Genomic DNA, 56,155 nt, shown 5'->3' with positions numbered 1-56,155 from the left:
GGCAGGACATTGTCAGCTCCGGATCGCAAATAGCCGCTGCGGCGATAAGATAAGGGCTCGATATGCCGACTTTCAGCGTCCGATCCGGGTCGGAGATGACGGCAACCGGCGTCACCTCCGAGCCGGTACCCGCCGTGGTCGGGACAGCGATGATCGGGATTGTCGGACCGGGAACCCTGAACTCGCCATAGTAGTCCGAGAGGCTTCCGCCATGGCTCAACAGCAGGGCGGCGCATTTTGCCATGTCGAGGCAACTCCCCCCGCCTATTCCTATCGCCATGTCGGGCTCGAAGCTCCGCGCCTCCTCGACGCATAGCGCAACGGTGTCGCGCGGCACGTCCGGCAGGACCCGATCATGGACCAGTGTCTCGATCGATGCCGCGTGAAGTGCCGCCACAAGCTCGAGGAAAACGGAAGTGCCTGCGAAGCGCTCATCCGTGCAGATCAGCGCCCTTTGGCCAAGCCTCTTGGCGACCGATGGCAGCGACAAACGTTGGCCCTTGCCGAACAGGATTTCTTTCGGGAGCCGGATAGCGGCAAAGAGGGTCATTGTACTCGCCCTTTCACCAGTCGAGGGATGAAGACAGATCTCGAGGAAGCGTCGCAAAACTCTCGCGCGATTTCCTTCGCGCTTATCCGAATGACCTTCATGGAATCTCCGATATAAAATCCTATAGGATATGGGATTGCATATCGCCGAGCATCGTGTTAGCGATTGTTCCTGTCAAGAGGCAAATAAAATGCAGGGCCGGAATACGATGATGCTCAACGCCACGCCTGATCCGAGTGGTTTCATCCAGCGCAGCAACAGTCTCGCGGACAGCGTCTACGAGGTGATTTTTGCGCAGCTAATGTCTTTGAAGATCGCTCCGGGTGCGCGCATTACCGTTGACAATCTTGTCAAGGAATTCAACGTTTCCCAGACGCCGATCCGCGAGGCGCTTGGCCGCCTCGAGGGGGAGGGGCTTGTCGTCAAGACGCATCTTATCGGTTACAGCGCGGCCCCGCAGATTACCCATCGGCGCTTCGATGAGCTCTATCACTTGCGGTTGCTTCTCGAGCCAGACGGTGCTGCGAGGGCGGCAAAGGCTATGGACGATGAAAAGCTCGCGATCCTTAGGGAGGTGGCCGGCGTGATGGGGCGCCGGGAAGGGGCGGATGAACGCCTGCGCTATTCCACCTTCGCGCGGCAGGACGCCGTTTTTCATGACAGGATCATGGAATTTGCAGGCAACGAGCTCATTCGCCAAACTCTCAGCCACCAACACACGCATTTTCACATCTTTCGACTGATGTTTCACTCCCGCGTCACCGAAGAGGCGCTGGACGAGCACGAAGCGCTACTCTCTGCCTTTGCTGCAGGTGACCCATCGGCTGCCGAGAAGGCCATGAGAACCCATCTCGAACATTCTCGGGACCGGCTCGTGCCGGCCTTCGATTGAGAGGCGGGTAATGTCGAGCGTCATGACCATGGAGAGGAAGGGGAGGAGCTTGGTGTCTGAGACCGATGGCCTTGTCTCTCATCCGGTCCTTCGTGCAGAGGGCATGTCGAAGCAGTACGGACCGGTCACCGTACTCTCGGGAGTCACGCTCGATATCTTTCCCGGCGAGATCCATGCCATCATCGGCGAGAATGGCGCCGGCAAGTCGACATTCATGCGGCTCCTTTCCGGTTACGCCGAGCCAAGTGCAGGAACGCTGTCGATGGGCGGCCGCAAGGTCGGTTTCTCAAAGCCTGAGCAGGCGCAGGAAGCGGGTATTGTTCTGGTGCACCAGGAGATCCTGCTTGCCGACGCCCTGACTGTCGCCGAAAATCTTTTCCTCGGCCGCGAGCTGATGCGTTATGGGCTGGTCGATGATCGGACGATGCGGCGTATGGCCGTCGAAAAACTTCAGGACCTTGGATGTGACGTATCGCCGAACGCTTTGGTGCGCGACATCTCGCTTGCGGATCGCCAGCTCGTCCAGATCGCACGTGCACTCCTCGACGATTACAAGCTTGTCATCTTCGACGAGCCAACTGCAGTCCTGACGGGTGAGGAGGTCGAGCGACTGCTTGCCATCATCCTACAGCTGAAGGAGCAGGGTGCTGCCGTACTCTACATCAGCCATCGTCTCGATGAAGTCCAGCGGCTTGCCGACAAGGTGACGGTGCTTCGAGACGGCAAGATGGTCGGCACATATCCCGGCCATAGCCTGACGCAGATGGACATGGCGCGGCTGATGGTTGGGCGCGATCTCGCCGCCCTTTACCCCGATAAGACCGTAAAGCCAGCGCTACCAGCGATGCTAGAAGTCGAGGGCCTTGGCGTTCCCGGCTTCGCAGGCAACATCTCGTTTACCGCTTACAAAGGCGAGGTCCTCGGATTCGCCGGCATGATCGGTGCCGGCCGCACCGAGGTGTTCGAGGGCATCATGGGCCTGCGTCCTGCCAACGGAACCGTAAAATTGCAGGGCAGGGCGATTGATATCAGGCGTGCCCGGGCGGCGATGGATGCAGGCATCGGTTACCTGACCGAGGACCGCAAAGGCAAGGGCCTGCTGCTGCAGGAACGGCTTGCGCCGAACCTCACGCTGTCTGCCCTAGGCAGATTTCATCCCGGCCTTCTGATGCGCCGCCGCCGTGAGCAGAGCGCGCTTGTCGAAGCCGTCAGCGCCTATGACATCCGCCTGAAAAGTTACGCCGTCAAGGCGAGCCAGCTTTCCGGTGGCAACCAGCAGAAGCTTCTGCTCGCCAAGGTGCTTCTCACCGATCCTTCGGTCGTGGTCATCGACGAGCCGACGCGCGGTATCGACATCGCGAACAAGGCCCAGATCTACGCCTTCATCGAGCGCCTTGTCGCAGAAGGCAGGACCTGCATCGTCATTTCGTCCGAAATGCAGGAACTGATCGGGATCTGCGACCGGATTCTTGTGATGCGGGAGGGGCGCATCACGGGAGAGGTGACGGGCGACAGAATGACGGAACACGAGATTGCGCTTCTTGCCACCAGCGAGACGAAGGTTGCGGCGAAGCAGGGAGGAAGACAATGAGTGTAATTACGGGTTCGACGCCGGTTCGGCCGGAGCGGGAATGGAACATCGGGTGGTCGGATGTCGGCCCCTTTCTTGCGCTTCTGGCGCTGCTGCTGATCGGCTTTTCGATCAACCAGGATTTCCTCTCGGCGACCAATCTCGGCAATGTGATCACGCGAAGCGCCTTCATCGCGATCATCGCCGTCGGTGCGACCTTCGTCATCTCATCCGGCGGACTGGATCTTTCAGTCGGTTCGATGGCCGCATTCATCACGGGCATAACCATCATGTTCATGAACAGGACGGCTGCCGACTGGGGTGTCCTGGCAATACCTGCCGGCATGGCCATCGCGCTTGTCGTTGGGCTCATCTGCGGGCTGATGAACGGGCTCATCGTTACCGTCGGAAAGATAGAGCCCTTTATCGCCACACTCGGTACCATGGGGATCTTCCGAGCCCTCATCACCTATATGTCGGATGGCGGAACAATCCCAATCGATCGCAGTCTCCGCGATGCCTATCGGCCCGTCTATTTCGGCACGCTTGGCGGTATTCCATTTCCGATCCTCATTTCGATTGCCGTTGCCGCTATCGCATCCTTCATCCTTTACAAGATGAAGTACGGCCGGAAATGCGCCGCCGTTGGCGCGAATGAGGACGTGGCCCGCTACTCAGGCATTTCAATCATCAAGACGCGCACGATCGCCTACGCGATGCAGGGTGTATGCGTTGCGATCGCTGCGATCTGCTATGTGCCGCGCCTCGGAGCGGCGACACCGACCACCGGTGTGCTGTGGGAATTGCAGGTCATCACTGCAGTCGTCATAGGCGGAACTGCCCTGCGAGGTGGCAAGGGCCATGTCTGGGGCACGGTCGCCGGTGCGGTCATCCTCGAACTTATCGCCAACCTGATGGTGCTCTCGGATTTCGTATCGGAATACCTCGTCGCCGGTGTTCAGGGTGTCATCATCATCATAGCAATGCTCATTCAGAGGTTCTCGAAGTAACCGCGTCCGGACCGCGCGGATTGATGTTTGTGGTCCGATTCTGGGAGGAATGAATGTCTAGAAAATGGATTGCGGCCCTGGCCGTCAGTACGGTTCTGCTCGCCGGCCCGGCCCTTTCGGCAGATAAAAAGGTTGTTGCCGTGTCGATCCCGGCAGCCGACCACGGCTGGACAGCAGGCATCGTCTATCACGCTCAAGCTGCCGCAAAGGAAGTCAATGCCGCCTTTCCGAATGTCGAGGTCGTTGTGAAGACCTCGCCTTCGGCAACGGCGCAGGTGAGTGCGCTTGAAGATCTTTCCGCGGGACGCAAGCTCGATGCGCTAGTCATCCTGCCCTATACATCCGAAGAACTGACGACGCCGGTCAAGGCGGTCAAGGATGCCGGCACTTTCATCACTGTCGTGGACCGTGGCCTGAACGACCAGTCCATACAGGACCTCTACCTTGCCGGTGACAACATCGCCGTTGGCCGCAATACAGCGAAGTTCATGATCGACAAGCTAGGCGGCAAAGGCAATCTCGTCGTCTTGCGCGGCATTCCGACGGTCATCGACGATGAACGCATCCAGGGCTTTCAGGATGCCATCAAGGGAACCGATCTCAAGGTTCTGGACATCCAGTACGCGAACTGGAACAGTGATGACGCCTTCAAGCTGATGCAGGATTATCTTGCTAAATACCCGCAGATCGATGCTGTCTGGGCAAATGACGACGACATGCTTCTCGGTGTGCTCGAGGCCGTCAAGGAATCTGGCCGCAAGGACATCAAGCTTGCCCTTGGCGGCAATGGTATGAAGGACATCGTCAAGAAGGTGATCGACGGCGATAAGATGACGCCGGTCGAGACACCCTATCCGCCTGCCATGATCAAGACCGCCATCTACATGACCGTTGCTAATATTGTTGGCCAGGCGCCGGTACGAGGCACGGTCAAGCTGGATGCGCCGCTGATCACCCAGGAGAACGCCAAGGAATACTATTTCCCCAATTCTCCGTTCTAATGAGACCAAAACCAGGGGCGGCCGCAGCCGCCGCCCCATTGCATGAAGAAGAGGAGTAGATCATGCCTGGTAAGAAGATACTGATGCTGACCGGTGAATTTACCGAGGAATACGAAATCTATGTCTATCAGCAGGCGATGGAGGCAGTCGGCCACACGGTCCACGTGATCTGCCCCGACAAGAAGGCCGGCGATCTGATCAAGACCTCGCTCCACGATTTCGAGGGCGATCAGACATATACGGAGAAGCTCGGGCACTTCTTCACGATCAACAAGACCTTCTCGGAAGCGGAAGCGCAGCTCGATCAATATCATGCAGTCTATTGCGCAGGCGGTCGCGGCCCCGAATATATCCGCACCGATAAACGCGTCCAGGCAATCGTGCGGCATTTTCACGAGAAGCAAAAACCGATCTTTACGATTTGCCACGGTGTCCAGATTCTGATTGCCGTCGACGGTGTGGTTCGCGGCAAGAAGGTCGGTGCTCTCGGGGCTTGCGAGCCGGAAGTCACGCTTGCAGGCGGCACCTATATCGATCTGTCGCCGACGGAAGCGTATGTCGATGGCACTATGGTTTCCGCGAAGGGATGGACCGCGCTTGCTGCATTCATCCGCGAATGCCTGAAGGTGCTCGGCACGGAAATCCGCCACAGCGACGATATCGCCAAGGCGGCCTGAGCTCGCATTCCTGCTATTGGTTTATGATCAGGCAACGCTCGCGAAAATGCGGGGTTGCCTTTTCCGAAGAGGCTTTGCTGCTCTAAGTCTCCCACGTTCTCGCCACGGCTCGGTCACTTGACCGAGACACGGATCGGAAAAATTCGTCACGTTGGCTCCGAACTTTCGCAACGCCGTGTAACTCGTCTAGGTCGCACGACGAAGGTCAAGTCAGCCCACCAGCCTTCACAGCGGTGGTTCCAACATGGCCCGAGCAAGCGGGATATCCGCTCAGCCAACAGATTGCTTGCCGCACCGCCTTACCGTTCGTTGAGGTTATCCTGAGCTTCCCAGAATGACGTCGAACTCCGTGCGCCTGCAAACAGGATGGTCCGAGCGTCGTCCGCGAGCACAAGGCTTGCGGGAGGGGATATATCTTCCTCACCCATCAGGATTGCTGAGATATAGGCAAGAGCATTCGTCATGCCGTTCATCGTATAGGGCTTTTCGATCGCGCCAAGGGCGCCTGCGAAGTCCGCGGGGATCTTTTTGATATTACCGCTGACGAACACATACGGAATGCCTTTGGATGCCAGATCGCGCCCGACCTCGATCCCGGTTGGACCGTCCTGAAGATGGATATCGACAAAAGCGAAATCCGGACGATGCGCTTGCAGAAGGTCGTCCACCTGCCTGCGGTTCATCGCCATGCCACTAACTTCGTGTCCGGCCATTTCAACCTCGGTTTCAAGCTCCATGGCGAGCAACATCTCATCTTCGACAATCATGACCTTCAATGCGCGCTCTCCTGTGCATCTACGAGCAAAGTGACATCGACTGTTGTTCGATGCCCCTCGATCCGCTTCTCGATTTTCGCATCAACCTGCTTGGCAGAGGTTTCGAGAAGAATGCGACCGATCTCGGCCGTATCTGCATCGACCTCAACCGGTATGGAGGTGTCTTCCACTCTGATTAGGAAATGGCCGTTCAACCGTTTGACGACGACATGGATGTCGCCACCACCGTCGCTTAAGCCCCGCCGGACGGCGTCGCCAACGAGCTCGTTGACGATCAGCGACAGCGGTGTCGCCTTTACGGCCGGTACATAGAGGGGATGCAGATCAAGCGTCAGCCGGATATCCTTGCGCCCAACAGCTTCGACAAGATCGGTGACGAGTTCCTTCGTGAAATCCGCGACGTCGAAGCGCGAGACGTCCTCCAGCGTGAACAGTTTCCTTTGAACGGTGCTTAAGGCCTCCACGCGATTTAGCACGGACCTCAAAACGCGCTTCTGCCCTTCGTCCCTGGTAAGCCGGGTCTGGAGTTTTACGATCGACGCCATGGTCAGCAGGTTGTTCTTGACGCGGTGATCGACCTCGTGGACGAGCAGCGACCTGGCTTTGAGTGCAGCCTCCAGCTTCTCGGTGTGCGCGGCGACTTCCTCTTCTGCGCGATGACGTGCGGCGGCGAGATCGGCCTCCCGTGATTTCACATTGGTGAAGTCGAGCTGGGAGGCGAAGAAGTAGATAATCTTGTCATTATCGTCGCGCACCGGAGATAGGAACAGGGCGTTCCAGAAGGGTTCGCCATCCTTCTTGTAGTTCAAGATGTCGATGGCGATATCGGAACCGGCGCTGATTGCGGCGCGAATGCGACCCACCGTTTCCAGGTTCGTCTCCGGGCCTTGAAGGAAGCGGCAGTTGCGACCTACCGCTTCGCTGCTCGAATAGCCGGTCAGCTTTTCGAATGCGGCATTGCAAAAGATGATGGGATTATCGGCCTGATTTGGATCGGTGACAATCATCGGCATACGCGTCGCTTTGAACGCTGCGGCAAAGGGGTCTTCGCGAACGTGGCGGCTAACAAGGCGCTCCCCGGCATCTCGCGCTTCAGCTCGTTTCTGGTCGTTTTCCTGCATAGGGACCTAATGGTTTCTAGCCTCGGTGTAATGCATTGTGGGTTCGTCGAGTTCCCGCTTCTCCCTCGGCGACAGCGGTCCTTGCCCGACCGTGATCCGCTCCATCGATGAAGGCAGGAAAACAGTTAGGCGGCAGAATTTCCGCTTCAAGGATCCACACGGCATGCAGCGATAAGCGAAAATTGGGCGCTTGCGGAGAAAAGACGGGAGACGCGAGCATGACAGAACATGGCCGAAGACCAGCTATCGTCGCTCCGGTGCTGCGTCCGGATCCAAGATCGCCTCGATCTCGCAGATGACACCGGCAGGATCGTAGTTGATTGTCGAACGGCCATTCAGCTCGGCTGCCAGAAGCCTCTCGACCAGACGCGAACCAAAGCCTTTCCGGGACGGCGGTTGTACTGTCGGGCCATCCCGCTCGACCCATCTGAACCGCAGCCTCGTGATGGCCTCCTCATAGCTCCAGGAGATCGAGACCCTCCCTTGAGCGACAGACAATGCTCCATATTTTGCGGCGTTCGTTGCAAGCTCATGGATTGCGAGCGAAAACGAGAGAACGGCCTTCTGAGGCAACAGCACAGCGCAGCCCTCGATGTCGAACCGCTCAGGAGGGTAGGGCTCCAGCACTTGGCTGACTAACTCTCCCAAGTCAGCTCGTTGCCAGTCGCGATGCGTGAGCAGATCGTGTGCCTTCGCCATCGAAATGAGGCGATCCTGGAATGCGCTCACTTGGTTCCGATCTGTTCCATCCCGATCCAGGGTCTGTCTTGCAATAGCAATGACAGTGGAGAACGTATTCTTGACGCGGTGATTGAGCTCGCTGGTCAGCACCGTTTGAAGACGTTCGGCCTCCTTTCGGGCCGTGATGTCGTGCGCCACCTTGGAAGCGCCGATCGTTGTTCCATTGCTGTCGTAGATCGGGGAAACGCTCAGCTGGACGTCTACCAGACCGCCATCTTTTCTTCGACGCTGCGTCTCGTAAGGTTCCACGACCTTTCCGGCGCTGACTTGCCGAAGAATTTCCGGCTCCTCGTCATGACGTCCTTCCGGGAGGAGCATCAGGACCGACTTTCCCACCGCCTCGTCTCGAGTGTATCCGTAGAGCCTCTCGGCAGCCGCATTCCAGTTGGTGATCGTCATGCCGAGATCGATACTGAGGATGGCGTCGTTGGAGGAAGCGATAATTGACGCAAGCAGGCGCTCCGCTTCCTGGGCGCTCTTCCTGGCCGAGATGTCAATGGCGATGAAGCCTACCTGCCGGATTGAACCATCGTCATCTGTGAGAGCAGAGACCGAGACAGCCGTCCATACGAGACTTCCGTCTTTCCGCACGCATCTCTTTTCCATATCGAAGGGTTCGCCGGTCTCGGCAAGGTGCATGAAAAGCCGTTCAGCTTCCTGACGGTCGTCCGGAAACGTCAAGTCCTGAAAACGGATGCCCACAAGCTCCTCCCGCTGGTAGCCGAGCATCTCGCAGAAGCGCTGGTTGACGAGGGTCATCCGGCCCTGAAGGTCGGTCTGGCCGATACCTGCGGCGGACTGGGAAAATAGCGCCCGCAGACGTTCCTCGCTCTCCTTGAGCGCTTGCTGCGAACGCACTCTTTCTGTCGTCTCGCTGACGATGCAGAACACCCCGCGGACGCTACCGGTTTCGTCTTCGGCGAATAGGAAATGTCGAAATAGACGGTTTCGGGATGTCCGTGGCGCTCGATGTAAAACTGTCGATCCCTGGCGGAAACCGTCTCGCCACCATGAAGGACGCGATCCAACAAAGGCTTAAGGTCATCCCAGAGCTCGCCCCAGTTCTCCTTTGCCGGTCTTCCCAACGCACGCGGATGCCTGAGGCCGATCGTGGGAGCGTAGGCGTCGTTATAAAGGGCTGCATACTGGTCGCCCCAGAACATCACGATCTGTGCATGTGAAGGAAGCATGATGTCCACGGCGGACTTCAGACAGTCAGGCCATTCCGACGGCGGTCCCACGACGGAGTCGTCCCAGAGCCCCCGCTCGATCATGTCCGCTATTCCGGCATACGCGGTTTCATTGTTCAATTCGATTGCAGACACTCTATCGACCCTATGGAAACAGATGTGAAGTTAAGCCGCTTGAACGCGATAACAAGGGGACACGCTCAACACTGCGCGCCGTTTCGATAGTGGGAGCCATCACATGGCGCACTAATGTGAAGAATGGCTGCGACTGCCGGAAACGTCCCGAGCCCACCCGAAGGCCGTGCCCGGTAGCAGGGGACGGAGAGGATGGAGGCAATGCGCCAGAGGGGCAGGCCGCACCTACATCACTCCGTGCCAGCGGAGGATGTCCGAGATTTTCATATCCAACTGGGAAATGCACGACTGGTCAAGGTTCCTGACAAGGAATCTAGACCCGGCATTGCCGTTCGGACCGCTGCGCCCAAAAGGCTGGCCCTCAGTGCAGGCCATCGGGTACTTGTCAGTCAGCGCTCGACACGGAAGGCGGCCTGAGATCTACCGCTGATGGCGCTTCTGCGCCCTGGCCATTGAAATGGCGGTCGGCTTCCTGGTTTGCGTCGGTCACCTCGGCGGCGTCGGTCTCTACTGCTTCGCCGTCCTCGTCTGCGCGTCGCCAGTGATCGAGATGGCGTCCTTCGGGGCGACCTTTTGCCTCCCAGATTCTGTAGGCGCGCTCCCGTCGTGCTTGCTCGCGATCTCCCATGGAAAAGCTCCTTGCTTGATGTAAGCCTTAAACGGGCGTCCGGAGCCCAAGTTCCGGTGCGAACGTTCTGCCTTCTCTTCTAAGAGGAATTGTCTGATATGAAGGCCGGAGCGATGGATCGTAGATGAACGATCACCTGCGTTCAGGCCCCTTATGTTGCGGGTCAAGAATTCTGCACTAGACGCTTTCATGCCGAAAATGGGATGCCGTTCTCCGGCTCTTACCGCGCCGGCCAGCCGATTGCCCGATGGTGCTAATGGGCAGACGTAGCGAGATGAATAAGCGCACGAAGGAAAATAGGAGAAGTTGAAATCGAGCACTAATTTACCGTCTGGCCGGACAACCCCGAGATCTGCTCCCTTGATGGTGTCAAGAAGGTATCGGCCGCCACCATACGTCTCGCTTCCTGATGTCGCATCGGCAAACGGCAGGAAGACGCCACCGCCGTAACCCTCAATCCAGTAAAGGGTCAGTTCGCCACCAAGTCTAGCGTCCAAACCGGTGGTGCGTGCGAACGAACGCATCGACAACTCACCATCCGATCCCGTAGCGATGGTCATGTGATCCGGGGTTACTGGAACGAGCTCCACCGCCAGGGGAAACGATGCATCATAAGGAAACGTTGTCGGCCCGTGATAGGTCTTACGGTCTTGTGCTTCGATTGGGGACTGAGGGTGGTCGCGAAACATCTCGAACGAGTTTCACACCAAATTCTCCAGGCATCGGTCACATCCTCGTTGAAACGCACCTGGTAATAAAGGTTTGCGATCTTCTCGCGCCATTCCCAAAGCTGTTCAGTTTCGTTCAATTCATTCTCTCCCATGACCGAAAGCGCGCCGCTCTCTGATCTAATCGCTCGTCAAGGTTAGAAGCCAGCATGTGCTCTGGGGCTTTTGCACTGCCCGCGTCAATTACGGATTTCGTTTAAGCGCCAAGTCAACAACGACTGAATGATAACGGAAAATGCTTCAGTAAGCGATCGACCCAGCCCACTAGCTTTACAGACGGACCGTCAGTCAGGGAGCTTCGCCACAGCGAACAATCTTCGGGCAAAAATGACGACTTCGACACGTGCATAGCGCATGGCTCCATTGCGCAAACTTGCCTACTCTCTAGGCGAGACAAGCATATATTGAATGTATCGAAGCGTCGCATCCTCCCGCGATACTTTGGACTTGAGTGACCTCGTCCTCCTCCCAGAGTTCACTCGCTATCGAACTGCGGCATCCTCCTCCCGGCCGCCGCTCATGTGATTAAGAAGCCTGTCGCACCTCCTCCCGCGACGGGCTTTTTTTGTCCACCCGACTAGGGTCGGCAAGTCCCGCGGCTCGGTCATCTTGCCCATCCGACGGTCGGTCCCCAAATGAGAGAATGCAATATGATCAAAAACAAAGCCATCAGCGTAATCCTGGTCGACGACGAGGCTTTGGTCAGATTGGCAACGAAGTGCTTACTCGAAGATGCCGGTATGATGGTACTGGAAGCGAGCAATTATGCAGACGCGATTGCCATCCTTGAGACATCTCAGAACATCGACGTGTTGTTAACAGACATCCGCATGCCCGGAGAACTGGACGGACTGGCGCTCGCTACCTTCACGAAGGAACGCTGGCCGTCGGTGAAGGTCATGGTGATATCCGGTGATCGTGGAACAACGCAATCGGATATTCCTACGGGGGTCCGCTTCTTCGCCAAGCCGTACGAGAGTCGGCAGCTGATAGCTACCATCCAAGGCGAGGTCCTTGGATATGCCGGCTGATACGTATCAGAGGGTCCCCTTGGAAGGGTACCTTTTGATACTGAAGGCGACGAAGACCAATGACGACGGCACCGTCACCACCTATGAGAGACCCACTCCCTCACGAGGAGGCGCTCCCGGCCTCTGAGGCATTCCTTCATAAAAGCTCATCAGGACGAAGAACGCCATTGCCTGGATGGGGACAACCGCGACAATCCTTCCGATCTTGAAAGCGTTCGAATGTGAACCCACCTGAAAGGACGCACCCGACCAACGACCGCCTGCCGCGAAATGAATTCGCCTGCTTGGTGTGTCCGGGTGAAGAGGGCGCTCCCCATGACGGGTCGAGTGCCCTCTGTCTTTAGTGCGGAGTCGTCGGCCACTCTGGTCAAGGTGCTATCGCGGCGAGGAAGGGCCCACGCTAAAATCGACTGTCGAACAACAGACGCCTCCAGTTTCATCGTCTTCTCTCAAGCAAATCATTTCACGCCGTTCGTCGCCCGGATGGTCCGGCGCTTCCATGTGTTATAGCCGCCGCCCCTTCTTGAAATTTGCGACGACTTTGGATGCTTCCCGAGAGTCAGGCCCTACGAGCTTGTTCGGGATGCTTGCCCTCGGCGAACTCCTCGACGATTTTCGCGCAGAAGGCCGGGAGATCATCTGGCTTTCGACTGGTGACCAATCCCTTGTCGGTCACGACTTCCTCGTCGACCCAGACGCCGCCCGCGTTCTCGATATCCCTACGGATCGACGAATAAGAGGTGACCGTCCGCCCCTTGAGAACATCCGCTTCGACCAGCAGCCAAGGGCCGTGGCAGATTACCCCCACCGGCTTCGCTTGCTCAAAAAATGCGGTCACGAAAGAGACGATATCCTGGTTCGCCCTCAGCTTATCGGCACCAACCGTGCCGCCCGGAATGACGAGACCATCGAAGTCCGACGCGGAAACATCCTTCACAGCTTTGTCGACCCTATAGCTTCTGCCTGGGTCCAGGTCGCCGTTGTTCGTCTTCGCCTCTCCCGTCTCGATACCAACGACCGTGACGGTTGCGCCCGCGGCCTCCACAGCCTCCTTCGGCTGCTTGAACTCGGGATCTTCGGTCCCCCGCGGCGCGATCAGGACAGCAATTTGCTTACCTGCCAGGGTCATGAGGTTCTCCTTAGTTATTGAGAATTCGACACAAGTGTCGGAATTTAAACCTGGAAGAGAACTCGATGTTCCGCCACCAGGCGATCAATTCCCTGCGGGCACCACTCAGGTCGTCGGTTGAGCACAACGCGCGCCTCGCGATCAGGTCGTGTCACCCCGTAAGCATCGATCAACAGAGCGGTTTTAAGAGACTTTGAAAACACCTGACGGCCTTCCAGCGCGGGGATCTTCAGGGACGCATGCCCTAGAAAATATAGGAGCAGATCCAATTTCTCTCCGTTTGCACCGTTTGGATCCTGCCGATATCAGGCCATGGATATCACGCCATCGAGACGAGAAGGCACATCATGCTCAAAGGACACGCCCTGTTTGCTGTAGCACTTGTGTTTGCGTCCACGGCCGCCGCCCAAGAAAATCCATATCCTGGGCGGCCCGGCTTGGCTTATCCCGAGGCCACGCCCGAGGAAACAGCCAATTGCAGCGACCTCGAAAAGACGGTCAGCGGCTTTAACCCGCCAGTGGAGGAGCGCGTTGACTTGTGGGCCTCGGGGCCCATAACTATGGTGGAGACCGACAAGGTTCTTTGGTATGTCGCGATCTGCGCCCTTCCGGGAGCGAGGGTTTTGTGCGTGACCTACTCAGAAAACGGAATGAAGGTCGGCGACATGGTCACAGTGCGTGGTGCTATGAGGGTCCAAGATGCACATCACATCGTGCTTGACCCGTGCCTTGCGTCTCGCGATTGATTTCGCGGATGGCTACACCGCGTGGCGCACATTGCATGGCGCAACCCATGTCGGATGCATGGCTCATTCACGACGGCGCTTCGTCGAGGCTCTCAAAACCCGGAAGAATGGAGGCGGACCACCGGAACAGGCGCTCCGGTTCTTCGAGCAGCTATACCGGATCGAAAAGCAGGCAAGAGACAAAATCCCAGATGCCGGTGAGACGACGGCTGATTGCATTCGCCGTTTCCGCCAACAGCATAGCTTGCCTGTCCTGAACGCCCTAAAGTCGTGGCTCGACGCCATCGCGCCGAAGGTCGTGCCGATACCAAGCTCGGCGACGCCGTCTCCTACACCCTGAACGAATGGGATTACCTGACACGCTATACCAGCGACGGCAGGATGCCGATCGATAACAACATTCTGGAACGCGAAATCAGAGTTTTTGCCACCGGAAGAAAATCGTGGCTGTTCAGCGACAGCGCCGACGGAGCCAAGGCCAGCGCAGTGATCTACAGTCTGATGCTCACTTGCCGCGCCTGTGGCGTAGACCCGCTTGCCTGGCTGCGCTACGTGCTCACTGAGTTGCCGCAGCGGGACGAAAGGGCCGACATCGTCGACCTGCTGCCGTTCAACTTCGCCAGAACCGAAGCCGCCTGACACAATACGATTCCAACCGTTGATCCGATGCCAATCAACGGGTTGGCGTCAACGTGCAGCGAAAATCGCGCTTACCCTCTTCCGGCTTTCATCCTACGTCGACCGCGCGTTCGACCAATCCTGAACTACGATGTGCAGCGCGTCCTGGCAACGCAGGAAGCGATCGGGATCTTTTTCATGCGAGAGGTCGGCGTTGAGGTACTCACCCCGTAAGATTGGAGAACGACGCGGCGTCAACCGGGGCCAGTTGCACTGCCATCTGAATTGACCCTCATCGTCGCCTCCTATTCGCGCGAAGAAGAGGACAGGTTGGACGGGAGGTCAGATCCTCACTTGTGAGGGCGCAGACCTCCCGTAGAGGTAAGGAGGATGGGACCGCACGCTTGAACAGGGGAGATTGAGGGGCACACTTCAACCGCGCGATCCCGACGTCTCAACCGACAGCATGTCCGTTTGTTCCCACCATCTTTGACCGGTTGGATTTTTGAGCATTTGCTGATGTAGTGGCGAGATGGCAAAGCCGCCAACGTCAAAACGCTCCTGCAGGATGACAAGCGCTCCGCCGACAAGCGCGCAAGCCGCGAGATCCTTCGCGGCCAAAACTTCCCATCCGGCACGCATTGACCGTGGCTTGCGGTGCTGAAGCCAAAGCCGCCCAGAGGGCCGCAACCGGTTTCGAGGTGAAGTGGGATGGCTGCCGGATCCGTACACAGAGCCGAAGGGCATTCGCATTCAGACGCGCGGCGGCCACGATTGGAGGCACGGTTTCCCGCAGCTGCGCGCGGCCACTGGGATCCTCGATGGCAAGGCCGTGATCGTCGACGAGCGCGGGCGCTCGGATTTTTAGCATGCTGCAACAACCGTTCGGCGGCGGCGCGTCCGTGATGATAGCTTTCGACCTTCTGTATTCGACGGTCACGACCTTAAGAACACTGAACTTTCGACGCGCTGGCAGTTCTCGCTCAAGGCCGTTCCGCAGGCGCACACCCGCAAGATGTTATGATCGTCGGCGATCGGCGCCTCTTGGCCGGTGTGCCAGCACATCGTGTCCGTCCTCCGCGTTACCTTTCGATGATCATCTAGACATTTTTAGTCTCCTCTGAACAAAAAAAGGCCGCCCTATCGGCGGCCCTGGTCGCATCGTAGCCTCAGGCGACCTTCTGGCCCTTGGCATTCGCCTGCGCCTGCGCAAGCTGTGTCAGCTTCTTGTCGGTCGCTTCTTCTTCGGCCAGGTTGGCCTTCAGCAATGGAACGGCGTCCTGCAGGCCGAGCTGGTTTGCCCAGGCGATCAACGTGCCGTAGCGCGCAATCTCATAGTGTTCGACGGCCTGCGCTGAGGAAATAAGGCCAGCATCGAGTGCTGGCGAGCCCTTGAACTCCTCCATGATTTCCTCGCCTTCGGCGATGATTCCTTGGATTGCCTCGCAGGTCTTGCCGCGTGCCGGCTTGCCCAGCAGCTCGAACACCTGCTCTAGGCGCTCAATCTGGCCCTGGGTCTCGTCGCGGTGCTGAATGAAGCCAGCTTTGCCCTCCTCGGATTGGGCTGCACGCGCCATTTTCGGCAGAGCCTTCAGGATCTGCTTTTCGGCGAAATAGATGTCCTTGAGAGTATCGATAAACAGGTCATCGAGGGTCTTCGCAGTTGCCATGAGGGCTCTTCCTGTTGAATGTGTTGATGGTGCTCGTCGCACGAAAGCCTGTCTCAACGCGGGCGATACGACAATGTTCCCGTCCGAAGGAGGACCGAAACGAGTTCGCGCCCGCGCATTCCACCTTGTTGTGTGGAGTGGACGGATCGCAGCTTCATTATGCTCTGGGTTTGGCGCTGAGACTTGAAGTCATTTCGTCCCTTCCTTCATCGAAGCCAGCAACTGTCCAGGGCGTCGCTACAGGAGGAGCGCTTGACGAGGTAGTTTATTGCCTGGGTTCGGAGATGATCTGACTATTGTGCGTAAAGCTAACTGCGCAACTGGAGGTCTGCGGGGCCGCCTCGGCGGCGCTATTCTTGCGCAGGATTTTTTTCTTTATCCTCCAAACCGAAAGGACTCCTGGAGTGAGCGCGCCTGCAAGCGCCGGTGCTCCTTCAAACGGGTGCACGATCTTGCCTGTCTTCCCGAATATTCTCATGGCATGGACTCCTTATCGGATGACCAACGTCGCCGTACCCTTGCAGTTCCGCTTGCCACCGACGCGCCGACAGCAGCATCGTCGTCTTCTCCATCGAGCACCTGTCTGGCACAACAAGAGGGCCCTGGACCGCAACGTTCGCTCCTGCGCAGGAGACTCTCGAATGTTGGGATAGCGATGCTGTGCAGCACGGCCGGTCCGCGGTCGCGGAGTTCGGCTATCCTCCGCGGTCTTGGGCCGCTGACCGTCAGCCCTGATCACAGATAGAAGATGTCGCAAGCCGCAGCGCCTTAGGCCGGCTGGTCGTCACTTTGAATCTTGCCGGCGGGGCCCTTCTCTGGTTGCCAGCGTCGCGGAAGCCGGCAGGCTTTAGCATCGCGACTGCCACGCGTCCTTGCGGAATTGATCGGTGTTGTCTAGGTGGTCGGCGTGCTCGAGCGTATTGCAACACAGGCTCGCCATCGAGTCCGAGACCACAAGCCGCTATCGCGCCTCGTCGTCGGAAATTTCTTCCAGCGTAACACCGGCAAGCTCTTCATTCAGTTTGGCGATATCGCCAAGCGACAGGATTCCCGTGATCATCCCTTCATCACTGAACACCAGAAGCCGGCGCATCTGAAGCTCTGACATCCTGTCGGCCGCTTCGCGGAGTTCCGTACTTTCCAGGCAGCTTTCAATCCCACTCGTCATGATCGTCGAAATCGGGCAGCCGACATCGATGCTTTCCGCAACGGCACGCACGACGATATCCCTATCGGTCACGATGCCAACGACGTCTCCTTCAATGACAGGAATGATGCCGGTATCAATCTCGGACATGAGCCGGGCGACGTCTCGGATGCTCGCATCGGGCGCAACGGTAACTACCTGTCTTGTCATTACATCCTTCACCAGCATGCTCATCTCCTTGTTATGCACTCAAGCCAAACTTGCGCGCTGGCCTCGAGGTTCCACGAAGTTGTAAGTTCGATGCGCCTGGCGAGCCGGGCGCATGATCGCGCGCTCGTTCCGGTTCAAGATGAGTTTGTTCCTGTGATCGGATTGCCGGCCTTCCTCGCCGTAGTCTCGGGCGCCACGTCAATGGCGGAATTCATGCCCTGCGTTGGGCTGCCAATCGTGGCTGACCGACGTGGCAGCAGCGAAGATGAGCGAAAGCTGTTCCTTTCAACTGCGATGCAACCGAGATCGAGCCTGTTGGTCCGGATGCGAGGAACAATGCGGTCGAGACGACGTTCCGCCAATCGAAAAGGAGACGCGTATGCCCGCCACCGATCTGTCGGCAAAGCCTGTCGAAGAGATTGCATCGCAGCTTCCGGCTATGAGCATCGAGGAGGTTTTCGCGATGATGCGCCAGCTTGAGATTGCCAGCGAGGAAGCGGACGTTGCCGGCCGCGACCAAGTTCTCTCGCGCATCGCGCTGGTTGAGGAGGAAATCGAACGCCGTTTTCCGGGACAGGTCCTCGCCCCTTATCGAGACTGGAAGAAAAACGATCCGCTCCTACAGATTTAATCGGGCCCGGCAGCAGCCAAAGGAGGCGATAATGAGCAGTTCTGACCGGACGACCGATCACAAGACGATCCGTGCCTGGGTCGAGGCGCGAAAAGGACGCCCCTCGGTTATCCGCACCAAAGGCGAGGGCGGGCTGCTTCGTATCGACTTCGGCGAGAAGGAAGAATCCTTCGAGGAGATCGAGTGGGACGAGTTCTTTCAGATTTTCGACGAAAACAAGCTGGAGTTTCTTTACCAGGAGGAGACGAAAGACGGCGAGATGAGCCGGTTTGCCAAATTCGTCGAGCGAAGCTAGGCCTGTTCTTTCATTCAACTGTGTGGTGAGCATGACCATCGACGATCAGCAAAGACAGATTGCCGAGCGGCTCGGCGTGTCGAACGAGTTTGACCCGGCCACAGAGGCACGCCGTCGCAGGCAATTTCTCGCCGATTATACCCGCGCGACATCCTCTCGGGCGTTGGTGCTCGGGATCAGCGGAGGCGTCGATTCCCTCACAGCGGGCCTGCTTGCCCAGCAAGCTGCAGCCGATCTTCGCGCGCATGGTTACCAAGCGCATGTCATTGCCGTGCGCCTTCCCTACGGCAGGCAAGCGGACGAAGATGATGCCCAAAGGTCACTTCAGGTGATCGCACCGGACCGGGTCGTAACCGTCGACATCAAGCCAGCTGCCGATGCCATGCTCGATGCCATCACGCGCGATGGGGCCGACCTCATGGTGCAAAGCCGGCTTGACTTCCACCTCGGAAATATCAAGGCCCGCCAGCGTATGATCGCACAATATGCGCTCGCCGGCACGACGCGCGGACTTGTCATCGGCACGGACCACGCGGCCGAAGCCGTCATGGGTTTTTTTACAAAATTTGGTGACGGGGCCGCGGACATTGTGCCACTGGCCGGCCTGACGAAAAGGCGCGTGCGGGCAATCGCTACCCATCTCGGTGCACCGGACGATCTGGTATTCAAGATTCCGACCGCTGACCTCGAGACCGATGCTCCGCTGCGACCAGACGAAGACGTCTATGGCGTGACCTACAGTGAGATTGATGATTTTCTCGAAGGCAAGCCCGTCTCAGAGGCCGCCTTCCAGACAATTCTTTCAACCTATCGTGCAAGCGAACACAAGCGCCAGCTTCCCCATTCGCCCGACTTGCTGTGAGGCCTGCGGCCAGCGGCAAGGCAGGACCTGTCGGCCCTGTCCCAGGCTGGTGGCGAAGGTGCGGGGCCAACCAGGCGCTGCCGGGAGGTCTCATGATCTAGGAGCGAGCGAGGACACCGCTGCTCGCGCGTCGTCGATCGTCCGCAACGATGCGGACGATCCGCGTGGCCTTGGTCCGCTAGCGTACAGCCGTGCATCGTTCTTGCTCATGAAGCGTTTGGTGCTCATTAGCCCAGGAGCGCCTTTCAATGATTGACGATACGCGACGCCACCCGTCCACATCACTTGAGCGACGGAGGGAGGCGTTCGAAGAGACAACTCGGGCTGCGCGAAACGCGTTTGACGAGGAGCGCAGTCGACGCAACGAGAAGAACGCCCGGCTGAAAGCGGCCCGGCAGCAGGCGCAAACGCAAAGCTCGAGACCGTGAGCATGCCGGCTGGAGATGGAGTGGAACCTCGACACGAGCACCCGCACTCGACGGGGTGGCAAGCGAGGGGCATGGCGGACCAGAAGCAGAGGCGGCGCCCGCATGACGCGACGCCTGATCAAGAGAGCGGACAGCGTGGCCACCTTCTTTAAACGTACTTCTTTGGTCAGCGCGTTGGCGTGTCCACGCCTTCAACAGGAAACCTTCGCGGCTTACCCCGGCGCATCGCCACAAAAGGTGATATCTTGCGAACGACCGATTTGACCGGAGGCGTCCCGGACGGGCCCGACGCGGATCTGCAAAAGCCTTCACGTCCGCCTGCCGCCTTCGTCGCCGATCGCCTTCTGGTCGCGATGGGGCAATGCGGACACGGCCTTGTCTATGTTGCATTGAGCGAAGGCGGGGCGCGCGCAATCGTTGATGCGGTCCGTTGTCTCGATCCACGGCTTGCCGCGATCCTTCTCCCACCCTGGGACTGCCTGCCCTTCGACCGTGTGCCGCCCTCACGCCAGTCGATGGGGCGCAGAATGGAGGCGCTGTGGCAGTGGGCCCATAGCGAAGGATCGAGATTGTTGGTGACCTCACTCGATGCAATGCTCCAGCGTGTACCGCCCGCCGCGGTCATAGCGGCCAATCGATGCCGGTTGCGGGTGGGCGAGCCATTGGAGCGCAGCGCGTTCGAGCATTACCTGCAGACAACGGGCTACATCGAAGACAGTGTCGTCGATGATCATGGTGAATACACTATTCGCGGTGACGTGATCGACATCTTTCCTGCCGGCGGCGAGGCGCCGATCCGCGTCTTGCTCTCCGACAAGGGCGCGATTGCGGAATTGCGCAGCTATGATGCGCTAACGCAAAGGACGCGGGAGATTCTGAATACGGTGTCGTTTGGACCAGCCTCCGAAGCGATCCTTTCTGGCGAGCTTTCTGATGGCCCTGACAGCGCGCAGCCGCCCTCGCAGGACATGGAACGGCACCTGTTCAGTCTCTACGGCAGCCTTCAGACCGTGTTCCAGGCGATCGGCGACGTACCGATGATATTTGCGGCTGGATCTGATGCGAGGGCCGAAAGTTATCACGCCATCATAGATGACGCCAGGCAAGCCCATCGCGCCTTACGGGGCGGTCTGCAGGTTGAAGGGCACTCCCTCTATCTCGACCGCAAGGAATGGCAGGCGGCAAGGCATGGACAGGCTTCGTTGGCTGTGGATTTTGCCGGCGGCGAGCCCGTGCCCATGTTTTACGAAAGCCCGCAGCCACGTCGAGCCTTTGCCGATTTTGTCAAATCCGCACTTGGCGAGCGCAGAAAGCTGGTGCTGGCGGGGCGGGGTGAGGTGTTCGATAACGTCCGCAAGCGCGTTGAACGGATGAGCAATGTCGGCGCCGAGCCCGTCTTTCGGTGGTCCTCCGTCAAGGACGCCGCACCAGGAGCGCTGCTGACGTTTTCGAGTGACTTGCATGAGGGTTTCTTCTGCGCGGCGCATAATCTCGTCGTCCTCGGGCTTGGCGATATCGTCGGTCCTCGCTCGGATGGGGGTACACAGCAGGCGCTTGCGGCGCCTGATCTGCAAATCGGCGATGCGGTCGTTCACGAGGATCATGGGATCGGGATCTTGCGCGATCTTGAAAGCCTTGAAATTGACGGAATGGTCCAGGACGCAGTCCGGCTCGAATATCATGATGGGGCATCGGTCCTCGTTCCGATGGAGGATTTCGACAAGATTTGGCGATATGGGGGAGAACCGGACGCCGCGCCGTTCGACCGTCTGCACACGGAGGCATGGGCGAAGCGCCGAAAGGCGATCTTGCGCGACATTGCCCTCGCCGCGCGTCACCTTCGCCGTCTTGCCAAGCAAAGACAGGAGACGAAAGCACGCCTGTTCGTGGCTCCGCGGTCCGCCTATCAGCGGTTCGTGGCTCGGTTTCCTTATTCATTGACCCGCGATCAATCCGAAGCAATCGAGGCCGTAATGGCCGATCTCGCCTCGGGCAGGCAGATGAGCAGGCTCGTCTGTGGCGATGTCGGCTTCGGAAAGACCGAAATCGCCCTGAGGGCTGCAGCGGCGGTTGCGCTTTGCGGTTCGCAGGTTGCCATCATTGCTCCGACGACCGTGCTGGCGCGCCAACATTTCCAAACGTTTGAGCGTCGTTTCGAGCAGACGGATATCCGCATAGCTTTGTTGTCAAGACTGGTGACGGCAAAAGAGGGAGCAAAAATCAAGGAGGGGCTTGCAGATGGGAAAATCGACATTGTGGTTGCGACCCAGGCGATCTTGGCGCGAGATCTCTCCTTCGCGGATCTCGCTTTGGTCGTAATCGACGAAGAGCAGCGCCTTGGAACGCGCGCAAAACAAAAAATCAAAAATCTTTCGCCGGCTCTGCACCGGCTTGCCATGTCGGCAACGCCCATTCCGCGAACGTTACAGGCAGCCATGGCCGGTCTGCAGGATGTCAGCCTGCTGAACACCTCTCCGGCGCGTCGCAGGCCCGTCAGGACGTTTCTTGTTCCCTTTGATCCGGCGGCCGTTCGCGCGGCGCTTCTGCGCGAATATCGGCGAGGTGGTCAAAGTTTCGTCATCGTTCCCCGCATCGAGGATATTGACCATCTGGCGAAGGTTCTGCGCGAGATCGTTCCCGAAATGTCGGTCCGAACCGCGCATGGCAAGATGCGGACAACAGCCCTTGATGGAGCCGTTGTTGATTTTGCAGATGGTGACGGCGACATTCTTCTTTCGACGAACATCATTGAGAATGGCCTTGATGTTCCACGAGCCAATACGATCCTCATTTGGCAAGCCGATCGCTTCGGTCTGTCTCAGTTGCATCAGCTGCGTGGACGCGTTGGTCGAGGCCAGATGCAGGCGTTTGCCTACTTACTGACCGAACCGGAGCGCGAGCTGCCGGAGGAGGCACGCCTTCGCCTGTCGGCACTCATTGATAACGACAGGCTTGGCGCCGGGATTTCGATCAGCCTGCAGGACCTCGACATCCGCGGCGGCGGCGACATCACCGGCGAGGATCAGGCCGGCCACATGAGGGCCATTGGCGTTGGCCTCTATCAAAAATTGCTTGAAGACGCGCTCGATGGGGGATCGAGGAGTTCGTCTCGCCGACCACGATCCGTCTCCACTGTGCTCGGTGAGACTGGATCGATACCTGCCAGTTACGTCTGCGATCCGACTCTGCGCCTCAACCTCTACATCCGGCTGGCAAAAGCGACATCTGCCGCGCAGATCGAAGAACTTGGAGAGGAATTTGAGGATCGTTTCGGCGAGTTGCCGCAGGACGTGCTGACCCTGCTGCGGATCGCAAGGCTCAAGATCATCGCTCGCGAGCGTGGCATCTATAAGCTTGAGGCAGGTCCGAGCGGCTTGGCGATCAGATTTGCCGCCGGGACCGGGCCGGGGATTGTCAAAAAGTTGGCGCAGGGCAAGGATGCCGTACTCCAGGGGGATCGTCTTGTCTTTGCGAGGACGACTGCAACAGAGGATCAACGAATTGCATTCTTCGAAGATCTGTTGGGTGTGATGCGTGCTCGATGATGTCTGAATTCGACAATAACGCGGGACTGCTCGGCTGGAGGTCGTGATATGGAGATTGCAACAGGTATCGGCTACGCAGCGTCGGTGTGCTCGGTAGCGAGCTTCGTGCCGCAAGCGATCAAGATCGCGCGCACCCGCGACACCGGGGCGATTTCGACGAGAATGTATATTCTGACCGTGACTGGTTTTGGGTTGTGGACCGGGTTTGGTCTGCTACGGGATGAGCTGCCGATCATTCTTGCGAACGCGGCCTGCCTTTGCCTTTCGGTCTTCATTCTCGCTGTCAAACTGCATTCGCAGTTGAAGCTTTGATTGTATCGAGTATGGCGATGGCCGAGCACCACGTGGTCTATCGACAGAAGGGGCGTTTTGCAGCATGGCCCGCCAATTACGGAGCGTGGATATGGGACCGCGAGGTGCTCGCAGTTTTTGCGGCCGGATCCAAGGGCAGTCAGGGAAAGCTGCACGCGCGCGACAAGAACCGTCCCTTTCCACCGCTCCAGGCTCGCAGTCTGGACGGCGGTTGCACTTGGACGATCGAAGCCTTCGACGCCGTCATCCCGGGTGGTGAAAGCCTTTCTGCAGACGAACACCTTTCCCCGCGTCTGAAGACAAGAACGCATTTTCAAGGCCTCGCCTTGCCACCGCCACCGAGCCCGGTGAATTTTCTGGATCCCGAGACGATTGTCATGGCGGCCCGCACGGGCCTCGGCGGTGATGCGATCAGCTGGCTTTACGTCAGCCGCAATCGCGGAAAACGGTGGGAAGGCCCCTATGCATTCAGCGGCCTGATGAAGGAGGGCATTGCCGCGCGCACTGACATCGTCGCCATGTCCGCCGAGAGAGCTCTGTTCATGCTCACGCGTGCCAAGGCTGATGGAACAGAGGGTGAGACTTGCTGCGCGCAAACCTGCGATGGAGCAAGAAGCTTCCGAGTGATCGGAACCCCGGTCCGCAATCCCGACGGCTATGCCATCATGCCCGCCAGCGCCATGCTTGCCGATGGGAGTATTCTGACGGTCTTGCGATGCGGTCGCAGCGTAGACGATCCTGGCTGGCTCGAAGCCTATCGCTCACCGGACGGCGGCCACACATGGCATCGGACCGGCACAGTCGTTGACAGCACCGGCAGGGGCGGCAATCCGCCCAGTCTGACGATATCTGCCGAGGGGCGTCTGTTCCTGGTCTACGGCGTCAGGGCCAGGCCCTTCGGCGTGCGCCTGAAGACCAGTGCGGATGGCGGAGAAACATGGTCTGCGGAGCAAATCATCCGCAGCGATGGACACCTTCCCGATCTAGGCTACGTCCGATCGATGCTGCGCTCAGACGGAAAGCTGGTTTGTGTCTATTATTTCAACGAGGCGGGAGAGCGTTACATCGCCTCATCGATTGTCGACACCAATGGGCTTGTATAGGAGGTCCGCGCGCCCGATCACGCCAAGCGCTCGCCCGGCCCGGACCAGACGATGCCGGTTCTGCCACCTGTTGCAGGTGCGACCTGGTGCCACTCGACGTGAAAGCCAAGGCCTTCGAGGGCAGTCAGAACGTCAGCCCTATGGGCCGTTTCCATGCCGCCGAGCGTCGAGTTTAAAGCGGTCAGTCCACCCTGCCTGTAGATTTCGATATATTGGTCGACGATGATCGGTGCTTCCATTTCATTCAACGCTCCCATTCGCTGCCAAAACACCCAGTGCAGACGCAAGTTCCCGATCTGGATCGCTCCCATGGGCGTGATGTAGCGCACAAGGATGCACCCGATCTCGTCGCACCCGAGACGATGACGATCCTCTTGCGAGGAGAAGCCGGAACCACGACCGTGACGCGTGCAGATCGATTTCTGTTTGCAGCCAGCGGGTCGCCCACGTCTCAGGCAACGCGACAAGCGCCGTTCTAGAGAACAGCCGATCGTCCCTCTACCTCGCCGAGAGGTTTTGGTTCAGGAAGGCGGCTGCAGCGTGGGCAGTTTTGGTCCGAGCGAGGGGCAGCCGCGCTTGGCCCCGGAGTGTCCTTCGACAACGGTCTTGGCGTCTTAGGGCCGGAACAATGAGGTGGCATGTAGGTTAAGGGCTCGTGATCAACGCAAGCCCTGGAGAACCACATGCGCACGAAAATACTTGTCGCGTCCCTTTTCGCGATCGGCCTTGCCAGCCCGGCCCTGTCTCAGTCGAACCCTGCGCCGACCGGTGCAACGATTGACCGCAACACAAACGATGCTGGCGGCGGAGCGTCCGCTGACACCAAGAAGCCGATGGCCGCGGATCCCACCACGACCGGCAGCACGACGTCAAGCGGTTCAGTCAACGCAAACTGCAACGGCAACGAAGCCGCCAGCAGCACGGGCAGCGGCAACCTTCAGACCCAAGGCGGCAGCAGCAATGCAACGCCGATGGATGAAGCCTGCTCGGCACACAACACTGATCAACAATAGGCAAGAGGAACTCAGACATCCTCTTGCCTCCTCGTGCGATCGCTTCGTCTCAACGAAATTCACCTTGGACAGTGGCGGGCGGCGCGCCCCATGGACAACACGTCAAAGCCGGCCCCCAGAGCCACAAGAAAAGCCAGTGACATCTGCCGAAATGAAAAAAGCCCCGCTGAGCCGCGCCGTTCAAGAGGGGCCGTCATCGCCTATCGGTCGGAATTTACTGCATTGTCAGGGGCGATGGGAACGGCTGGCGCATGTCAATTTTTCGATCGTTTTATCACACGCACCCGAGCCACGAAATTCGCACCGTTGGCATGCGCTCCGGGGAAGGCACGCGAAGTCTTTGTACCTGCACGTACAGGACGACGCGGGGCCGCAGGTGGCGACAGGATTTCAACCACGGGAGGAACCGATGCGCATTCTCATCGTCGAAGACGAGCCGATCATTGCCCTGGAGCTTGAACGAATTGTTCGGGAGGAGGGGCATCAGGTGGTCGGGCTGGCTGCAACGCTGGAACAGGCCCTTGCGCACGCTCATCGCACCGATGCGGCCCTCGTCGATGTTGGTCTTGCGGACGGAGCGAGCGGGGCTGTGCTGGCGCGTCGGCTAATCGATCGTTTCCAGATCAAGGTAATCTTCATCACCGGCGCGCCCGGCGCCATTGGCTCTGGCCTTGAAGGATCGCTCGATGTCATCGCAAAACCATTCACCGACGATGCCGTCCGTCGAAGCCTCGCCAGAGCGGTCGTGGATCCTTGAACCACCAAGGTGACCATAATCACGCGCCGGCGGATACAAGAGGCATCATCGGCGTTACGATCATGGTATCATCGATGGCGGAGGTCGAGACGCCCGTCGCTTTGAGCTGAACGTCGAGAGAGGAAGGATGCGAATTCTAATCGTCGAAGACGAGGCACTCATTGCAATGGATCTCGAGGATATTCTGGTCCGCCTCGGTCACGAAATCATCGGGCCCGCCCGAACGCGCGACGAGGCGGTTCGTCTTGGTGATCAAGCGCAGATTGCCCTTGTCGATGTGCGCCTCGCCGATGGCCCGACCGGCCCCGAGATCGGCACCATCCTATCGTCGACGTACGGAACGACCGTCGTCTTTACCACCGGCAACCCAGAGAGCGTAATGGACAGCAAGGCCGGCATCGGCGTTGTCACAAAGCCCTACACGCCGGAGGCGATCGTGGAAGCGCTGGATTATGCCATAGCGCAACGAACCGGTCGCGACGCAGTGCAGACGCGTTTCATGAAGCGCATTCCGGTCGCCCTCTAAGACCTGTGCGGCGGTAGGGCGCGAGGGAAGGACGCCTCATCGCAAAAGTCGGTATGGATCTGCCAATACGCAGAGCCATCACAACCGGCGGCTTCCCGAGAAGCCGCCAGTTTTCTCATCACGCGTGCCTTAGACGCGGCCGGAGCGATACCGCTGGCGCTCAGCTTCGATCTGCTCGGACGTGTACGGTGGCGCAGCCTCGTCGAAGCGGCTCCAGCCCTGCTCCTGGTAGCTCGCCCGGCGGGCGTTGTAGTCGACCGGTCGTGACCGGTGAAGAATGGCCTGTGCTTCGGCAACCCGGCTCTCGTCAACCCTTGCGGTCACGACTGAGCCGCCACGGCGGATCCCTTCAGCGTAGAAGTTCGCCTCGTCTTCCGGAACACCCTCCTTCATCATCGCACCGACGATGCCGCCAACAGCGCCGCCTGCAATCGCGCCTGCAGCTGCGCCGGCCGCTGTGGCGGCCAGCCAACCCGCTGCGACCACCGGGCCGACTCCGGGAATTGCCATCAGACCGAGGCCTGTCAGGAGACCGCCTGCGCCGCCCGCCACCGCACCGAGGCCCGCGCCAGTGCCGGCGCCTTCGGCGGCGTAGCTTCCTTGGCCCTCCACCTCGGGGCCGTTCATCTTGTTAGTGACGATGCTGATGTCATCGGAGGGAATTCCCGCATTTTCCAGTGCTCGGACGGCCGCACGGGCATCGTCATAGCTGTCATACAGTCCAGTAATCGTTCGCATCTTCGTCTCCTCGATCGTTGCAGAATCTATTACTTTGCCATCGTCACATTGCCCTGGAAGTCCAGGGAAACGCCGGCGTCCTTACCGTCCTTCTTGGCGCTTGCCCGCCACACGCCCTGATCATCGAGCTTGAGACCGGAAACATCGGTATAACCGGCAGCCTCGATCCGCGACTTCGCCTGGTCTTCGGTGAAACTGTTCCTGCCGGCAACAGGGGCACCGGGATTGTGTTCGGTGTTGACTGCCGGTGTGGTCTGTGACGTCGACGGTGTCTCGCTCTGGGCGAAAGCGGCTGTCGCCGAAAGCAGAAGCCCAAGGGAAAGTACAGCGATCTTTTGCATGGTTGTCTCCTTGTTTTGCCGGACACAAACATCGAAAAACACAAAATGTTCCTCACCTTAGAGCATTCGTTGCAAACGTCCTCGCCGATGCGCCCGGCCGTGCGGCGGCCTTGATCGTTGCGCAATCCAATGCAAAAGGTGGGAAATCGGACCGCAAGCCCGCCAGTAGGATCGAAGCGGGGGCGAGGGGAGTGGAAACCCACTAGGTGCAACGCGCTGTTTGGCCAAGCGGCGGCGAAGCAGCCGCTCATCAGCACCGCGAGCGAGTGCCTTGAAGCACAGGCGCAGATCAAGCGGGAGCGGTCATTGGCCGCCGCATCGGCTTGCGTTCAATCAATCTGAGTCCGATCTTGCAGGCGCTGGTCAAGCGATCATGCGATGGACCAGAGTACCGACCATGCGCCCAGCCGACCGGAATTGAACGAGCCGAACAGGAAGATGCTCTCGTCAGCGTCCGCCTGCTCTCCGGTCTCGACGGTTTGGTCGGTGAGGTTGGCCAGAAGTCGCAACTTGCGACCGGTCGAAACGTCCCACTCGACGATCAGGCCTCCCCCTGCGGATGAGCGATAGCGCCCGCCGCCGGTCATGCCCGTCACAAGGGGCACGATGCGCTGGTGGCGTAGGGAAATCAGGTCCCGGTAAAAGCTGAACCACTGTCTGCCTTGTTCCGTATCCACCTTCGCCCAGTCGAGCTTGGCAGAGATGAACGTGGTTTCTGCCGTCGGGTCCGGTAGGTCGTCGGCATCGAAGCCGGGCAGGCGCGACAGTTCCCGGCGGCGCCCCGTCCTGACCTTCTCGTTGAGATCTTCATCGAAATCACAGAAATAGGGAAAGGGCTCCTCAGCGCCCCATTCTTCCCCCATGAAGATCATCGGCACTTGCGGACACAGCAGGTAGACGCAGGCAATAGCCTGAAGGGCGGCTGCTGCCCTTGCGCCGATACGGTCGCCGAGAGCCCGGTTGCCGATCTGGTCGTGATTTTGGATGAAGGAGATGAATGAGGAGGGCGGCAGATGTTTGCTGGGCGTTCCGCGTTGTTCGCCACGATAGGGCATGTGCTCGCCCTGAAACACAAATCCTTCCGCCAATGCTCGTCCAAGCTTGGCCGATCCATCTCCGTAATCGGCATAATAACCGAAGGTTTCGCCGGTCGCCGCGACATGCAGGGCATGATGGACGTCGTCGTTCCATTGCGCCGAGAAGAACTTGGGATGGCCTTCGTCATCGCGTTCGAGAAGAGATGCGTTATTGTCTTCATTCTCGACGATCAGGTGGATCTTCCGCTCGCCGGCTGCCGACCTCACCCGCCGCGCCAGTTCATGGAGCAGATGCTCCTCCGACCCATCCTTGATGGCATGCACTGCATCCAGGCGAAGGCCGTCAAATCTGAACACGCCGATCCAGTAGAGGGCGTTTTGAATGACGAACTCCCGGATCAGCCGAGAGCCGTCCCCGTCATAGTTGACGGCATTGCCCCACGGCGTCTTATGATGGTCGGTGAAGAGCGGCGCCAATCGGGCAAGGTAGTTCCCGTCCGGACCAAAATGGTTATAGACGACGTCCAGGAACACACAGATGCCGCGAGCATGAGCTTCGTCAACCAGTCGCTTCAACTCTTCGGGACGCCCGTAGCTGCTGTCGGGCGCATAGGGCAGGACGCCGTCGTAGCCCCAGTTGCGGCGGCCGGGGAAATCGGCGACCGGCATGATTTGCAAAGCCGTGACGCCGAGCGCCTTCAAATGGTCGAGACGATCGATGGCAGCGACGAACGTTCCCTCCCGTGTGAATGCGCCAACATGCATTTCGTAAAAAACCAGATCCCCGAAGCAACGGCCTTTCCAGCCCGCTGCTTTCCACTGATAACCGTTGGGATCGACAACTTCGCTTGGACCATGCACATCGTGCGGCTGGTAACGGGAGGCCGGATCGGGAATGGAAAGACCACCGGGGAGGATGTAGAAATAGGTGCTTCCTGGCCGCACGCCGACAATTTCGCAGCGGTGCCAGCCATCCTCGGATCGCATCATCTTTTTCGGTTGTCCTGCCTCGATCGCGACAGCGATCTCGGTCTCGAGGGGCGCCCACAGGCGAAATTCCACCGCGTTCGCTGAAATTCTTGGGCCAAAATCACATTCAGTCATGAGTAGCACCTTCGTTTGCGGGCCTGAGAACCACGAGAGTGCGGGCCGTCAGCACATATTCGAAACCGTCGAGGGCGCGCGCCTGAGCCGTTGGATCGGCGGTCTCAAGAACGACGCTCCATCCATGAGCCGATTGCGGAAGCGAGAACGCGACATCGCCGTCATGCGGATTGAACAGGATCAATACGTCCTGCCACATGCCGTCGTCGCCGCTCGTCTGTTGCCGTTGCAATCTGAGGCCGATTGTCGTGCTGCCGGCGTCGGCCCACTGTTCCGCGGTCTGCTCTCCGCCGCCGGGATTGAGCCAGGAGACGAGCATGCCATCGCGCCAGTTGTCGCGCCGGAAGATTGCTTGTTCTTGGCGCATCGCAATCAAGCGCCGGGTAAAATCGCGCAGGGCTTCCGCACTTGCCGGCAGGCCGTCCCAGTGAAGCCAGCTGAGTTCAGTATCCTGGCAATAACCGTTGTTGTTTCCCATTTGGCTGCGGCCGAATTCGTCACCTGCAAGCAGCATCGGCGTGCCGTGCGAAAGAAGCAGCGTTGCAAGCAGGTTACGCTTCTGGCGCTCGCGCACGGCGTTGATGCTGTCGTCCTCAGTCGGTCCTTCCACCCCGTAATTGAGGCTGCGGTTGTCGTTGTGGCCGTCCTGATTGCCTTCCTGGTTAGCGTCATTATGTTTGTCGTTATAAGAAACGAGATCGTTCAGCGTGAAACCGTCATGGGCGGTGATGAAGTTGACACCAGCCCAGGGTCGTCGCCCGCGCAGGTCGTAAACATCGCCGGAGCCAAGAACGCGGGCGGCAAAATCCTGCGCCGTCCCGTCCTCATCCTTCCAATAGTCGCGGACGGTATCGCGATATTTGTCGTTCCACTCGGCCCATCCTGGCGGAAAGCCACCCACCTGATAGCCACCGGGCCCGATATCCCAAGGCTCGCCGATCAACTTGACCTTCGACAGGGCGGGGTCCTGACCGACGGCATCAAAGAAACCACCACGCTGGTCGAAGCCTTGCGGCTCTCGCCCGAGGATCGTGCCGAGGTCGAAGCGGAAGCCATCGACATGCATCTCCTGCGCCCAATAGCGCAGTGAATCCGTGATCATCTGCAGGACCCGGGGGTGCGAAGTGTTGACGGTGTTGCCGGTCCCTGTGTCGTTGATGTAATAGCGTGGCTGGTCAGGCAGGGTGCGATAATAGGAAAAATTGTCGATGCCCTTGAAGCATAAGGTCGGACCGAGCTCGTTGCCTTCGGCCGTATGATTGTAGACGACATCAAGGATGACCTCGATACCGGCTTCGTGGAAGGCTCTGACCATGTCGCGGAAACCGGCAATGCCCTTTGGTCCTAGATAACGGGCGGCCGGCGCAAAAAATCCGAGGCTGTTGTAGCCCCAATAGTTCCTGAGACCCTTTTCGAGGAGATGCGCGTCATCTGGAAACCAGTGGATCGGCAGCAGCTCGATCGATGTCACGCCAAGGCTCTTCACATAGTCGACGATTTCTTTCTGGCCAAGGCCCTCGAATGTGCCTCGAAGCTCTTCCGGCACGGCAGGGTGCAGTTGCGTAAACCCCTTGACATGTGTCTCGTAAAAGATCGTATTGGCCCAGGCGATAGCTGGGCCCGAGTCATGTCCCCAGTCATACTCGAATGGATCCACGACCTTGCATTTGGGCATGGATGCCGCGCTGTCGCTTTCGTCGAAGGAAAGATCCTTGTCCTCGCTTTCCAGTTGATAGCCGAACTGTGCCTGTCCCCAGCGAACGTCACCGACAAGTTCTTTGGCATAGGGATCTAAGAGCAGCTTGTTGGGGTTGAAGCGATGACCTTTGTCCGGCTCGTAAGGCCCGTGCACGCGTAGTCCATAGAGGGTTCCCGGTTTTAAGCCGGGCACGTAGCCGTGCCAGATTTCATTTGTAAATTCCGGCAGAACAAGGCGCGCAACCTCAGTCTTTCCGTCGCCTGAAAAGATGCAGAGTTCAACGCGCTCCGCATGTGCGCTGAAGACGGCAAGATTTACACCCTCGCCGTCGTAAGTCGCCCCGAGACGGGTGTAGTCACCCGATAGAATTTTCAGCTCTGATTGTGTCATATCGTCCGCCTTGCCGTGATGCGGCCTCTAAATCTGCATTCCGACCAATAGTTCCCCTAATGTCCTGTTTCGTACCCGGGCACCGCCTGATGGCATCCTCTGATTTTAAGGATGCCCGTCCGGGAAGTTTCTCATGTGATCACGGTCGGAGGGCCAGCAACATCACCAGTCGTCCAAATCCATCGAGACCGCTGAGGGGCCAGGCGGATGGCACAAGAGCCGAGGGCAGCGGCAGGGTCTTGCTCTACCCGATGGCCGATCCTGGCTTGGTTCGTCAATGCGTGGCCTACTCGGAGTTCCTTAATGGAGCATTCGTGCGTAGAGACCGTTGCTATGGCCGATACAACGGAGATCGTTGTCGACCAGGTTCGTCGTGCGGAGGATGTATGCGCCAGACCAAGCCGTTTATTGTCGAGATCAAGCAGACCAGGAAATCCAAGGCGATTGCTCAAAAGCCGTCGATCTGGGGCAATCTGGACCTCAATCAGTATCGGGATCTCGTGACCATGGCGCCGGCGAAAGACGTTGAGGCGTCTGCGAAGGCGACCCGCGACTAAACCAGATGTCGGTCGGGGGTCGGCTCAAACAACCAGGGTCCCTGCGATCCGCGCTTTCAGTCCTGTTGCTCACCCCAAGGAATGTTTTGCCTCTTTCGCCTCTTGTTGGCGAGGCGCAGGAAACGCGAAACGATCTGCTTCATCGCAGAAGATCTCGCTCTTTTGACCGGTGATGCGGCCCCGATTGCCGGCAAAGTGCCTTTTGCCCAAAAAAACAAGGCCCGCCTTGTTTCCCTGCCACGTTGGACGGCATCCTTCACAGGTGAGATATGGCTTGCTGCCAATGCAGCAAGGTAGGGCCGTCAGGTTTCGGCTTCTGATTGGCCTTTTTTGGTGCGAAGACAATCGCGCTGTCGGCATCCAGCACCCAACGCCGTTGCAGGTCGACAGACCGCCCGCCGCTTCCGCCATAGGCAAAATCCTCGCTTGACCATTCGGCAGTCCACTGACAGCCCGCAGGCGGTGCAAGGAGCGGATCGGCGAGGCTGAGGATCGGAAGATGTTTGCCCAAGTTGACAAACAACAGGCGTTCGTCCTTCGCATCGTCGGCGAAATACCGCAGAAGAAGCGCCGAACGACCAAGAACGCTTCCGTCCACCGATACCCGCGGGCAACTTGCCGACGCTTGTGCGAATACGCGCGTCTGTCGCCGCAACAAAAGCAAATCGCGATGAAGTGCAACAAGGTCGCTGTTGCGATCACGTTCGCTCCAATCCAGTTTGGAAGCTTCGAAAGTGGAAGGCTCTGCCGGGTTAGGCATGATGTCGGCGAAGATCTCGTCCTTAAGGTTTGGAAACTGGCGCAGGAAATCAAGCCGTCCGTTGCGCACGCATGTTTCCAGTTCACCCGCTCGATCCGCGAAATAGAAGAACGGGCTCGATGAGCCGAATTCCTGTCCCTGAAACAGCATCGGTGTCTGCGGACCGAGAAGCAGGAGTGCGGTCATTGCCCGCATGCGTGCCGGTGATGCGATCCGTCCAAGGCGCTGGCCAGTCCCCGAATTTGCGATCTGGTCGTGGTTCTGCAGAAAATGGATAAAACGGAAGGCCTGCAGATCGAGACCCGGCCGCCCCCGGGTTGCATCCTGCCAGTCGTAGCGTTGCCCCTGGAACAGATAGCCATACTTTGCAGCCGACACGAACTCCTGCGCCGTTCCGCTATGGTCGTGATAATAGGCATCGTTGCGGCCGGTCAAAGCGACAGTGGCGGAATGATGGAAGTCGTCGTTCCACACCGTATCGAGCCCGAAGCCGCCTTTGCCCGGAGCTCTGATCAGCCGGCTGTCCTGAGGCTCGTTTTCGGCGACAAGATAGATCGATCTTCCCTTGGCTGCCGCCCGCGCCTTGCGCGCGATGACCGCCACGATATGGTCGTCACTGCTATCGAAGAGTGCTTGGGTGGCATCGATCCTTAACCCGTCGAAGTGATACTCCTCGATCCAGTATGCGCCATTGTCTGCAATGAAGCTGCGAACGCCGGCGCACATTTCGCCGTCGAAGTTGAGGGATTTGCCCCACTCGTTTTCATAGCGGTCGGTGAAATAGTGAGGCGTGAATCGTGCGAACTGCTCGCCTGCACCGAAGTGATTATAAACCACGTCGAGAATGACGCCGATCCCCTGCCGATGTGCCTCATCAACGAAGGCCTTGAGTTCATCGGCAGCACCGTAAAGTCTGGTCGGCGCGTAGGGCAGGACGCCGTCATAGCCCCACCCGAAGTCACCACAAAATTCGTTAACTGGCATCAGCTCCAGACACGTGATGCCAAGCTCTTTCAAGAGCGGCAGTTTGCCTGCAGCGGCCGAGTAGGTGCCTTCCGGCGTGAAGGTGCCGATATGCATCTCGTAGAGGACTTGGCCGTCGGGTTTGACGCCTTCCCAGCCGTCGTCTCGCCAGGTGTAGCCATCAGGGTCGATCACCATGGACCAGCCGGCCGGGCCATCCGGTTGAAATCGTGATGCGGGATCTGCCAGCAGGTCCCTGTCCTCGCCCAGGCGAAATCGGTAAAGCTGGCCAGGGCGCACGTCCCTTAGATCGAGGCGAAAATAGCCCGCCTCTTCGGTCCGCATCGGATATTCATCTCCGCTTTCGAGGACAAGGTGGACCTGTGCGTGTGCAGGTGCCCAAAGTCGGAAGGAGACACCGTCGGGGAGACATTCGCTTCCGACGCAATAACGCCGTTCGAAACCCGTTCGAAAATCGCCTGTCTCAATTACTGACCCTGACATGGCTGTCCTCATGGCCCCGACGCGGTGGATCAAAACACCGGCCTCAAGATTTTGTTCCGTCGCGACCTGCGACCTCCGCCAACACCGCGAATGCTTCATAGGGACGCAGGCTCATCGTCGTTTTCAGCGCGTCAACCGGATCGTAGTTGCTGATGAGGCATCGGCCCGTGGCGAGCAGTTCATGGGGAAGGTCGAACGTAATGGTCCGGGCCGAGAAATTTGAGAGCACCGTCAACCGCTGGGTGTCCAACGTGCGGGTATAGGCCAGAACATCCGGATGCTGATCGAGATATGATTGGAAGCGACCGTAGACGATGACGGGATATGCCTTGCGCAGCGAGATCAGCTTGCGGTAGTGGTTCCAGATCGAGTGCTCGTCGGACATTGCCACTTCGGCATTGATCGTGGCGTAATTCTCGTTGACCTCGATCCATGGAATGCCCGTGGTGAAGCCTGCATTGGCACCGCTTGTCCACTGCATTGGCGTTCTGGCATTGTCTCGGCCATTTTCGTTTGCGCCCTTGATGAAGTCTTCTGGCGACAGTCCGGCTTCGAGGTGAAGTCGATGCATATTGAGCGTTTCGATGTCGCGATATTGTTCAATCTTGGTGAATGGCGCATTCGTCATGCCGATCTCCTCGCCCTGGTAGATGAAAGGCGTGCCCTTCAGAAGGTGCAGGACGGTGGCGAGCATCTTTGCCGACTCGACCGGATAGCCCTTGACGTCACCATATTTCGAGACGGCGCGGGGAAGATCGTGATTGCCCCAGAACAGGGCGTTCCATCCATCGTCGGCAAGCGCATATTGCCACTTGCTGAGGACCGATTTCAGCTTGATCAGGTCGAACGGTCGCGAGCGCCATTTCCCGTAAATCTCATCCCATTGCTGGGTCACGTGCTCGAACTGGAAGATCATCGACAGTTCTTCTCGATCCGGTCCGGAATAGAGCAGCGCCGAGCCTGGTGTTGCGCTCCACGTCTCGCCGACGGTCAGGACGTCTCGGCTGCCGAAAGTGGCCCGGTTCATCTCATGAAGATAGGCATGCAGATGCGGCCCGTCCGTCACAATGGCTTGGTCCACCTGTTTGCCGATATAGTCGATGACGTCCATGCGAAAGCCGGCGATCCCGCGTTCCAGCCACCAGTTCATCATCTGGTAGATCGCGCCGCGGACGTTCGGATTTTCCCAATTGAGGTCGGGCTGCCGGCGCGAGAACAGGTGGAGATAATATTCGCCCGTGGTCTCGTCGAGCGTCCAGGCGGACCCGCCGAAAGAGGACGTCAGTTTATTTGGTGGCCCGCCGTCGTCGGCGGGCTTGCGCCAGATGTAATAGTCGCGAAACGGGCTTTGCTTGGACGCGCGCGATTGGGCGAACCAAGGATGCTCGTCGGACGTGTGATTGACCACAAGGTCGAGGATGACGCCGATGTTTCTGAGACGCGCTTGAGCGAGAAGTTCGTCGAAATCCGCCAGTGTCCCGAATTCCGGTGCGACGGCCTGGTAATCGGAAATGTCATAGCCATTGTCGTCCATCGGCGACGCGTAGATCGGCGAAAGCCAGATGAGCTCTATGCCAAGGGCCTTGAGATATTCGAGCTTTGAGGTGATGCCTGGCAGGTCGCCGACGCCGTCGCCATTGCTGTCTGCGAAGCTGCGGGGATAGACCTGATATACGGTAGCCTTGTGCCACCACGCCCTCCGGCTTGTCGATCGCAATTCCATCAGACTTTCCTCCGTCACGTTCAAGAAGGGCCGGTCGCCTCGCGCCTCGTCGTGTTGTGGGTGGGGAACGCCCGTCGGCCCTCCCCGTTCCGCGCAAGTCCTAGGGTACAAGGCAAAGAACGCTCGTCGCCTGCTCGCCCCGATGCCCTGTCCCAGGACGCACGATCCGCGATGTTTGGGAACTGCGCTGGCTCCAACGGACCGTAGACGTCGGTCATGCCAGCGCCCGATCTTGCGTGGCAATTTGGAAATAAAAGCCGCTCCAGGCGTTTCATGCGCGGGTGATAACACCAGCTACGGGGAGGAGACGATGAGCCGCAATCAGCGATACGTGCAGGTTCCGGAGGGATCCGCAATATCGCTGCGTGGACGGTGTTTGGGGTCATTATGCCGTTCATATATGGCGCGTCGACCGTCGTGGTATGGTGGCCACGATGATCCGATTGAAACGGCCCTCACCATGATCGGCCCTCGCGGGACCAAGAGGGCTACGCTGGAACAGACGCCGGCAAGCAGCGTTCCGCCAGCAGGACGCGTTGTCCCTTATCCCGAGGTAGCCAGTGGTCGTTCGCACATTCACGATAGCCGATGCAATATTCGAACGATCGCCAGGGCAGGATGGTGACATCTTCGCGGGCAATCTGCTTGACCAGCGAGATAATGGTCCCGTCACGATCGGCTTCGGGCGTTACGGGCCCAACGCCGTCCTTGAGCAGACGATTGCCGTTCACGATACGATGATCGTCATTCAGGGGCGACTGTCGATATGGACGGAGCGTGCCGCATTCACGGCAGGGCCTGGCGACATCGTCAGCATGCAAAGCGGTGATAAGGTAACAATCAGAGCGCATGATGAAGGCTGCGTGACGGCCTATGTTACCTATCCTCATTGGCAGGAAGCGGAATGAGACGATCCCATCTTCCGTGCTATCTCGATCATTTCGTGGATTGGGAACAATGCCCGGGATCGGGCGTTCGCCTCGACCCAATCAAGGAGAACGTCAATGGTCCAACATACTCGGGAGGGGTCTATCTCCAACTCGGACAGCGCTACGAGTTCGCGTTCTGGTAGACGAGGGGAACTGACAGACCGGATTCGCAACCGTGCACGCGAGATCTGGCTTGCGCACGGACGCCCGGATGGCCGGGCGGACGAACATTGGCTGCAGGCCGAGCACGAAATCCTGCACGAGCAGGATGAACTGGAGGGGAATGATGTGCCCAAGCTCGACGCGCTTCGGGAGGCCGCGCGCGAGCATGCCGACAGCTACATGGTAAAAAGCGATCTTGAAGACGCCGATCAACGCGAGGCGACGCCCGGCGTGCGGGAGCAGCCTTGAACAAAATACCGATCTCAGTTGATGGTGCGTAGCTGTTTCACGACCATGAGGAACACGTTCCGCAATGGCTTCAACCGTCGCAAGCGGCATGTTCTTGTGGCCGACGGGACGTACGCGTCGGTATCATTCAATCAGGAAGCAGAGGTTCATGTGAGGGAGGTTTGGCGTCGTCCGATCCATTAAAAGAGCACTTTGCTTGTGGCGATGGACGAACGACGAGAGATCGCCGCGCAGTTTCGATCTCAGATGGGAAGCGCGACGAGCCTAATTGACCGACAGGTCCGATTTCGCAGGGACATTGGCTGAGATCGGCCTCGTCGCTGCAAATCGTTTGCGACGTCTTTTGGCAGCAACATGTGCGTGGCGATGGAAACCCAGCTACCGCTTGCATGATCGCGCCGATCGCGTAGGCTTGGTAGATGCGCGAATACTGATGGGGGCGTGGGTGTTTCAGGCATTCGACAAGAACGGCGGACGGCCGCTCGCCCCGGCTGACGTCGAGATGCTTCAGGGCTTGATCAGCGAATATTGCCAGACGCGTAACCTGCAGCTTGCGAGCCCGCAGGCGAATGAGGCGGCGCGTGACCTGGTGAAATGGTTTCAGATCGGTGTCACCGATCCGGAAAGGCTTAGAGAACTGATTAATTCGACCTGAGCCGGCGGCACAGCCCTCCCGCGTGCGGTTGCTTCGCCCTGCCTTGCCTGAGGCGCCGATCCGGCAACCTTTCGAAGCGAGGTAAGGAGACCGAAATTCTGCAAATGAAAACGCCCCTATGGAACCCTTGGCAAATGCCCGACGAGGTCGAGCAACCTTCTTGCAGGGCCGCGGGAACATCTAGATCAGACCGAAGTTTGTTGAAAGGGCGCGGCGGCGGCCATGTCTCCTCTCGACGTGTCACGAGAGATGTCGCGTCTCCTGCACGACGCCCTCGATCTTGGCGGATCGGGGGCGTTGCATGAAGGGTCGACCCGGGAGCCCGGACAACGCCTTTCAATCGTCATCTTGTCGAGAAAACCGAGGCTGGCATGATGATCGATCGAAAGTCAGCGGTCGGTGTCCGTGACTACCCCGCATTGACGAGAGGTGAGGGGGCTCTGTCCCCGATCGCCGACGCCTCGGCAGAGGACGTCACGTTTTGAGCTCAGCTTCGACCCAACCATCGAAGTCCACTTTCTGCGGCTACTCGACAAGCACTCCGCCCGACGAAGCAAACGGAACTTCCGCAATACGAGGGAACCTGATGGCGCCACCGCGGTCGGTCATCTGCGATTGGAACGCGACGACGGTATCTTCAAGTCATGGGCGCTCGCCAGGGGCCCGTCTTCGATCGGGTCGGCAAAAGACTAGCTGTGGAGGTAGAAGAGCCATCCTTTGGACTATGGCGACTTCGAAGGCGGAGGAGCACACGAGCGTGGCGGTGTCCATACTGATCCGCGTCTAGCCGCCTGCGCCGGGCGGCGCGTCATTCGTCAGGTGTTCCTCGTATTGCACGGTCTGCGCCTCGTCGACGTCAACCGAGGCTCCAACCGGCGAAGCGAGCCGCACGCCAGGGCCGCCGGCGCCAGAATAGCTGCCGTCAATCAAACGGACGCCGGCCGCTTCAAGGGCGCCTACGACTGCCGCAACGTCATTCTTCATGTCTTCGGCAGGGACATCGCTCGCTTCCATCCGCTGCAGCATTGGAACCGAAATATTGGCCGCCGCGGCCAACTCCGCCTGGGTGAGATCTGCAAGTGCACGCGCCGCCGTGAGCTATCTTCCGATAATCATGACGATCCCGAGTACGAAGTTTCCAATCGATACGCATTGGGGCGTGAGCTAAAAGGGTGATGTCACATTCGATGCAACGGACGAGGAGCAATCCGTGAGGTGAATTCTGATGTTTCACCAAAGCCACCGCAGGGCGCCCGTCGGCATCACCAGCCGGCGGGCTTGCTGATTGGGGTTTTACTTAGCTGCGTTGGCAACGCGATGGCCTGCATTTTGGGTGGCATTGACGGTGTTTGCCGTATCCTGGCCCATGCCGCGGATCGTATTGCCGCATGATGAAAGGGTGAGGGTCAAGATGAAGGTTACTGCGATTGCGGAAGCGATCTTCATTGGAAGTCCCCGGTTGATCGAACGAGGCCATAACACTTTAAAGACTTCACAGTTCCAATGAATCGATGCAAGCGCGATGGGCCCATCGAATCCCTCGCCCCCGGCCTGCGCCGCAGGGGCGATCAATTATCGGACGGGACGCTGGCAAGGTGAAAAAGTCCCTGACGATCGAGGAAATGAATGAAATTGCTGCCGAAGGCTGGAGCCACGAGGCGTGAAAAATCGCCGTTGATACCAATCGTCTTGCGAGCTTTAGGAGATCAGCAGGACTCTGCGGCAGGTCGGCGACGCCCGCCTGACCGATTGAACGGGCTGCCTCACCCAAGGTCCGCCCGGTTTTCATGCAGCGGCCAGTAGCGGTCGGACATATAATCGGCCGGCAAGGGCGACAGCTGCGACAAAGCCTGGACTGCAAATTCAATCTGCAGCTTGAAGAACTTCAGCGATGGCGGGATGGCGTGACCCGTTACCCTTTGGCGTGATTCATAGCGTTCGATGCCTGCCTGCCGCAACGCCGCTGCCCCTCTCCGCGAAGTTTTAAGACCGCGTCGCTCGCACAATCTTGCGCGGCCGGACAATGAGGCCCACGCTCAATGACCCTGAACAAATCGCACGCCCTCATCGTTTCATCCGAATTTCTCACTTCGCGCCTTTCGCGATTCGCTTCAAGACGAGCGGCTAAACCTGACGAAAAACGCCGCCGGTGTGACAAAGCCACGACACTAGGGAGAGGAAGGCTGGTGGAACCAACCGGCGCAGGCGCTGCCCGAAAGTCGATCCGCGCGAATATCGGGATGTTGGACGTGCCTGTGTCGCTGTGATCGCCGAGGACGGTCGAGAGAGCCGAGGCTTTTCGAGAACCATTGTGGATAGAGGATGCATCTGGAACAAGAAGAGCCCACGACGATTTTCCTCCTGCCAACCAAAAAAGGAAAACCGTCATGCGCAGGCTCGTCGCATTAACGTTGATTGTTCTGGCCGGCTTCAGCACCGCCCCCGGCTTTTGCCAGTCTTTTGGGGACATGGACTCCAGCGGTCGTTTCGGGGGTATGCCGCCTGGGACCGATCGCTACCGTCAGGACTACGACCAAGGGGGCATCGCGATCCCGCTCGACCCCGTCGAAACCGGAAGCGTTACAGCGATCCACCGCACCGAGCGCTCATGCCCGCGACCTGACACGCGTGAGTGGCGCGCACAAATGCGCAATGGTACCTTGAGTGAGGAGTGCCGTTAAGCGAGCAGGGGGTTACCTGCGTTCGGACGCGAAGGTCCTTGATTTCAGGATGGAGCCGCAGCTATCTGCGTGCGCCTAACGGAACTCCGACATTGCGAGGCGCCGTCGCTGACGGTCGAAAATTGAAATCTCGTAATCCCCCCGTCGATCAATTCGCGCGTCCCTTTAGCTCTTCGACACGCCAGTTTCAGGCGCTTTCGTCGAAGCATATCTCCGTTACGAAATCGCGGAACAATCAAGAGCCTGCGCCATTACGCCGCCAGTGCACAATGGAGCTTGCAATGACTGAAACGACGACAACGGAGCGCAAACGCACAATGCGGGGCTGTCCCTATTCCCTGGAAGAGTTCGAACGAAAATATAAGCTTGATCGTGAAAGCGCCAAGAACATCTACGAGCGCTTCGGACCGTCCTCGGTCGAACTCGACCTGCTGATGGCGGCCAAGAAGCGAACGCCTTCCATTCACGCGATCACGGAAGATCTAGGTTTCTGAAGAGGCGCCTGCGATTTAGATCTAGCGCGCGAGGAGGAGCGGAAGTGCTTGTTGGAAACGCCTGACCGGTTGCCACATCGTCGTGAGGGCCGACTGCGGCGCAAGGCAAACCGACATCTTTTGGACACGACGAGAGGGTTTCGGTTCAATATCCACTCGCCGGGCGGCGACTGTTGCGCCACTCTTCCGTCGAGCTGGATTCGGTGAACCTCACCATTGACATTGCCAGCAACGACCCTTCGCGCTGAAAGACGCTCATGTTGCCGCCGCCGAACGCCGCTTGAGAAGCGCGGCCCGTATCAGTTCATTCTTGGTCGGTTCGCGCGCGCCTTCCGGCCGTTCAGGCACTGTGGCTGGCGGCGCGTCCGCGGTGAGCGACTGCTTCATCTCCAGAAAACGTCGTTGCGCTTCCAGCCGGTCCTTATCGGAAACTGGCTAAACCGGCGCGCCGGCCAAATCGTGGCGCATGGCGCCTGGCTGGGCGCTCGCAAAGTAATACCGTTTCAGCCTCACATAAACTGCGGTCGCGCGCCTCAACTTTGTCAGCCCGACTTCGGGCTTGAGAAGCGGGCGCATCTCATTGAAGATTCCCAGCGCGAAAGGACGGATTGGGTCGCCTGGCTGGTGCGGCAAGACGTCGATCGGATGCACGAGCAGCGCGTTGATCGCGCCGGCCTTTTGAACATCGCGCTGCGTCGCTCTGACCGGTCCCCGGCTTTCTGTCCAAAGATCCATCATTTTCCCTCCGAAGATCGCATGAACCGCCCGACTGTCACATGATCATGACGATCGAGTGAATGACCTTGGCTATCTGCTATGAAGATCGACTGTCCTGGCAGAAGCCACGAGCCGACCCTGGATATGGAACAATATTCCGGCGGCGGACGGCCGATCAAGCTGCGGGGTGAGATTGCTACGCGCATAGCCATGATGGCGGCGGCATCGGTTTTGGCGAGGCCGCTCACGACAGGCATATGCTCGAACTGCGGCCGCCGGTTCAATGCGTAAGGACAAAGAACACCCACCAGGCGATTCGGCATCCGGCCGGCATTTTGCGGTTAGGGGTGTCAGCGACGGCAATCGCTCTCAGAAGTTCATCTGAGGAGCGTAAAAACAGCGCACCACGTCTTCGTTGGGAAAGAGGCATAGGTGATAGAAGCCGTCCATCGACATCATCGCTTTCGATTGAGGAACGGAGAACAGGTGCCCATGCGTTGCCAGCCGATGATCTCCTGGCTTGAGCGAAAATTCATAGTTGGCACCGTGGATCTTGACATCCTGCGACGGGATTGGCTGGCAATCGCCAGATTCGCCGTCGCCGTTGCAACAGAAAGCAGAATATTGGAAACCGGACGGCGCTTGGTGTGCGTAGGCAACGCCGGCGAGGCCCGCCAGGATGACCGCATAGACTATTCGCTCCATCATTGCCTCCAGTAGGATCGCCTACGCAACCATGCCGCGATGGCCCCTTCCAACCGTCACTGACCGGCAAGGTTCCTGGCGAATCGATTTTCCGGCGACGGTCACGCGCAGCAGGCTCCGTGCTTCCGCCTTGCCGCCGAAGCGCCCAAAGGCAATTGCGAACCCATGGGGACGTCAGGCACCCCGCAAAGAGGAGCGCCACCTGCTCCCGTGACAGACGATCACGAGAGCGTGCTTTTGCTGCATCCGAGACGACGCCTAGCCGGCAGCGTCTCTGTTCTTCAGGGCATCAATTTCTTTATCGATGCGCTCCTTGGCGGCATCGTGCACGTCGGCTGTCACCGATACGGCCTTGTCCAGCATGTCGGAGGCAACATCCATGCTCTGATTCACCGCGTCGCCAGCCCTTGAGGCAGCGTTCGCCTTGACGGCGTCCGAGGCTTCCCCGAGCAGCTCGTCTTCGTGCTGTGAATGCGGCAGTGCGGCTCCGATCGCCGCACCAACCGCAAAAGCAAGAGCACCGCCGACAAGCGGCTGATCGCGGAAATGAGACAGGATTGCGTTGTTCAGCCGGCTTGACTGTTCTTTCAGAACCGTTCCCGTTGACGATGCGGTGTTGGATACAGAACCTGCAACTTGATCAACCGTCTCCGCTGCGCCGCCGACCGTTCCTTTGACGCTGCTCCAGGTATCGGAAGCCCAGCCCAAGGAGGCATCCAGAACGGAGCCCGCCTCATCGCGAATGGCAGAAATTCGCTCGCCGGCAGCATCCGAAAAGCCGCGATAGGCTTTGCCGGTTGCGTTGAGGAAATCGCCGGCTCGCCGACCCGTCTCGTCGGTAAGGGCCTTGAACCGTTCGCCGGACTCATCGGTGAAATGGCTGTAGCGAACACCGCCGATCTCCTCGGGCGGTCCGATGCGCTTGATCGTCCCGCGGGCAGGATAAAGCGGCCTGACCTCGCTGTCATCGGCGCCTGGCGTTTGCGTCGATGTGCCCTGCTTGGCAACGAGCCATGCCAAGCTGACGCCCATCAGTGCGACAGGCAATGGATTGGCTTTGACCGCCTTTCCAAGATTGGTGAGATAATCCGCACCGCCGCTGCCTTTGGCGTATGCAATGACCTCATCCACAAGCTGTCCGGGCGACATGCGCTCCTGGATCGCATCGATGCGTGCTCCGATCCTTTCGCGATCCCTGTCGATTTCGCGCTGCAGCTCGGCTGAGGATTTTTCGGAAGAATGCGTCATTACACTTTCTCCTTCACGATATCAGTATCGCGCCGAAGCGACGCTGCTGTGCGATCAAGCGTCAGCTGCGTGTCTCGCACCGCGGAAATGCCTCTCGAGACGAGAAGCCAGGCAATCCCACCAATAACGAGCCCGACGATCACGGCCGCGAGCGCGCTCGCAGTGGGCTCACTCATGCCGTTTCGAGCAAGGACAGCTGAAAGCCCGCTGACCAGAGCGCTGAGAAGCACGCCCACAGCGCCGATAGCGAGCACGATCCCGATTACCAGGGTCTCGATCCCACCCAAGGCCCTATTGAGTTTTTCTGAGGCCTCGGTCTTTGCAAGGTCGATTTCCTTCCGCAGCAATCCCGTTACGTCGGAAAGAAGCCCTCCGATCAACTCTGATAAAGGCGTATTTTCGTTTGGTTTAGCCATTGTTGCTTCTCCCGGGTTGTCCGGACGCCGTGGGCGTCTTCGAACGTTTGGCTGATGCGGTCAAAAATCGACTTGCCACAAGACCGGCCAAAGCTGCGGCCCCCAGGAAGGCCACAGGTTCCCTTCGGCCATCGCCGATGATAGCTGCCGCAACCGCTATCATGGCGCGCCGGCACCATCTGTGATGATGGGCGAACTCAATCGAGCCGGAGCCCTTCCTGCCAACTGGCGCCGGCTTCAAGCCTGGCGCGGGAGGTCGCGAACAGGGCTTGCGCGCATGGAAGGTGGACCTATCGCGCGACGGCCGCCGTCAGTGTTGCTCGGACAACAATCTCCGCGCGGCCCACCCAGCAGCTTGTTCGTTGGTTCGCCCGGCCCGCCTGCAAGATAGCTACCACGGACCAAAGTCCTATTCCCGGAACCGACTGCGCGATCGCTCGTTCTTGGCCTGCGGTCCCATGGCCGCATCAGTCAAAGGAGGATATGATGTTTCACAAGATCATGATCGGCGCGGCTGTCTCCGCGACACTTATGTCGGGCGCGGCTTTTGCTCAGTCGTCGACGGTCAACGGAGCTGCAGGCGGCGCCATTACCGGCGCGATCGTCGGCGGTCCGGTCGGTGCAGCTGTCGGCGGCGTAACCGGCGCGATCGTCGGCACGGCAATCGATCCGCCGCCGCAGAAGGTCGTTACCTATGTTCAGCAGGCCCCGGCGCCCGCGACCCCCGTCGTCGTCAGGGAGAAGGTCGTGGTTGGCCAGCCGCTTCCCGAAACGGTGGTCGTGACGCCGGTTCCGGAGAACCCGAAATATTCCTATGCGATCGTGAACGACGAGCGCGTCATCGTCGAGCCGTCGTCCCGCAAGGTTATTCAGGTCATCAACTGACCTTGCGCCTGGACGCGGCACGCTGCCGCGTCCGTCTCTTTCCAAATAAGCAGGGTTTTGATCATGAAGGCCATCGCTTCACTGGCGTTTGGTATCGCGAGTTCTATTGGCCTGTGCTTTGCCGCCGGCTCGGTCGCCTCAGTCGTGCTGGCCGATCCCGGGCCTCAGACGTTCGAAAGCCTCTCGCGACCGGATATCTGGACGACGAAACCGGTGCGGGTAGACGTCGCCAGCCAACATTACGAACGCATTCCAGCTGTCTATTCCAGCTATGTCACCGACGCGCCGAAACTGGCGGTTGCCTCGCGGGCCGAGGCGCCTGCCCCGCACGAACCGGAGGCAACACCGATAGCGACGATGTTGCCAGAGCACGTGGACTGGTGCTCCAACCATTATCGGTCTTTCGATCCCGCTACCAACAGCTATCGAGCTTACAGCGGGCAGACGAAAACATGCACCTCGCCGTATTCGGCTCCTCTGAGGACGGCCGGAGCGAGTCCGCAACAGCAGGAATCCGGACCTGCGGACAGCGCCAAAGCATGGTGCGCGGCCCGCTACCAATCCTATCGGGCAGAGGATAACAGTTACCAGCCCTTCGATGGCCCGCGCAGAGCCTGTGTTGCGCCGGCGCGCCAGGTTGTCGCCTCGGCCACCGGTTCAGGCCCGCGAGCCGAAAACACGTTGGTGTCGAACTGAGCGCCCATGACGGAGGTTTCCGACCCACCAAAGCTGCCGCCCGACACATCGGTATAAAAGCCATCGATGAAGGCCGTTGACAGCGGATGGATATAGAGCGGCTGTGACCGACATCGGGATCGCCGGGGGACAGCCTGATTTTTCCGTCGGTACCGCGGATCTCCGCCTACGTTCTACTTTTGACGTGGCTGGGTAAGGGTTGAGCCGGCGGTGAGCTGTTGTCCCGGAAACTTTTCGAAACCTCGCCAGGACAGGTATGTTCGCTGCGCGACGAACCATTGATCAATAGAACGCGCCTTGGCGCCCCAGCATCATCGTGACGAGCCTGCGCTCGTCCGATAGCCCTCCACGTCCGGACCCAGTCGACTGAAAGATCGTAGTGGGGATCGGCAAATCCTGCTCCGGCTTTTTGTGTCTTTGGGCTTTTTCGCGAGTTCGCATAGGCATCCCACGCAGCATCTGCGATCTTTCGCAATTCCTCGCAAAGCGGCGTGAAGGAAGGATCGCGAAACTGATTGAGGAAGTGATGCTTGAATTCCTCCTCGTCTATCCGTGGGCTCGGGCTGCCTTTTCGGGGCTCAAGATCGTGTGTGGTGGCTGGCATGGAGGCTCCGTCGAGATCGTTTCACTCAACGTCTCGAATGCGCCCCATGTTCCTAAACCCATCGGCAGAGGGAAGTGGCGTGAGCGAGGGAAAGCGTCGGGCAAGAAGCGTTGCGATATCTCCTGCGATCAAGTTCATGGCGGCCAGACGTTGGAAGACGGGATCGACGGCCTTAAGTCACGTCACCAAGTAGTGCTCCCGCTGACGTAGCGTCGCCGCATCCACGCTGTCGGCTTTCGAGGAAGGCCCTGTCGGAGTTGCCGATGCTCCTGGGCGCGCGGCCGACCTGCGGCCCTGCGCTGTGGCTGCCGGCAGAACACGGCTTTTTGACCAGGACCATCGACTTGTAGACGGTGATCCTTTGATTAGCACCTGCTCTGGCTTGCCAGGTTTCTGACACAGCGTTCTCGGCGAGCTAGCTAGTTGAGAGAGCGACGGATCACGCCAAGATAGGCCTCGGCGAGCTGGACGCGCTCCCAAGCAACACTGTTCAAGGTGCGTTCCAGACGAAGAGCGGCCTCCTTCGCCATGGACGGCTCTGGGCGCCACCGGGGCGAACCCGGCCTTATTCGGATGCGAGGGCCAAGGCGTGGCCGGTATTGGGCAAGCGAGATCCCAGCTTTGATCAGCAGGTTTCTGATATCGGGCCGCCGTTCTGCGGCGATGACGATGGAGAACGCACCGATCAGGAACGCCTTGGGAACCGGTAGTTCGATCTCGTCGATAATGTCACTGCCGATCTCGTTCGCCTTGACGAAGAGGAGGAATTCATCGACGCACTGCTGAGCTTTGTCCAGACTGGCCGCATCAGGATACTCTCCCGGCATATACCCTAAACGGTTCTCGATGATCACGCGCATGGACAACTCCTTTGCGCGATTAACGCAAATGGCGTTCTTTTGTTCGAAAGCGCCAAGGAGGCTGGTCAGCCACGTGCTGCAGCGTTTTCAACACCAGCCGAATCCCCACTCGGCTGAGACGGAACATTGGTTTGACTAGCGAGTTCTAGGTCGATGGAACAGGACAACCTCAAGAGAACGGTCCCGCACTTTTCACGTCATCCCGAGGCCGCGCGGCAGCTGCATCGGCTTGCGGCCTTCTCCATTCCGCAGGATCTCGACGACAGATTTCGCGGACTGCTCGCCAGACTTGATCGGGCTGAGCACGACGGCTGTTCATTGGCTGACGACATGATGTCGGCCAACCCGGGTTGCGCATGAAGCGACACACGCTCAGCTTCGGAAGCTCCTGAGACTTCGGCCAGTTTCGTCGGCGCCCCTTAAAAATCGGGGCAGGATTCTGCAGGCTTGTATGCACACGACCAGCGCTCGCACTTTTTACTGCTCACTCTCCTGACGAAGCGCCACTGTGATAAAGAAGGCGCGCAGCGCAAAATTGTTCAGATTGGGTCTACCACTTTCGGGATTGCCTCCCAAATTGTGACGGTCAAGCGAGATGGCGCGTCGATCGACAGCGTTATCTCATGTCCCCATTTATCCCGCCGTCAATGCCCACGAGAACAGTCACGATGCAATCCCAACCGTCCGGTATTTCCACACGAATGCTGGGACTTGATCCGCCTATCGCCCTTGGACTTGTCGGCGCATTCCTTTTTTTCCTGGTCAGCGGGTTCATGGCCTATTTCAATCTCCAGACCCTGGAAGAGGGCAACGCGAGAATAGTCCAGACCCACGTCGCGATCGTCGCGCTCGATGAACTGCTCTCGCAACTTCAGGACGCCGAGACAGGGCAGCGCGGTTTCCTGCTAACGAACGACGAAAGCTATCTCGCTCCTTACAATACGGCGCTTCGTGCGATCAGGCCGCAGTTGGACAAAATCAGGGGCCTCACCAGCGGTAATCCCGGCCAGAGCGAAAGGTTGACGACGCTTCAGCAACATGTCGAAGCCAAGCTGGGAGAGCTCGCCAGATCGATCGATCTACGCCGCAACGCCGGCCTCGAAGCGGCACTCGCCATCGTCAATTCCGATAGCGGCAAGATCGAGATGGATGCAATCCGTGCGCAAGTCGCCGCTATGACGGCAAGCGAGGGAGAAACCAGAATCCAGCGGCTTAGCGAAATGAATAGCGCCCAACGCACGGCGCTCGTCAGCACGCTACTCTCCGGGGCTCTCGGGCTCCTGCTCACGATGACGATCGGCTATCTGGTGCGCAGGGCCACGCTTGCCCGACGCCGGGACGAGTGGCTCCAGTCGGGCCAGGTCGGACTGGCGAGCGCCATGATGGGGGATCAAACTCTGGAGCAGCTCGGCAACAGCATCCTGGACTTTCTGGCCGCTTACGCTGGCGCTGTCGCAGGCGCCATTTTTACCAGTGATGGCTATAATTACCGACGCGCCGCCGTTTACGGAGTTCGCGACAATGAGAGCATCCCGATCGAGTTTAGGCCAAGAGAAGGCCTGCTCGGTCAGGCAGCTGCGCAGGACAGATCGATAGTGATCGATGAGGTGCCGGACGGCTATCTCGCCTTCGGTTCGGCGTTCGGTGCGGACAAGCCGAGACATCTGGTCATTCTACCGGGTAGCGTCGACGGCGCCGTCAACTCGGTGTTAGAACTCGGCTTCCTGCGCCCCGTCGACGAGAGGGTAATCGTTCTTCTGGAGCGGGCATCGGAAGCCGTTGCCGTCGCCGTTCGATCGGCGACCTATCGCAGCGAACTCCAGAACCTGCTGGAAGAGACCCAGCGACAGTCCGAGGAATTGCAGACCCAGAGCGAGGAACTCAGGGTCTCGAATGAAGAATTGGAGGAACAGAGCCGGGCTTTGAAGGAGTCCCAGGCACGCCTCGAGCAGCAGCAGGTCGAGCTCGAACAGACCAATACACAGCTCGAAGAACAAGCCCAGCAACTGGAAAAGCAGCGTGACGATCTCGAGCAGGCCAATGCCGCCGTCAGCCTCAAGGCGCGGGAACTGGAGCAGGCAAGCCAGTACAAGTCGGATTTCCTCGCCAACATGTCGCACGAGCTGCGTACCCCGCTCAATTCGTCGCTCATCCTTGCCAAGCTTCTCGCAGACAATCCGGAAGACAACCTCACCGAAGAGCAGGTCAAATATGCAAAGACCATCCAGTCCTCCGGCAATGACCTGTTGAATCTCATCAACGACATTCTCGATCTTTCGAAGATCGAAGCCGGTCACGTGGAGATTCGGCCCGAAATGATGACGGTCGAGCGCCTGGCGAGCAATCTTCGCCAGGTTTTCCATCCGCTGACGGCCCATAAGAAACTGGACTTTGCCATCGAGATCGCGCCGGACTGCCCTGCGGTCATCGAAACGGATCCGCAGCGGCTTGAACAGGTGCTGAAGAACCTCCTGTCGAACGCCGTCAAATTCACCGATGCCGGCCTGGTCACGCTGTCGATCCGCAGCGCCGATGCCGGACATGTCGCCTTCTCCGTGAGCGATACCGGCATTGGCATAGCGAGCGAACAGCAGCGCCACGTCTTCGATGCTTTCCATCAGGCCGATAGCACCATCAGCCGCAAGTATGGTGGCACTGGCCTCGGTCTCTCGATCTGCCGGCAGCTTGTGCACCTGCTGGGCGGCACCATCGGTCTTGCGAGCCAGCCGGGGCAGGGCAGTACCTTTACCGTCACTATCCCCCAAGCCTACGACCCGGCAAAGATCGTGCCGGAGAACCTGAAGCCCGGCGCACTCGTCGTGCCACCGGTTGCACTGCCGGAGCAAATCCGTGTTTCGGCGCCGGGCCCCGTGCACAGGATCGCGGACGATCGTGCTGCACTGACCGACGCAAAGCGCGTCCTGCTGATCATCGAAGATGACGAGATGTTCGCCTCGATCGTGCGCGATCTGTCACGTGAGATGGGCTTTCATGCGCTGATCGCGGGAACGGCTGATGAGGCGCTGCGGTTGGCCAAGGATTTCATGCCGAATGCGATCATCCTCGATGTCGGCCTGCCTGACCAGTCAGGGCTTTCGGTCCTCGATCGCCTAAAGCACGACGTCAAGACCCGCCACATTCCTGTTCATATCGTATCGGCAGGCGATCATGCGGAAACTGCCTATTCGCTTGGCGCCGTCGGGTATGCTGTCAAACCGGTCAATCGCGACGAACTCGTTGATGTCCTCCAAAAGCTGGACGCAAGGCTTTCTCAGCGCGTCAATCGGGTTCTGATCGTAGAGGACGATTCGGTACAGCGCGACGCGGTTGCTAAACTGCTCGGGACGCAGGACGTCGAGACGGTCACCGCGAGCACGGCGGCAGAGTGCCTTGAACGTCTGCGACAAGAGACCTTTGACTGCATGGTCCTCGATCTCTCCCTGCCGGATGCATCCGGCTACTCGCTTCTCGAGACGTTGAGCCAGGAGAGCGCCTACGCCTTTCCCCCAGTGATCGTCTATACCGGCAGGGAATTGTCGGCGGACGACGAGCAAAAGCTGCGCCGTTACTCCAAATCGATCATTATCAAGGGGGCAAAGTCTCCCGAGCGCCTTCTCGACGAGGTGAGCCTCTTCCTGCATCAGGTGATTTCGGAACTCCCAGCCGAGCAGCAGAAGATGATCCGCAGGGCGCAACATCGCGACGCGCTTCTCGAAGGGCGCCGTATTCTCGTCGTCGAGGATGACGTGCGCAATGTCTACGCGCTTACCAATATACTTGAGCCGCGTGGCGCAATCATCGAGATTGCCCGCAATGGCCGGGAAGCGCTGGATGCCCTGGAGAAAGCGATGATCGACCCGCGGTTCGCGATCGACCTGGTGTTGATGGATGTGATGATGCCCGTCATGGACGGCCTGACGGCCACGCGTCAAATTCGCAAGAACCCCGAATGGAGGAAGCTACCGATCATCACACTGACCGCCAAGGCCATGCCGGATGACCAGCAGCGCTGCATCGAGGCTGGTGCCAACGACTACATGGCAAAGCCCCTCGACGTCGAGAAGCTTCTGTCGCTCGTTCGGGTCTGGATTCCGAAATGACGGACGGGTCTACTTCGGAAAAAAGCGAGGACATCGAGATCCGGCTCCTTCTGGAAGCTTTGTTCCTCAAATACCATTACGACTTTCGCAATTATGCGATGGCATCGATCAAGCGTCGCCTCAAGCAGGCGCGCCTGCAAATGGGCTTTGCAACCTTCTCGGCACTGCAGGAGGGTCTTTTGCACGACCCCTCGCTCCTGCCACGACTGTTGAGCTTCCTGACCGTCCAGGTCAGTGAAATGTTCCGCGACCCGAGCTACTTCAAAGCTATCCGCGAGACAGTCGTGCCGCACCTGCGGACCTATCCGTCGCTGAAGATCTGGGTCGCCGGCTGCAGCAGCGGCGAGGAACTCTATTCCCTGGTCATCCTTTTTCGGGAGGAGGGGCTCGAAGCGCGCACCCTTTTTTATGCAACAGACATCAACCAGGAAGCCCTGGGTGCTGCGGAGGCCGGCGTATACGCTTTGGACCGGGTGCGGCTGTTTACCGAAAACCATCGGAAATCCGGCGGCAAGTCTTCGCTCTCCGACTATTATCAGGCGGCTTATGGCAGGGTGCTATTCGACAAGACGCTACGGCGAAACGTTGTCTTTTCGGATCACAGCCTCGTCACGGATGCCGTCTTTGCGGAAATGCATTTGATCTCCTGTCGCAACGTGCTGATCTATTTTGACCGAGTGCTGCAGGATCGCGCGCTGGGGCTGTTCAAGGATTCGCTCGCCCGAAAAGGATTTCTCGGACTGGGTGCCAAGGAGAGCCTGCGTTTCTCGCGCCATGCCGGAGCCTTCAGCGACTTCGTGCGCGAGGAGAGGATCTATCAGAGGCGGGTCGGATGATGGCGATCGAACCCGAAGCCGTCGTGATCGGTGCATCGGCGGGCGCGCTTGAGGCCCTGTCGGTCATTCTTCCCGCCCTGCCCAGGAACTTCCGGCTGCCGATCCTCGTGGTGGTCCATGTGCCGCCGGACAAACGCAGCGTCTTGGCTGACGTGTTCCGGGCCAAGTGCCAGCTTCACGTGGAAGAGGCTGAAGACAAGGCGCCGCTTGCTGCTGGGACGATCTATTTCGCGCCGCCGGACTATCATCTGCTCGTCGAGCTCGATAAAAGCGTTTCACTCTCCAGCGATGAGCCCGTCCTTTTTTCACGCCCGTCGATCGACGTGCTGTTTGAAAGTGCCGCCGACGCATATGGGCCAGCCTTGATCGCGATTGTACTCACCGGTGCCAATCATGATGGTGCGAAAGGTTTGCAGGCCGTCGCTGAGGCCGATGGGATAACGCTTGTCCAAGACCCGGGCACGGCCTTCGCACCCACGATGCCCGAAGCGGCCATTCAAATTTGTCCGAGCGCTCGTATCATGTCACTCGAGGCGCTTGCAAAGTATCTAAACGAGGTTTGAGGCAAATCATGGGGCCTGTTCCCTTTCTTCTGGTCGACGATCTGGAAGAAAATCTTCTCTCCCTGGAGGCACTGCTGCGGCGGAATGACCTTCTTCTTTTGAAAGCCCGCTCCGGTGATGAAGCACTCGAGCTTCTGCTGCAGAACGATGTCGCCTTGGCGCTTGTGGACGTGCAGATGCCGGGTCTTGATGGCTTCGAGCTGGCGGAACTCATGCGCGGCAATGAGCGCACGCGGCGCATCCCCATCATCTTCGTCACAGCCGGAACGTCTGACGGCCAACGGCGCTTCCGTGGCTACGAAGCTGGCGCCGTTGACTTCATCCAGAAGCCGATCGAGCCGGATATTCTGCGCAGCAAGGTCGAGGTATTCTTCGAACTTTACCGCCAAAGGCAACAGCTCGAGGCGCAGAGGGATGAACTCTCGGCGCAGGCCGCAGCGCTCAAGCAGGCGGCCGAACACAAGGACGTCCTGCTTCGCGAGATCAATCACCGCATCAAGAACCTCTTCAGCATGACCGCTGGGCTGATCTCATTGAGCGCGCGGCCCGCCCGCACTGTTGCCGAGCTGGAAACCGACCTCAGAGCGCGCATGCACGCACTGGCGCGCGCCCATGAACTGATACTGCCCAATCTGGCAAGCGGCATTGACGAAACCGGCGCGGCAACGACAGTACAGGCCCTCATCCGCGCGATCGTCGCGCCTCACGAACATGAGCAAGGCCCGGAGATCGCTGTCACCGGCTCCGATGCGCCGATCATGGGCAATGCGCTCACCTCGCTTGCGCTTCTTCTTCATGAACTCACCACGAACGCAGCCAAATACGGCGCTTTGTCCGCGCCCGATGGCAGTCTGGCGATCGCCACCTCAACGGTTGGCGACACGTTCCGCATAACGTGGGACGAGCGGGGCTCTCCCCCATTGGACGCCTCCAACCGTGAAGGATTCGGAACCACGCTCGAAAAGGCGGCCTTGCGCGGCCTTAACGGCCTGATCGAAAAGAACTGGACGAGTGAAGGGCTCTCTCTGTCGCTGGAAATGCCTGCGGCCAATCTTGCGACCTAGCCTGTTTGTGAGGGCAGGACCGAGAGTAGGGGGCACCGCAATCGCCGCGGCCGCTTCAGTGATCGAGAACATCGCGCACACGTGCGGCGAGCTCTTCAAAAGAGAATGGCTTTGTGAGCAAATTCACGCCCTTATCGAGACGGCCGTGATGAACGATGGCATTGCGGGAATATCCTGTCGTAAATAGCGCTTTGATCGTCGGGATCATTTCACGCGCCTTGACGACGACTTCCGCGCCACTCATGCCGCCGGGCAATACGACATCCGAGAAGATCAAATCGACCTTGCCGTGGCTCAACAGCGTCTGTAGCGCCGCCGGACCATCCTTGGCCTCGAGAACATGATAGCCAAGTTCTCGCAATGACTCGACCGAATAGGAGCGAACATCCGGATCGTCCTCGACAACGAGGACAACCTCGCCTGCTGCCGCCTCCGGCAACGCTTGGGCTTCCGTGCCCTCCTCGTCAGCCCTCTCCACTGACAATCGCGGCAGATACATTTGACCGTGGTGCCTTCGCCCACCTCGGAATAGATCTTCACATGCCCACTTGATTGCTTCACGAATCCGTAGACCTGGCTGAGACCCAACCCCGTGCCCTTGCCCTGGTCCTTGGTCGTGAAAAATGGCTCGAAGACATGGGACAGCGTTTCGGAATCCATCCCCGTCCCGGTGTCGGAAACGCTGATGGCGATATACTGGCCCGGTAGCACTTCGGCATGCATCGAAGCGTAGGCTTCATCGAGATGCGCGTTGAAGGTTTCGATCGTGAGCTTGCCGCCATCCTGCATCGCATCGCGGGCGTTAATGGCAAGGTTGAGCAGCGCGCTTTCCAGTTCGTTCGGATCCGCCTCCGTTTTCAGAGCCCCGCCGCAAGCACGACCTCGATCTGGAAAATCTCTCCGAGGGTGCGGTGCAGTATTTCGGACATGCCGCGGATGAGGCTGTTTGCATCGATAGGCTTTGGATCGAGCGGTTGCCGGCGAGCGAAAGCCAGTAGCCTTTGGGTCAGAGCGGCGGCTCGTCTTGCCCCGGTCATTGCCTGGGAGGCTGCGCGCCTGAACCGGCCCGACTCCTCCGGGAGGTTTCGTAACAGAGTGTCGAGATTGCCAACGATGATCTGGAGGAGATTGTTGAAATCGTGCGCGACCCCACCCGTCAATTGACCGATTGCTTCCATCTTCTGCGCCTGCCGCAAAGCCTCTGCGTTCCGCGTAAGCTCGTCCGTCTTCTGCTTCACCATATTTTCGAGGTTGGTGTTGAGGTCCTTAAGCGCTGCTTCCGCGCGCCGTCGCTCCTGCAGCTCGCGCTGAGCGGCTTCGAAAAGACGTGCGTTATCCATCGCAACGGCAGCTTCGCCCGCAAGACCGGCAAGCCCGCTTTCCGAGGATTCATCGAACACGCCAACATCCGAATGCCCGAAGAATAGGCCACC

General features: G+C 58.9%; 53 protein-coding genes and 7 pseudogenes (2 of these 60 running past the window's edge). 33 read left to right on the top strand and 27 right to left on the bottom strand.

All coding sequences use genetic code 11. From position 1 onward, the window contains the following. Window positions 1–550 carry the 5' portion of an iron-containing alcohol dehydrogenase gene (locus tag FHX15_RS29415; protein ID WP_184401853.1) on the bottom strand. Its footprint begins 677 nt before the window's first position, so 550 of the gene's 1,227 nt are visible here — the first part of the coding sequence; it begins with the start codon at window positions 548–550; its stop codon lies beyond the left edge, outside the window. A 211-nt stretch (window positions 551–761) separates the two neighbouring features. Between FHX15_RS29415 and FHX15_RS29410 the strand changes: the two genes are divergently transcribed. From FHX15_RS29410 to FHX15_RS29390, 5 genes are all read left to right on the top strand, one after another. Beyond that, on the top strand, window positions 762–1,442 hold the full coding sequence (locus FHX15_RS29410) for a GntR family transcriptional regulator (protein ID WP_184401863.1): 681 nt from the start codon (window positions 762–764) through the stop codon (window positions 1,440–1,442). 28 nt (window positions 1,443–1,470) lie between these two features. Further along, window positions 1,471–3,033, top strand: a complete 1,563-nt coding sequence (locus tag FHX15_RS29405; protein WP_184401864.1) for a sugar ABC transporter ATP-binding protein — start codon at window positions 1,471–1,473, stop codon at window positions 3,031–3,033. After that, a complete protein-coding gene (locus tag FHX15_RS29400) occupies window positions 3,030–4,022 on the top strand; it encodes an ABC transporter permease (RefSeq protein ID WP_184401852.1) in 993 nt (330 codons plus the stop codon). Before FHX15_RS29405 ends, FHX15_RS29400 begins: the two co-directional genes overlap by 4 nt. 53 nt (window positions 4,023–4,075) lie before the next feature. Further along, on the top strand, window positions 4,076–5,023 hold the full coding sequence (locus FHX15_RS29395) for a substrate-binding domain-containing protein (protein ID WP_184401851.1): 948 nt from the start codon (window positions 4,076–4,078) through the stop codon (window positions 5,021–5,023). A gap of 62 nt (window positions 5,024–5,085) precedes the next feature. Next, window positions 5,086–5,700, top strand: a complete 615-nt coding sequence (locus FHX15_RS29390) for a DJ-1/PfpI family protein (protein ID WP_112972442.1) — start codon at window positions 5,086–5,088, stop codon at window positions 5,698–5,700. Between the two features lie 299 nt (window positions 5,701–5,999). Here FHX15_RS29390 and FHX15_RS29385 read toward each other — a convergent pair whose 3' ends face one another. From FHX15_RS29385 to FHX15_RS31675, 5 genes are all read right to left on the bottom strand, one after another. Continuing rightward, a complete protein-coding gene (locus tag FHX15_RS29385) occupies window positions 6,000–6,476 on the bottom strand; it encodes a response regulator (protein WP_184401850.1) in 477 nt (158 codons plus the stop codon). Continuing rightward, window positions 6,473–7,597 (bottom strand): PAS domain-containing protein, encoded by a 1,125-nt coding sequence (locus FHX15_RS29380; protein WP_184401849.1) that lies wholly within the window; start codon window positions 7,595–7,597, stop codon window positions 6,473–6,475. The genes FHX15_RS29385 and FHX15_RS29380 overlap by 4 nt, the downstream gene beginning before the upstream one ends. A 243-nt stretch (window positions 7,598–7,840) precedes the next feature. After that, window positions 7,841–9,196 carry a PAS domain S-box protein gene (locus tag FHX15_RS29375; RefSeq protein ID WP_409527049.1) on the bottom strand — a complete coding sequence of 452 codons (1,356 nt, stop codon included), beginning with the start codon at window positions 9,194–9,196 and terminating at the stop codon, window positions 7,841–7,843. Between the two features lie 852 nt (window positions 9,197–10,048). Beyond that, window positions 10,049–10,249 carry a DUF2934 domain-containing protein gene (locus FHX15_RS31320; RefSeq protein ID WP_312861947.1) on the bottom strand — a complete coding sequence of 67 codons (201 nt, stop codon included), beginning with the start codon at window positions 10,247–10,249 and terminating at the stop codon, window positions 10,049–10,051. Next, window positions 10,171–10,980, bottom strand: coding sequence for a DUF1684 domain-containing protein (locus FHX15_RS31675; RefSeq protein ID WP_312861945.1), 810 nt, complete (start codon window positions 10,978–10,980; stop codon window positions 10,171–10,173). Before FHX15_RS31675 ends, FHX15_RS31320 begins: the two co-directional genes overlap by 79 nt. A gap of 689 nt (window positions 10,981–11,669) precedes the next feature. Between FHX15_RS31675 and FHX15_RS29365 the strand changes: the two genes are divergently transcribed. After that, window positions 11,670–12,050: a response regulator gene (locus tag FHX15_RS29365; protein WP_184401848.1), complete on the top strand. Its 381-nt coding sequence runs from the start codon at window positions 11,670–11,672 to the stop codon at window positions 12,048–12,050. 559 nt (window positions 12,051–12,609) lie between these two features. On the opposite strand, the gene FHX15_RS29360 is transcribed toward FHX15_RS29365, so the two are convergent. Further along, window positions 12,610–13,179: a type 1 glutamine amidotransferase domain-containing protein gene (locus FHX15_RS29360; protein ID WP_184401847.1), complete on the bottom strand. Its 570-nt coding sequence runs from the start codon at window positions 13,177–13,179 to the stop codon at window positions 12,610–12,612. 347 nt (window positions 13,180–13,526) lie between these two features. Between FHX15_RS29360 and FHX15_RS29355 the strand changes: the two genes are divergently transcribed. Together FHX15_RS29355 and tnpC are read left to right on the top strand one after the other, a co-directional pair. Further along, window positions 13,527–13,925, top strand: a complete 399-nt coding sequence (locus FHX15_RS29355; RefSeq protein ID WP_184401868.1) for a hypothetical protein — start codon at window positions 13,527–13,529, stop codon at window positions 13,923–13,925. A gap of 4 nt (window positions 13,926–13,929) precedes the next feature. Beyond that, window positions 13,930–14,564: pseudogene (tnpC, locus tag FHX15_RS29350) on the top strand (IS66 family transposase); the annotation flags it as partial. A gap of 411 nt (window positions 14,565–14,975) precedes the next feature. On the opposite strand, the gene FHX15_RS29345 reads toward tnpC, so the two are convergent. The 3 genes from FHX15_RS29345 to FHX15_RS29335 all read right to left on the bottom strand — a co-directional run bounded on the left by FHX15_RS29345 (window position 14,976) and on the right by FHX15_RS29335 (window position 17,588). Beyond that, entirely contained in the window at window positions 14,976–15,164 is a 189-nt protein-coding gene (locus FHX15_RS29345) for a hypothetical protein (protein ID WP_184401846.1), read from the bottom strand. Window positions 15,165–15,712: 548 nt separating this feature from the next. Then, complete coding sequence (locus FHX15_RS29340) at window positions 15,713–16,213, bottom strand: ferritin-like domain-containing protein (protein ID WP_132658106.1); 501 nt, start codon at window positions 16,211–16,213, stop codon at window positions 15,713–15,715. A 961-nt stretch (window positions 16,214–17,174) separates the two neighbouring features. Next, complete coding sequence (locus FHX15_RS29335; RefSeq protein WP_132658108.1) at window positions 17,175–17,588, bottom strand: CBS domain-containing protein; 414 nt, start codon at window positions 17,586–17,588, stop codon at window positions 17,175–17,177. A 361-nt stretch (window positions 17,589–17,949) separates the two neighbouring features. Here FHX15_RS29335 and FHX15_RS29330 point away from each other — a divergent pair, with 361 nt between their 5' ends. The 6 genes from FHX15_RS29330 (at window position 17,950) to FHX15_RS29305 (ending at window position 24,746) form a co-directional block, all read left to right on the top strand. Next, window positions 17,950–18,201, top strand: coding sequence for a hypothetical protein (locus FHX15_RS29330; RefSeq protein WP_184401845.1), 252 nt, complete (start codon window positions 17,950–17,952; stop codon window positions 18,199–18,201). Window positions 18,202–18,232: 31 nt separating this feature from the next. Then, window positions 18,233–18,496, top strand: coding sequence for a hypothetical protein (locus tag FHX15_RS29325; RefSeq protein ID WP_184401844.1), 264 nt, complete (start codon window positions 18,233–18,235; stop codon window positions 18,494–18,496). A gap of 31 nt (window positions 18,497–18,527) precedes the next feature. Continuing rightward, window positions 18,528–19,358 (top strand): ammonia-dependent NAD(+) synthetase, encoded by an 831-nt coding sequence (nadE, locus tag FHX15_RS29320; protein ID WP_184401843.1) that lies wholly within the window; start codon window positions 18,528–18,530, stop codon window positions 19,356–19,358. Between the two features lie 673 nt (window positions 19,359–20,031). Further along, window positions 20,032–23,331, top strand: coding sequence for a DEAD/DEAH box helicase (locus FHX15_RS29315; RefSeq protein ID WP_246779136.1), 3,300 nt, complete (start codon window positions 20,032–20,034; stop codon window positions 23,329–23,331). 48 nt (window positions 23,332–23,379) lie between these two features. Beyond that, window positions 23,380–23,643, top strand: a complete 264-nt coding sequence (locus FHX15_RS29310) for a SemiSWEET family sugar transporter (protein ID WP_184401842.1) — start codon at window positions 23,380–23,382, stop codon at window positions 23,641–23,643. Between the two features lie 17 nt (window positions 23,644–23,660). Beyond that, complete coding sequence (locus FHX15_RS29305; protein ID WP_246779135.1) at window positions 23,661–24,746, top strand: sialidase family protein; 1,086 nt, start codon at window positions 23,661–23,663, stop codon at window positions 24,744–24,746. A gap of 17 nt (window positions 24,747–24,763) precedes the next feature. Here FHX15_RS29305 and FHX15_RS29300 read toward each other — a convergent pair whose 3' ends face one another. Continuing rightward, on the bottom strand, window positions 24,764–24,985 hold the full coding sequence (locus FHX15_RS29300; RefSeq protein WP_184401841.1) for a hypothetical protein: 222 nt from the start codon (window positions 24,983–24,985) through the stop codon (window positions 24,764–24,766). 444 nt (window positions 24,986–25,429) lie between these two features. On the opposite strand from FHX15_RS29300, the gene FHX15_RS29295 reads away from it, so the two are divergent. From FHX15_RS29295 to FHX15_RS29285, 3 genes are all read left to right on the top strand, one after another. Next, on the top strand, window positions 25,430–25,759 hold the full coding sequence (locus FHX15_RS29295) for a hypothetical protein (RefSeq protein ID WP_184401840.1): 330 nt from the start codon (window positions 25,430–25,432) through the stop codon (window positions 25,757–25,759). Between the two features lie 409 nt (window positions 25,760–26,168). Next, entirely contained in the window at window positions 26,169–26,516 is a 348-nt protein-coding gene (locus tag FHX15_RS29290; protein WP_184401860.1) for a response regulator, read from the top strand. A gap of 127 nt (window positions 26,517–26,643) precedes the next feature. Continuing rightward, entirely contained in the window at window positions 26,644–27,042 is a 399-nt protein-coding gene (locus FHX15_RS29285) for a response regulator (RefSeq protein WP_184401839.1), read from the top strand. A 129-nt stretch (window positions 27,043–27,171) separates the two neighbouring features. Here the strand turns inward: FHX15_RS29285 and FHX15_RS29280 are convergent, their stop codons facing one another. The 4 genes from FHX15_RS29280 to glgX all read right to left on the bottom strand — a co-directional run bounded on the left by FHX15_RS29280 (window position 27,172) and on the right by glgX (window position 32,351). Then, on the bottom strand, window positions 27,172–27,780 hold the full coding sequence (locus FHX15_RS29280; protein ID WP_132658126.1) for a general stress protein: 609 nt from the start codon (window positions 27,778–27,780) through the stop codon (window positions 27,172–27,174). Window positions 27,781–27,809: 29 nt separating this feature from the next. After that, complete coding sequence (locus FHX15_RS29275) at window positions 27,810–28,121, bottom strand: PepSY domain-containing protein (protein ID WP_184401838.1); 312 nt, start codon at window positions 28,119–28,121, stop codon at window positions 27,810–27,812. A 371-nt stretch (window positions 28,122–28,492) separates the two neighbouring features. Then, complete coding sequence (gene treZ, locus FHX15_RS29270; RefSeq protein ID WP_184401837.1) at window positions 28,493–30,262, bottom strand: malto-oligosyltrehalose trehalohydrolase; 1,770 nt, start codon at window positions 30,260–30,262, stop codon at window positions 28,493–28,495. Beyond that, window positions 30,255–32,351 carry a glycogen debranching protein GlgX gene (glgX, locus tag FHX15_RS29265; RefSeq protein ID WP_184401836.1) on the bottom strand — a complete coding sequence of 699 codons (2,097 nt, stop codon included), beginning with the start codon at window positions 32,349–32,351 and terminating at the stop codon, window positions 30,255–30,257. Before glgX ends, treZ (FHX15_RS29270) begins: the two co-directional genes overlap by 8 nt. A gap of 386 nt (window positions 32,352–32,737) precedes the next feature. Between glgX and FHX15_RS29260 the strand changes: the two genes are divergently transcribed. Then, the gene (locus FHX15_RS29260; protein WP_184401867.1) at window positions 32,738–32,908 is read left to right on the top strand and encodes a hypothetical protein; all 171 of its coding nucleotides are present in this window, start codon (window positions 32,738–32,740) and stop codon (window positions 32,906–32,908) included. A 256-nt stretch (window positions 32,909–33,164) separates the two neighbouring features. Here the strand turns inward: FHX15_RS29260 and treZ (FHX15_RS29255) are convergent, their stop codons facing one another. After that, window positions 33,165–35,135 carry a malto-oligosyltrehalose trehalohydrolase gene (treZ, locus tag FHX15_RS29255; protein WP_184401835.1) on the bottom strand — a complete coding sequence of 657 codons (1,971 nt, stop codon included), beginning with the start codon at window positions 35,133–35,135 and terminating at the stop codon, window positions 33,165–33,167. Between the two features lie 43 nt (window positions 35,136–35,178). Then, window positions 35,179–36,858, bottom strand: a complete 1,680-nt coding sequence (locus tag FHX15_RS29250) for an alpha-glucosidase (protein WP_184401834.1) — start codon at window positions 36,856–36,858, stop codon at window positions 35,179–35,181. Between the two features lie 560 nt (window positions 36,859–37,418). Here FHX15_RS29250 and FHX15_RS29245 point away from each other — a divergent pair. From FHX15_RS29245 to FHX15_RS30815, 5 genes and pseudogenes are all read left to right on the top strand, one after another. Continuing rightward, window positions 37,419–37,766: an ethanolamine utilization protein gene (locus FHX15_RS29245; protein ID WP_184401833.1), complete on the top strand. Its 348-nt coding sequence runs from the start codon at window positions 37,419–37,421 to the stop codon at window positions 37,764–37,766. Between the two features lie 96 nt (window positions 37,767–37,862). Next, a complete protein-coding gene (locus FHX15_RS29240) occupies window positions 37,863–38,198 on the top strand; it encodes a DUF2934 domain-containing protein (RefSeq protein WP_184328157.1) in 336 nt (111 codons plus the stop codon). Between the two features lie 268 nt (window positions 38,199–38,466). Further along, complete coding sequence (locus FHX15_RS29235) at window positions 38,467–38,853, top strand: hypothetical protein (protein WP_184401832.1); 387 nt, start codon at window positions 38,467–38,469, stop codon at window positions 38,851–38,853. Window positions 38,854–39,372: 519 nt separating this feature from the next. After that, window positions 39,373–39,594: pseudogene (locus FHX15_RS31910) on the top strand (DNA polymerase ligase N-terminal domain-containing protein); the annotation flags it as partial. Further along, window positions 39,571–40,029, top strand: coding sequence for a hypothetical protein (locus FHX15_RS30815; protein ID WP_210290898.1), 459 nt, complete (start codon window positions 39,571–39,573; stop codon window positions 40,027–40,029). The pseudogene FHX15_RS31910 and the gene FHX15_RS30815, both read left to right, overlap by 24 nt. A 117-nt stretch (window positions 40,030–40,146) precedes the next feature. Here the strand turns inward: FHX15_RS30815 and FHX15_RS29225 are convergent, their stop codons facing one another. Then, entirely contained in the window at window positions 40,147–40,299 is a 153-nt protein-coding gene (locus FHX15_RS29225) for an entericidin (protein WP_184401831.1), read from the bottom strand. Between the two features lie 122 nt (window positions 40,300–40,421). Between FHX15_RS29225 and FHX15_RS31310 the strand changes: the two are divergent. Further along, window positions 40,422–40,517: pseudogene (locus FHX15_RS31310) on the top strand (AbrB/MazE/SpoVT family DNA-binding domain-containing protein); the annotation flags it as partial. A 99-nt stretch (window positions 40,518–40,616) separates the two neighbouring features. Here FHX15_RS31310 and FHX15_RS29220 read toward each other — a convergent pair. Continuing rightward, a complete protein-coding gene (locus tag FHX15_RS29220) occupies window positions 40,617–40,811 on the bottom strand; it encodes a hypothetical protein (RefSeq protein ID WP_184401830.1) in 195 nt (64 codons plus the stop codon). Window positions 40,812–41,240: 429 nt separating this feature from the next. Here FHX15_RS29220 and FHX15_RS29215 point away from each other — a divergent pair, with 429 nt between their 5' ends. Both FHX15_RS29215 and FHX15_RS29210 read left to right on the top strand, forming a co-directional pair. Further along, window positions 41,241–41,534: a hypothetical protein gene (locus tag FHX15_RS29215; RefSeq protein ID WP_184401829.1), complete on the top strand. Its 294-nt coding sequence runs from the start codon at window positions 41,241–41,243 to the stop codon at window positions 41,532–41,534. Between the two features lie 281 nt (window positions 41,535–41,815). Beyond that, window positions 41,816–42,028 carry a hypothetical protein gene (locus FHX15_RS29210; protein WP_184401828.1) on the top strand — a complete coding sequence of 71 codons (213 nt, stop codon included), beginning with the start codon at window positions 41,816–41,818 and terminating at the stop codon, window positions 42,026–42,028. A 255-nt stretch (window positions 42,029–42,283) separates the two neighbouring features. Here FHX15_RS29210 and FHX15_RS29205 read toward each other — a convergent pair. The 5 genes and pseudogenes from FHX15_RS29205 to FHX15_RS31305 form a co-directional block, all read right to left on the bottom strand. Further along, window positions 42,284–42,763, bottom strand: a pseudogene (locus tag FHX15_RS29205) (ProQ/FINO family protein). A gap of 351 nt (window positions 42,764–43,114) precedes the next feature. Further along, window positions 43,115–43,453, bottom strand: coding sequence for a hypothetical protein (locus FHX15_RS29200; protein ID WP_409527048.1), 339 nt, complete (start codon window positions 43,451–43,453; stop codon window positions 43,115–43,117). 255 nt (window positions 43,454–43,708) lie between these two features. Then, complete coding sequence (locus FHX15_RS29195; RefSeq protein ID WP_184401827.1) at window positions 43,709–44,698, bottom strand: DUF3618 domain-containing protein; 990 nt, start codon at window positions 44,696–44,698, stop codon at window positions 43,709–43,711. Next, complete coding sequence (locus FHX15_RS29190) at window positions 44,698–45,114, bottom strand: phage holin family protein (RefSeq protein ID WP_184401826.1); 417 nt, start codon at window positions 45,112–45,114, stop codon at window positions 44,698–44,700. Before FHX15_RS29190 ends, FHX15_RS29195 begins: the two co-directional genes overlap by 1 nt. Next, window positions 45,107–45,244: pseudogene (locus FHX15_RS31305) on the bottom strand (nutrient deprivation-induced protein); the annotation flags it as partial. The pseudogene FHX15_RS31305 and the gene FHX15_RS29190, both read right to left, overlap by 8 nt. Before the next feature lie 356 nt (window positions 45,245–45,600). On the opposite strand from FHX15_RS31305, the gene FHX15_RS29185 reads away from it, so the two are divergent. Both FHX15_RS29185 and FHX15_RS29180 read left to right on the top strand, forming a co-directional pair. After that, the gene (locus tag FHX15_RS29185) at window positions 45,601–45,999 is read left to right on the top strand and encodes a DUF1236 domain-containing protein (RefSeq protein ID WP_132658304.1); all 399 of its coding nucleotides are present in this window, start codon (window positions 45,601–45,603) and stop codon (window positions 45,997–45,999) included. A gap of 63 nt (window positions 46,000–46,062) precedes the next feature. Continuing rightward, window positions 46,063–46,695 (top strand): BA14K family protein, encoded by a 633-nt coding sequence (locus FHX15_RS29180; protein WP_184401825.1) that lies wholly within the window; start codon window positions 46,063–46,065, stop codon window positions 46,693–46,695. A 223-nt stretch (window positions 46,696–46,918) separates the two neighbouring features. Here FHX15_RS29180 and FHX15_RS31300 read toward each other — a convergent pair. Further along, window positions 46,919–47,299, bottom strand: a pseudogene (locus FHX15_RS31300) (NADPH-dependent FMN reductase); the annotation flags it as partial. 419 nt (window positions 47,300–47,718) lie between these two features. Next, window positions 47,719–48,159: a hypothetical protein gene (locus FHX15_RS29170; RefSeq protein ID WP_184401823.1), complete on the bottom strand. Its 441-nt coding sequence runs from the start codon at window positions 48,157–48,159 to the stop codon at window positions 47,719–47,721. A 153-nt stretch (window positions 48,160–48,312) separates the two neighbouring features. Here FHX15_RS29170 and FHX15_RS29165 point away from each other — a divergent pair, with 153 nt between their 5' ends. From FHX15_RS29165 to FHX15_RS29145, 5 genes are all read left to right on the top strand, one after another. After that, entirely contained in the window at window positions 48,313–48,519 is a 207-nt protein-coding gene (locus FHX15_RS29165; protein WP_184401822.1) for a hypothetical protein, read from the top strand. Window positions 48,520–48,827: 308 nt separating this feature from the next. Continuing rightward, the gene (locus FHX15_RS29160; RefSeq protein ID WP_184401821.1) at window positions 48,828–52,259 is read left to right on the top strand and encodes a response regulator; all 3,432 of its coding nucleotides are present in this window, start codon (window positions 48,828–48,830) and stop codon (window positions 52,257–52,259) included. Further along, window positions 52,256–53,095, top strand: a complete 840-nt coding sequence (locus FHX15_RS29155) for a protein-glutamate O-methyltransferase CheR (protein WP_184401820.1) — start codon at window positions 52,256–52,258, stop codon at window positions 53,093–53,095. Before FHX15_RS29160 ends, FHX15_RS29155 begins: the two co-directional genes overlap by 4 nt. After that, window positions 53,092–53,658: a chemotaxis protein CheB gene (locus tag FHX15_RS29150; protein WP_184401819.1), complete on the top strand. Its 567-nt coding sequence runs from the start codon at window positions 53,092–53,094 to the stop codon at window positions 53,656–53,658. Before FHX15_RS29155 ends, FHX15_RS29150 begins: the two co-directional genes overlap by 4 nt. A gap of 8 nt (window positions 53,659–53,666) precedes the next feature. Continuing rightward, the gene (locus FHX15_RS29145; RefSeq protein ID WP_184401818.1) at window positions 53,667–54,722 is read left to right on the top strand and encodes a response regulator; all 1,056 of its coding nucleotides are present in this window, start codon (window positions 53,667–53,669) and stop codon (window positions 54,720–54,722) included. A 55-nt stretch (window positions 54,723–54,777) separates the two neighbouring features. On the opposite strand, the pseudogene FHX15_RS31515 reads toward FHX15_RS29145, so the two are convergent. Further along, window positions 54,778–56,155 (bottom strand): annotated as a pseudogene (locus tag FHX15_RS31515) (ATP-binding protein) (it continues 819 nt past the right edge of the window).

This window comes from Rhizobium sp. BK650, from assembly GCF_014195325.1.
Classification (GTDB): Bacteria; Pseudomonadota; Alphaproteobacteria; order Rhizobiales; family Rhizobiaceae; genus Rhizobium.
Note: the sequence above shows the minus strand (reverse complement) of the source record. Positions and strands in the feature narration are given on the sequence as shown.

Excerpts from the sequence above, each read along its gene's own strand:
- FHX15_RS29410 (WP_184401863.1), top strand. The coding sequence starts at position 762 with ATGCTCAACGCCACGCCTGATCCGAGTGGTTTCATCCAGCGCAGCAAC.
- FHX15_RS29405 (WP_184401864.1), top strand. The coding sequence starts at position 1,471 with ATGGAGAGGAAGGGGAGGAGCTTGGTGTCTGAGACCGATGGCCTTGTC.
- FHX15_RS29400 (WP_184401852.1), top strand. The coding sequence starts at position 3,030 with ATGAGTGTAATTACGGGTTCGACGCCGGTTCGGCCGGAGCGGGAATGG.
- FHX15_RS29395 (WP_184401851.1), top strand. The coding sequence starts at position 4,076 with ATGTCTAGAAAATGGATTGCGGCCCTGGCCGTCAGTACGGTTCTGCTC.
- FHX15_RS29390 (WP_112972442.1), top strand. The coding sequence starts at position 5,086 with ATGCCTGGTAAGAAGATACTGATGCTGACCGGTGAATTTACCGAGGAA.
- FHX15_RS29380 (WP_184401849.1), bottom strand. The coding sequence starts at position 7,597 with ATGCAGGAAAACGACCAGAAACGAGCTGAAGCGCGAGATGCCGGGGAG.
- FHX15_RS31675 (WP_312861945.1), bottom strand. The coding sequence starts at position 10,980 with ATGTTTCGCGACCACCCTCAGTCCCCAATCGAAGCACAAGACCGTAAG.
- FHX15_RS29365 (WP_184401848.1), top strand. The coding sequence starts at position 11,670 with ATGATCAAAAACAAAGCCATCAGCGTAATCCTGGTCGACGACGAGGCT.
- FHX15_RS29360 (WP_184401847.1), bottom strand. The coding sequence starts at position 13,179 with ATGACCCTGGCAGGTAAGCAAATTGCTGTCCTGATCGCGCCGCGGGGG.
- FHX15_RS29355 (WP_184401868.1), top strand. The coding sequence starts at position 13,527 with ATGCTCAAAGGACACGCCCTGTTTGCTGTAGCACTTGTGTTTGCGTCC.
- FHX15_RS29340 (WP_132658106.1), bottom strand. The coding sequence starts at position 16,213 with ATGGCAACTGCGAAGACCCTCGATGACCTGTTTATCGATACTCTCAAG.
- FHX15_RS29335 (WP_132658108.1), bottom strand. The coding sequence starts at position 17,588 with ATGCTGGTGAAGGATGTAATGACAAGACAGGTAGTTACCGTTGCGCCC.
- FHX15_RS29330 (WP_184401845.1), top strand. The coding sequence starts at position 17,950 with ATGCCCGCCACCGATCTGTCGGCAAAGCCTGTCGAAGAGATTGCATCG.
- FHX15_RS29325 (WP_184401844.1), top strand. The coding sequence starts at position 18,233 with ATGAGCAGTTCTGACCGGACGACCGATCACAAGACGATCCGTGCCTGG.
- nadE (WP_184401843.1), top strand. The coding sequence starts at position 18,528 with ATGACCATCGACGATCAGCAAAGACAGATTGCCGAGCGGCTCGGCGTG.
- FHX15_RS29310 (WP_184401842.1), top strand. The coding sequence starts at position 23,380 with ATGGAGATTGCAACAGGTATCGGCTACGCAGCGTCGGTGTGCTCGGTA.
- FHX15_RS29305 (WP_246779135.1), top strand. The coding sequence starts at position 23,661 with ATGGCCGAGCACCACGTGGTCTATCGACAGAAGGGGCGTTTTGCAGCA.
- FHX15_RS29300 (WP_184401841.1), bottom strand. The coding sequence starts at position 24,985 with ATGGAAGCACCGATCATCGTCGACCAATATATCGAAATCTACAGGCAG.
- FHX15_RS29295 (WP_184401840.1), top strand. The coding sequence starts at position 25,430 with ATGCGCACGAAAATACTTGTCGCGTCCCTTTTCGCGATCGGCCTTGCC.
- FHX15_RS29290 (WP_184401860.1), top strand. The coding sequence starts at position 26,169 with ATGCGCATTCTCATCGTCGAAGACGAGCCGATCATTGCCCTGGAGCTT.
- FHX15_RS29285 (WP_184401839.1), top strand. The coding sequence starts at position 26,644 with ATGCGAATTCTAATCGTCGAAGACGAGGCACTCATTGCAATGGATCTC.
- FHX15_RS29280 (WP_132658126.1), bottom strand. The coding sequence starts at position 27,780 with ATGCGAACGATTACTGGACTGTATGACAGCTATGACGATGCCCGTGCG.
- FHX15_RS29275 (WP_184401838.1), bottom strand. The coding sequence starts at position 28,121 with ATGCAAAAGATCGCTGTACTTTCCCTTGGGCTTCTGCTTTCGGCGACA.
- treZ (WP_184401837.1), bottom strand. The coding sequence starts at position 30,262 with ATGACTGAATGTGATTTTGGCCCAAGAATTTCAGCGAACGCGGTGGAA.
- glgX (WP_184401836.1), bottom strand. The coding sequence starts at position 32,351 with ATGACACAATCAGAGCTGAAAATTCTATCGGGTGACTACACCCGTCTC.
- FHX15_RS29260 (WP_184401867.1), top strand. The coding sequence starts at position 32,738 with ATGCGCCAGACCAAGCCGTTTATTGTCGAGATCAAGCAGACCAGGAAA.
- treZ (WP_184401835.1), bottom strand. The coding sequence starts at position 35,135 with ATGTCAGGGTCAGTAATTGAGACAGGCGATTTTCGAACGGGTTTCGAA.
- FHX15_RS29250 (WP_184401834.1), bottom strand. The coding sequence starts at position 36,858 with ATGGAATTGCGATCGACAAGCCGGAGGGCGTGGTGGCACAAGGCTACC.
- FHX15_RS29240 (WP_184328157.1), top strand. The coding sequence starts at position 37,863 with ATGGTCCAACATACTCGGGAGGGGTCTATCTCCAACTCGGACAGCGCT.
- FHX15_RS29225 (WP_184401831.1), bottom strand. The coding sequence starts at position 40,299 with ATGAAGATCGCTTCCGCAATCGCAGTAACCTTCATCTTGACCCTCACC.
- FHX15_RS29215 (WP_184401829.1), top strand. The coding sequence starts at position 41,241 with ATGCGCAGGCTCGTCGCATTAACGTTGATTGTTCTGGCCGGCTTCAGC.
- FHX15_RS29210 (WP_184401828.1), top strand. The coding sequence starts at position 41,816 with ATGACTGAAACGACGACAACGGAGCGCAAACGCACAATGCGGGGCTGT.
- FHX15_RS29200 (WP_409527048.1), bottom strand. The coding sequence starts at position 43,453 with ATGATGGAGCGAATAGTCTATGCGGTCATCCTGGCGGGCCTCGCCGGC.
- FHX15_RS29195 (WP_184401827.1), bottom strand. The coding sequence starts at position 44,698 with ATGACGCATTCTTCCGAAAAATCCTCAGCCGAGCTGCAGCGCGAAATC.
- FHX15_RS29190 (WP_184401826.1), bottom strand. The coding sequence starts at position 45,114 with ATGGCTAAACCAAACGAAAATACGCCTTTATCAGAGTTGATCGGAGGG.
- FHX15_RS29185 (WP_132658304.1), top strand. The coding sequence starts at position 45,601 with ATGTTTCACAAGATCATGATCGGCGCGGCTGTCTCCGCGACACTTATG.
- FHX15_RS29180 (WP_184401825.1), top strand. The coding sequence starts at position 46,063 with ATGAAGGCCATCGCTTCACTGGCGTTTGGTATCGCGAGTTCTATTGGC.
- FHX15_RS29170 (WP_184401823.1), bottom strand. The coding sequence starts at position 48,159 with ATGCGCGTGATCATCGAGAACCGTTTAGGGTATATGCCGGGAGAGTAT.
- FHX15_RS29165 (WP_184401822.1), top strand. The coding sequence starts at position 48,313 with ATGGAACAGGACAACCTCAAGAGAACGGTCCCGCACTTTTCACGTCAT.
- FHX15_RS29160 (WP_184401821.1), top strand. The coding sequence starts at position 48,828 with ATGCAATCCCAACCGTCCGGTATTTCCACACGAATGCTGGGACTTGAT.
- FHX15_RS29155 (WP_184401820.1), top strand. The coding sequence starts at position 52,256 with ATGACGGACGGGTCTACTTCGGAAAAAAGCGAGGACATCGAGATCCGG.
- FHX15_RS29150 (WP_184401819.1), top strand. The coding sequence starts at position 53,092 with ATGATGGCGATCGAACCCGAAGCCGTCGTGATCGGTGCATCGGCGGGC.
- FHX15_RS29145 (WP_184401818.1), top strand. The coding sequence starts at position 53,667 with ATGGGGCCTGTTCCCTTTCTTCTGGTCGACGATCTGGAAGAAAATCTT.